The sequence below is a fragment of the Hymenobacter daecheongensis DSM 21074 genome, from assembly GCF_900141805.1.
GTDB lineage: Bacteria > Bacteroidota > Bacteroidia > Cytophagales > Hymenobacteraceae > Hymenobacter > Hymenobacter daecheongensis.
Map to the genome: position 1 here is coordinate 57,672 of NZ_FQYN01000006.1, position 57,671 is coordinate 115,342.

General features: G+C 60.5%; 45 protein-coding genes (1 of these 45 only partly in view). 20 read left to right on the top strand and 25 right to left on the bottom strand.

From position 1 onward, the window contains the following. Positions 1 to 523, bottom strand: partial view of an ArnT family glycosyltransferase gene (locus tag BUB62_RS12415; protein WP_084539040.1) — the 5' end (the start) only. The gene continues 1,076 nt to the left of window position 1, outside the view; the window shows 523 of its 1,599 coding nt (coding positions 1-523); it begins with the start codon at positions 521 to 523; its stop codon lies beyond the left edge, outside the window. Between the two features lie 90 nt (positions 524 to 613). On the opposite strand from BUB62_RS12415, the gene BUB62_RS12420 reads away from it, so the two are divergent. Beyond that, positions 614 to 2,377 carry a DUF6311 domain-containing protein gene (locus BUB62_RS12420; RefSeq protein WP_073110535.1) on the top strand — a complete coding sequence of 588 codons (1,764 nt, stop codon included), beginning with the start codon at positions 614 to 616 and terminating at the stop codon, positions 2,375 to 2,377. Positions 2,378 to 2,385: 8 nt separating this feature from the next. Here BUB62_RS12420 and BUB62_RS12425 read toward each other — a convergent pair whose 3' ends face one another. From BUB62_RS12425 to BUB62_RS12435, 3 genes are read right to left on the bottom strand one after another with little or no spacing between them, the layout of a single operon-like run. Beyond that, complete coding sequence (locus tag BUB62_RS12425) at positions 2,386 to 3,942, bottom strand: DUF2079 domain-containing protein (RefSeq protein ID WP_084539041.1); 1,557 nt, start codon at positions 3,940 to 3,942, stop codon at positions 2,386 to 2,388. 13 nt (positions 3,943 to 3,955) lie between these two features. Continuing rightward, positions 3,956 to 4,939 (bottom strand): glycosyltransferase family 2 protein, encoded by a 984-nt coding sequence (locus BUB62_RS12430; protein WP_073110538.1) that lies wholly within the window; start codon positions 4,937 to 4,939, stop codon positions 3,956 to 3,958. Between the two features lie 9 nt (positions 4,940 to 4,948). Beyond that, a complete protein-coding gene (locus BUB62_RS12435) occupies positions 4,949 to 5,692 on the bottom strand; it encodes a class I SAM-dependent methyltransferase (protein ID WP_073110539.1) in 744 nt (247 codons plus the stop codon). A 429-nt stretch (positions 5,693 to 6,121) separates the two neighbouring features. Between BUB62_RS12435 and BUB62_RS12440 the strand changes: the two genes are divergently transcribed. The 3 genes from BUB62_RS12440 (at position 6,122) to BUB62_RS12450 (ending at position 9,102) form a co-directional block, all read left to right on the top strand. Beyond that, positions 6,122 to 7,672, top strand: coding sequence for an ArnT family glycosyltransferase (locus BUB62_RS12440; protein ID WP_159437459.1), 1,551 nt, complete (start codon positions 6,122 to 6,124; stop codon positions 7,670 to 7,672). 49 nt (positions 7,673 to 7,721) lie between these two features. Further along, a complete protein-coding gene (locus tag BUB62_RS12445) occupies positions 7,722 to 8,270 on the top strand; it encodes a carbohydrate binding domain-containing protein (RefSeq protein WP_073110541.1) in 549 nt (182 codons plus the stop codon). A gap of 370 nt (positions 8,271 to 8,640) precedes the next feature. Further along, positions 8,641 to 9,102 (top strand): carbohydrate binding domain-containing protein, encoded by a 462-nt coding sequence (locus BUB62_RS12450; protein WP_159437460.1) that lies wholly within the window; start codon positions 8,641 to 8,643, stop codon positions 9,100 to 9,102. A gap of 15 nt (positions 9,103 to 9,117) precedes the next feature. Here the strand turns inward: BUB62_RS12450 and BUB62_RS12455 are convergent, their stop codons facing one another. The 3 genes from BUB62_RS12455 to BUB62_RS12465 all read right to left on the bottom strand — a co-directional run bounded on the left by BUB62_RS12455 (position 9,118) and on the right by BUB62_RS12465 (position 12,648). Continuing rightward, positions 9,118 to 10,953 carry a hypothetical protein gene (locus tag BUB62_RS12455; protein WP_073110544.1) on the bottom strand — a complete coding sequence of 612 codons (1,836 nt, stop codon included), beginning with the start codon at positions 10,951 to 10,953 and terminating at the stop codon, positions 9,118 to 9,120. Between the two features lie 72 nt (positions 10,954 to 11,025). Beyond that, positions 11,026 to 11,748, bottom strand: coding sequence for a glycosyltransferase family 2 protein (locus BUB62_RS12460; protein WP_073110545.1), 723 nt, complete (start codon positions 11,746 to 11,748; stop codon positions 11,026 to 11,028). Between the two features lie 108 nt (positions 11,749 to 11,856). Further along, entirely contained in the window at positions 11,857 to 12,648 is a 792-nt protein-coding gene (locus BUB62_RS12465; protein ID WP_073110546.1) for an SDR family oxidoreductase, read from the bottom strand. A 212-nt stretch (positions 12,649 to 12,860) separates the two neighbouring features. Between BUB62_RS12465 and BUB62_RS12470 the strand changes: the two genes are divergently transcribed. The 5 genes from BUB62_RS12470 to BUB62_RS12490 all read left to right on the top strand — a co-directional run bounded on the left by BUB62_RS12470 (position 12,861) and on the right by BUB62_RS12490 (position 17,245). Beyond that, on the top strand, positions 12,861 to 13,394 hold the full coding sequence (locus BUB62_RS12470; protein WP_073110547.1) for a 3-hydroxyanthranilate 3,4-dioxygenase: 534 nt from the start codon (positions 12,861 to 12,863) through the stop codon (positions 13,392 to 13,394). Positions 13,395 to 13,446: 52 nt separating this feature from the next. Continuing rightward, on the top strand, positions 13,447 to 14,475 hold the full coding sequence (locus BUB62_RS12475) for an amidohydrolase family protein (protein ID WP_073110549.1): 1,029 nt from the start codon (positions 13,447 to 13,449) through the stop codon (positions 14,473 to 14,475). 72 nt (positions 14,476 to 14,547) lie between these two features. After that, positions 14,548 to 15,834, top strand: coding sequence for a kynureninase (kynU, locus tag BUB62_RS12480; protein ID WP_073110550.1), 1,287 nt, complete (start codon positions 14,548 to 14,550; stop codon positions 15,832 to 15,834). Positions 15,835 to 15,913: 79 nt separating this feature from the next. After that, complete coding sequence (locus tag BUB62_RS12485) at positions 15,914 to 16,561, top strand: hypothetical protein (protein ID WP_073110551.1); 648 nt, start codon at positions 15,914 to 15,916, stop codon at positions 16,559 to 16,561. Between the two features lie 84 nt (positions 16,562 to 16,645). Then, the gene (locus BUB62_RS12490; protein WP_073110962.1) at positions 16,646 to 17,245 is read left to right on the top strand and encodes an alpha-ketoglutarate-dependent dioxygenase AlkB family protein; all 600 of its coding nucleotides are present in this window, start codon (positions 16,646 to 16,648) and stop codon (positions 17,243 to 17,245) included. A 69-nt stretch (positions 17,246 to 17,314) separates the two neighbouring features. Here BUB62_RS12490 and BUB62_RS12495 read toward each other — a convergent pair whose 3' ends face one another. After that, positions 17,315 to 20,026, bottom strand: a complete 2,712-nt coding sequence (locus tag BUB62_RS12495) for a TonB-dependent receptor (RefSeq protein ID WP_084539042.1) — start codon at positions 20,024 to 20,026, stop codon at positions 17,315 to 17,317. Between the two features lie 958 nt (positions 20,027 to 20,984). Between BUB62_RS12495 and BUB62_RS12500 the strand changes: the two genes are divergently transcribed. Beyond that, positions 20,985 to 22,367, top strand: a complete 1,383-nt coding sequence (locus tag BUB62_RS12500) for an FAD-dependent oxidoreductase (protein ID WP_073110554.1) — start codon at positions 20,985 to 20,987, stop codon at positions 22,365 to 22,367. Between the two features lie 37 nt (positions 22,368 to 22,404). On the opposite strand, the gene BUB62_RS12505 is transcribed toward BUB62_RS12500, so the two are convergent. After that, the gene (locus tag BUB62_RS12505) at positions 22,405 to 23,031 is read right to left on the bottom strand and encodes a hypothetical protein (RefSeq protein ID WP_073110555.1); all 627 of its coding nucleotides are present in this window, start codon (positions 23,029 to 23,031) and stop codon (positions 22,405 to 22,407) included. Between the two features lie 140 nt (positions 23,032 to 23,171). Here BUB62_RS12505 and BUB62_RS12510 point away from each other — a divergent pair, with 140 nt between their 5' ends. Then, positions 23,172 to 25,820 (top strand): T9SS type A sorting domain-containing protein, encoded by a 2,649-nt coding sequence (locus BUB62_RS12510; RefSeq protein WP_143164145.1) that lies wholly within the window; start codon positions 23,172 to 23,174, stop codon positions 25,818 to 25,820. 121 nt (positions 25,821 to 25,941) lie between these two features. Continuing rightward, positions 25,942 to 28,929: a hypothetical protein gene (locus BUB62_RS12515; protein ID WP_143164146.1), complete on the top strand. Its 2,988-nt coding sequence runs from the start codon at positions 25,942 to 25,944 to the stop codon at positions 28,927 to 28,929. Positions 28,930 to 29,009: 80 nt separating this feature from the next. Here the strand turns inward: BUB62_RS12515 and rpoN are convergent, their stop codons facing one another. Further along, positions 29,010 to 30,590 (bottom strand): RNA polymerase factor sigma-54, encoded by a 1,581-nt coding sequence (rpoN, locus tag BUB62_RS12520; RefSeq protein WP_073110559.1) that lies wholly within the window; start codon positions 30,588 to 30,590, stop codon positions 29,010 to 29,012. A gap of 237 nt (positions 30,591 to 30,827) precedes the next feature. Between rpoN and asnS the strand changes: the two genes are divergently transcribed. Next, positions 30,828 to 32,231, top strand: a complete 1,404-nt coding sequence (gene asnS / locus BUB62_RS12525) for an asparagine--tRNA ligase (RefSeq protein WP_073110560.1) — start codon at positions 30,828 to 30,830, stop codon at positions 32,229 to 32,231. A 113-nt stretch (positions 32,232 to 32,344) separates the two neighbouring features. Here the strand turns inward: asnS and BUB62_RS12530 are convergent, their stop codons facing one another. The 6 genes from BUB62_RS12530 to BUB62_RS12555 all read right to left on the bottom strand — a co-directional run bounded on the left by BUB62_RS12530 (position 32,345) and on the right by BUB62_RS12555 (position 38,724). Beyond that, positions 32,345 to 32,602: a hypothetical protein gene (locus BUB62_RS12530; protein ID WP_073110964.1), complete on the bottom strand. Its 258-nt coding sequence runs from the start codon at positions 32,600 to 32,602 to the stop codon at positions 32,345 to 32,347. A 59-nt stretch (positions 32,603 to 32,661) separates the two neighbouring features. Continuing rightward, the gene (locus BUB62_RS12535) at positions 32,662 to 33,723 is read right to left on the bottom strand and encodes a hypothetical protein (RefSeq protein ID WP_143164147.1); all 1,062 of its coding nucleotides are present in this window, start codon (positions 33,721 to 33,723) and stop codon (positions 32,662 to 32,664) included. Between the two features lie 154 nt (positions 33,724 to 33,877). Beyond that, a complete protein-coding gene (locus BUB62_RS12540) occupies positions 33,878 to 35,131 on the bottom strand; it encodes an alginate O-acetyltransferase AlgX-related protein (RefSeq protein WP_159437461.1) in 1,254 nt (417 codons plus the stop codon). Positions 35,132 to 35,177: 46 nt separating this feature from the next. Next, the gene (locus BUB62_RS12545; RefSeq protein WP_073110564.1) at positions 35,178 to 36,596 is read right to left on the bottom strand and encodes an MBOAT family O-acyltransferase; all 1,419 of its coding nucleotides are present in this window, start codon (positions 36,594 to 36,596) and stop codon (positions 35,178 to 35,180) included. Positions 36,597 to 36,692: 96 nt separating this feature from the next. Then, positions 36,693 to 37,973, bottom strand: coding sequence for an alginate O-acetyltransferase AlgX-related protein (locus tag BUB62_RS12550; RefSeq protein WP_073110566.1), 1,281 nt, complete (start codon positions 37,971 to 37,973; stop codon positions 36,693 to 36,695). Positions 37,974 to 38,253: 280 nt separating this feature from the next. After that, positions 38,254 to 38,724, bottom strand: coding sequence for a hypothetical protein (locus tag BUB62_RS12555; RefSeq protein ID WP_073110567.1), 471 nt, complete (start codon positions 38,722 to 38,724; stop codon positions 38,254 to 38,256). 265 nt (positions 38,725 to 38,989) lie between these two features. Here BUB62_RS12555 and uvrA point away from each other — a divergent pair, with 265 nt between their 5' ends. Then, positions 38,990 to 42,010, top strand: coding sequence for an excinuclease ABC subunit UvrA (gene uvrA / locus BUB62_RS12560; protein WP_234988687.1), 3,021 nt, complete (start codon positions 38,990 to 38,992; stop codon positions 42,008 to 42,010). A 214-nt stretch (positions 42,011 to 42,224) separates the two neighbouring features. After that, on the top strand, positions 42,225 to 43,586 hold the full coding sequence (locus tag BUB62_RS12565; protein ID WP_073110569.1) for a Fic family protein: 1,362 nt from the start codon (positions 42,225 to 42,227) through the stop codon (positions 43,584 to 43,586). 32 nt (positions 43,587 to 43,618) lie between these two features. Here BUB62_RS12565 and BUB62_RS12570 read toward each other — a convergent pair whose 3' ends face one another. The 3 genes from BUB62_RS12570 to BUB62_RS12580 all read right to left on the bottom strand — a co-directional run bounded on the left by BUB62_RS12570 (position 43,619) and on the right by BUB62_RS12580 (position 45,714). Further along, positions 43,619 to 44,299 (bottom strand): TMEM175 family protein, encoded by a 681-nt coding sequence (locus BUB62_RS12570; RefSeq protein WP_073110571.1) that lies wholly within the window; start codon positions 44,297 to 44,299, stop codon positions 43,619 to 43,621. A 120-nt stretch (positions 44,300 to 44,419) separates the two neighbouring features. After that, positions 44,420 to 45,091 (bottom strand): DUF4142 domain-containing protein, encoded by a 672-nt coding sequence (locus tag BUB62_RS12575; RefSeq protein ID WP_073110573.1) that lies wholly within the window; start codon positions 45,089 to 45,091, stop codon positions 44,420 to 44,422. 41 nt (positions 45,092 to 45,132) lie between these two features. Then, positions 45,133 to 45,714: a DUF4142 domain-containing protein gene (locus tag BUB62_RS12580; RefSeq protein WP_159437462.1), complete on the bottom strand. Its 582-nt coding sequence runs from the start codon at positions 45,712 to 45,714 to the stop codon at positions 45,133 to 45,135. Positions 45,715 to 45,905: 191 nt separating this feature from the next. Here BUB62_RS12580 and BUB62_RS12585 point away from each other — a divergent pair, with 191 nt between their 5' ends. After that, positions 45,906 to 46,763, top strand: coding sequence for a hypothetical protein (locus BUB62_RS12585; protein ID WP_073110577.1), 858 nt, complete (start codon positions 45,906 to 45,908; stop codon positions 46,761 to 46,763). A gap of 352 nt (positions 46,764 to 47,115) precedes the next feature. Here the strand turns inward: BUB62_RS12585 and BUB62_RS12590 are convergent, their stop codons facing one another. The 3 genes from BUB62_RS12590 to queA all read right to left on the bottom strand — a co-directional run bounded on the left by BUB62_RS12590 (position 47,116) and on the right by queA (position 50,037). Further along, complete coding sequence (locus tag BUB62_RS12590; RefSeq protein ID WP_073110579.1) at positions 47,116 to 47,895, bottom strand: enoyl-CoA hydratase-related protein; 780 nt, start codon at positions 47,893 to 47,895, stop codon at positions 47,116 to 47,118. Between the two features lie 197 nt (positions 47,896 to 48,092). After that, positions 48,093 to 48,830, bottom strand: a complete 738-nt coding sequence (locus BUB62_RS12595; RefSeq protein WP_084539047.1) for a 2-C-methyl-D-erythritol 4-phosphate cytidylyltransferase — start codon at positions 48,828 to 48,830, stop codon at positions 48,093 to 48,095. Positions 48,831 to 48,987: 157 nt separating this feature from the next. Continuing rightward, on the bottom strand, positions 48,988 to 50,037 hold the full coding sequence (gene queA / locus BUB62_RS12600; RefSeq protein WP_073110581.1) for a tRNA preQ1(34) S-adenosylmethionine ribosyltransferase-isomerase QueA: 1,050 nt from the start codon (positions 50,035 to 50,037) through the stop codon (positions 48,988 to 48,990). A gap of 228 nt (positions 50,038 to 50,265) precedes the next feature. Here queA and BUB62_RS12605 point away from each other — a divergent pair, with 228 nt between their 5' ends. The 4 genes from BUB62_RS12605 (at position 50,266) to BUB62_RS12620 (ending at position 54,646) form a co-directional block, all read left to right on the top strand. Then, a complete protein-coding gene (locus BUB62_RS12605; protein WP_073110583.1) occupies positions 50,266 to 51,525 on the top strand; it encodes an ABC transporter permease in 1,260 nt (419 codons plus the stop codon). 207 nt (positions 51,526 to 51,732) lie between these two features. Then, positions 51,733 to 52,596 (top strand): LOG family protein, encoded by an 864-nt coding sequence (locus BUB62_RS12610; RefSeq protein ID WP_143164148.1) that lies wholly within the window; start codon positions 51,733 to 51,735, stop codon positions 52,594 to 52,596. Between the two features lie 183 nt (positions 52,597 to 52,779). Further along, positions 52,780 to 53,412 (top strand): RBBP9/YdeN family alpha/beta hydrolase, encoded by a 633-nt coding sequence (locus tag BUB62_RS12615; protein WP_073110585.1) that lies wholly within the window; start codon positions 52,780 to 52,782, stop codon positions 53,410 to 53,412. Between the two features lie 67 nt (positions 53,413 to 53,479). Then, positions 53,480 to 54,646 carry a lycopene cyclase family protein gene (locus BUB62_RS12620; RefSeq protein ID WP_073110587.1) on the top strand — a complete coding sequence of 389 codons (1,167 nt, stop codon included), beginning with the start codon at positions 53,480 to 53,482 and terminating at the stop codon, positions 54,644 to 54,646. Between the two features lie 114 nt (positions 54,647 to 54,760). Here the strand turns inward: BUB62_RS12620 and BUB62_RS12625 are convergent, their stop codons facing one another. The 3 genes from BUB62_RS12625 to BUB62_RS12635 all read right to left on the bottom strand — a co-directional run bounded on the left by BUB62_RS12625 (position 54,761) and on the right by BUB62_RS12635 (position 57,253). Next, positions 54,761 to 55,537, bottom strand: a complete 777-nt coding sequence (locus BUB62_RS12625; protein WP_394333426.1) for an ABC transporter ATP-binding protein — start codon at positions 55,535 to 55,537, stop codon at positions 54,761 to 54,763. A 34-nt stretch (positions 55,538 to 55,571) separates the two neighbouring features. Then, positions 55,572 to 55,793 carry a DUF2795 domain-containing protein gene (locus BUB62_RS12630; RefSeq protein ID WP_019948259.1) on the bottom strand — a complete coding sequence of 74 codons (222 nt, stop codon included), beginning with the start codon at positions 55,791 to 55,793 and terminating at the stop codon, positions 55,572 to 55,574. Positions 55,794 to 55,933: 140 nt separating this feature from the next. Then, a complete protein-coding gene (locus BUB62_RS12635) occupies positions 55,934 to 57,253 on the bottom strand; it encodes a DUF349 domain-containing protein (RefSeq protein WP_073110590.1) in 1,320 nt (439 codons plus the stop codon). Positions 57,254 to 57,671: the final 418 nt, after the last annotated feature.

The following is a 57,671-nucleotide window of genomic DNA, read 5'->3' on the forward strand; positions in this document are numbered from 1 at the left end:
GGGTCTGGAGCCAGGCAAAGGCGGCCAGCAGCTGCGCCGTGAGAAAAAGCAGCAGCAGCGTTTCGTAGTCAGCAGTGCGGGCCACGTGGTGCGTGATGAAGCCCTTGCTGCTGAGCAGGGCCAGGCCCGCCAGCAGCCCGGCCAGTGGGCCACCCAGCCAGCGCCGGGCAAAGGCTGCCACCAGCGCCACCAGCGCCAGCGCGGCCAGGGCCGTGGGCAACCGCACGGCCCATTCGGAGTAGCCCAGCAGCGAAATGCTCAGGGCCTGCAGCCAGATGAGCAGCGGCGGCTTCGTGTTCCAAAGGTCGGGCTGGCCAGCGTAGTGCGCCACCAGCCAGTTGCCGGAGCGTAGCATTTCGGCCGCATTCACGGCCAGCCGGGCTTCATCCCAAACCTGCAGCGGGGCGGCCCCCAGCCGCCACAGCAGACCGGCCCCGGCCGCCGGCAGCAGCGGCAGCCACCACCAGCGCCACAGGGCAGCTAAGGAAAAAGGACGGGCGCGGGAAGGCAAAGGTGCGGGCATAGACGAAAGGAATCCGGCCAAAACTAGCGAATTTGCCCGCCTGAATGCTGGCTGGTGGCTATTTCGGCCCACCCAATTTCTCTCTATTCCATGAAATCAGGTTTTTCCCGCTGGCTGCTGCCGCTGCTGATCTACACGCTGCTCTTCGGGGTGTTCAGCTGGCCGCTGGCCGCGCATTTCACCACCGGCTTTCTGGGCTTCGCCGGCCACGATGCCAACCAGTATGTGTGGAATGCCTACAATTTCCGGCAGGCGCTGGCCGCGGGAAAGAATCCGTTTTTCACCGATCTGCTGCTTTATCCGCAGGGCTCGTCGCTGATTATGCATACCTATACGCCCATTATCGGGCTGCTGAACTCGGTGCTGAACCAGCCGATTCTGGCCGTCAATGTTGCGCTGCTGCTGAGCTTCGTGCTGTCGGGGGTGGGAGCGTACCGGCTGTGCGGGCGCTGGGTGGCCAACCCGGTGCTGTGCCTGCTGGCGGGCGTGGTTTTCGCTTTTTCGCCCTACAAGCTGGCCCATCTGCCCGAGCACTACCACCTGCTGCTCACGGCCGCGGTGCCATTCTACGCGTGGGCTTTTCTGGAAGCGTTTCAGTTTGAAACCGGCCGGCTGGGGCTGCGGGTGCGGCGCTGGAGTCAGGTGGCGGTGTGCGCGGCCCTGGGCTTCGTCACGCTGCTCAGCGACTACTACACGCTGTTCGGGCTGCTGTATTTTTCGCTGGGCTACGCGCTGTATTACTGGTGTGGGCTGGGCCAAATCAACTGGCGGCGGCCCCGGCCGTGGCTGATTCTGGTCCTCACGCTGGTCGTCTGCCACATTGGCTCCCGGCTGCTGGGCCTCAGCGGCGTGCCCGACAATGCTGGGTTCTGGTGGGGCGGCGACCTGGCCGGCTACCTACTGCCGCCCACTACTAGCCGCTGGCTGAGCACGGCCTTCACCGAGCGGCTGCTGCAGAATAGCCCGATTTTCAACATGCCCGGCTCGGTCGAAAATGTGATGTTTCTGGGCTATTGCCTACCGCTACTGCTGCTATTGACGCTGCTGCTGCGCCGGCCCAAGGCCGGGCTGGCGGAAAACCAACCCTCGGACTGGGCGCCGCTGCCGTGGTTGCTGCTGCTGTTTTTTATGCTGACGCTGCCGGCGGTACGGGTTTTTGGTAAGGAAATTCTGCGGCTGCCTACCGGTCTGGTGCATTATCTGCCTTTTCTGAACAACATCCGCTGCCCTACCCGCCACGTTTCCTACGTGGCCCTGCTATTGCCGCTGGTTCTTTTCGCGCGGCTCGACCCCTGGCTGCGGGCGCGGCTGCAGCCGGCCGGGCGCTGGGCGTTTTCGGGGGCGCTGCTGGGCCTTGTGCTGATTGAGTTTCAGCCCGCGCCCGCGCCGCTGATGGACTCCACAGCCATTCCGCGGGCCTACCGCGAGGTGGCGCAACTGCCGGGCGACGTGCTGTTTCCCATTCCCTTCGGCCTGCTCGATGGCTACCAGACTAAGGGCGTGATGAACTCCGACGAGCTTCTGTACCAGACCATTCACCACAAAAAAATACCGGGAGCCTACATTTCGCGCATCCCCCAGGCTACTTTCCATCAGTTCGATCAGGATCCGGTGATGCACGCGCTGCTCCAGCGCCAGACCTTTCCCGACTCTGCCCTAGTGGCCGTGCCCACCGCCGCGCAGGTCAGCGCGTTTCTGCGCCGGTATCAACCCGCGGCCTTCCTGGTGCATCCCGACTACCGCAATCAGCCGGTGCACACACTGTTGCGCGAGCTGCTGCGCGGGCGCGGCTACCAGGAGCGGGAGGTAGACGGCTACGTGCTGCTGCACCAACCTACCCCCGCGCCGCATTGACCGAATACTTATTTATAGCGCAGCGAATCAGGTAAATCGGTGATGCGCTGGGGGAAATAGCGCCGCTGCGGCGGCCGGGCCGGGCCGGTGCGCCGCAGAATAAGCAGCGGCCGCTGGTCGTGTACTACCTGCCACTGGCCCGAGCGTTGGTAGTCGGTCAGGCGCTGCTCCAGGGCATCGTTGCTAGGGAAGGGATACGGGTTGTCGTCGCGCAGCACGGCCAGGTAGTCCGCGTCGGTAGCGTCGGGGAAGAGGTAGATGAACGGTCGAAAAGCCAGGTGCGGCACCAGCGGCGATGAAGCACTGACCGGCACGTCGGCCGGAATTAATTGCAAGCCCCGGTGCACCGCCGCAACATCAAATCCGCGGCGGTAGTGGCGGGGCATGTAGAACTGGGCCGCGCTCTTATCATACCACTCCGAAACCCGCACCTCCATCGAAACCAGCGTGGCTGCCAAAGTAACAAGGGCTGCCAGCGCCCCCAGCCGGGCGGCCCGCGGCGGCGCGGCTTGCAGCAGCCAGTGGCCCAGCGCCAGGTTCAGAATGGGCACAAACTCGATGGAATACTGCGCGTTCAGCCCCCAGTGTACGAATTGCGCCGAAAACAGCTTTTGCGCATAAATCGGCAGCAGCATGAGCAGATAAGCCGGGCGGCGCAGCAGCGCGTAGCCTCCCGCAAGCAGCACCATCAGGTGCAGCTCCAGCTTCACGTAGTCGCCGATGGGCTCGTTGGCCAGGTGGTTGGCAAACAGCAGCCGGGCCAGATACGCGGGCTGCGTGAGGTGGCGCAGCAGCTCGCCCGGCGTGCTGCCCAGGGCCACGTAGTTGCGCTGGTGGTAAAACGCCCGCCCTTCGCTCAGCACCGGAATCACGAAGCGCACGGCTACCAGAAAGTAGACGGCCGCCAGGCCCGCCAGCCCCAGGGCCAGTAGCACGCGCGGACGCTGGTGGCGGTGCAGCACGGCCAGGCCCAGGGCCACAAATACCAGCCAGAGCGCCACGCCTTCCTTGGTAAGCAGCAGCCCGCCAAAGAGCAGCATGGTAGGCACGCGGCGGTTTTGCTCGAAGAAGTAGAACAGCCACGGCAGCAGCATAGCTGCCACTACATTGTCGTGATAATCGAATGCCAGAGCCGAAAAAATGCCCCAGATGCTCAGAAACTGCACCAGCAGCGCCAGCGCCGCTCCCGTTTGGGCTCCGCCGCTCCGCAGCTGGTGCACCCGGTAGGCTCCGTAGCCGCCCAGCAGCACCGCCCCGATCTGGACCACCAGCAGACTATAGGAGCCCAGCACCCAGTATAGCGGCGACCACAGCAGCTGGGCCAGCATCAGGTGGTCGCCGAGCAGGTTATTGTAGCGCATGATGGAGCTGGCACTCCACCGCCAATGGGCGTAATCCCAAAGGGCCTGGTTGAAAATGCCCAGGTCGTAAGCGTAAGTACGGAAAGCGTAGTGGTTGTAGAGCGAGAGCAGGGCGTAGCTCAGCCCAAAAAACGCCAGCGCTGCCGCTACCCACCGGGCCGGCCGCCGCACCTGTCCGGTCCGGAATATTGCGGGTAGATTCATGCTACGCGCCGCATTAGCCCGGCTGCCGCAACGGGGCCGGCTCCGTTGGCCCGGCAATGTTCGTGTCCGAGATGATGTAGAGCGGACGCTGGCGCACGTTGGCGCTCAGCCGGGCAATGTACTCGCCGATGATGCCCACGGCAATAAGCTGCACGCCGCCCAGAAACAGAATGCTGACCATCAGCGAAGCCCAGCCGGGCTCGTACTCGTGGCTGACGAAGCGGGCATACAGCGTGTAGAGCATGACCAAAAACGCCACGCCCGACACCAGAAAGCCGCCGATGGTAGCTGCTTTCAGCGGGGCATCGGAGAAGCCGGTGATGCCGTCCAGGGCCAGCCGGATCATCTTGCGGTAGGTGTAGCCGGTCTCGCCGCCGGCCCGCTCGGCGCGGTCATACTCCAGGTAGGTCTGGCGGTAGCCGATCCAGGAAATCTGGCCGCGGATAAACTTGTTCTGCTCCGGCATCTGCTTCAGCGCATCCACCACCTTGCGCGAAATAATGCGGAAGTCGCCGGTATCTACCGGGATGGAAATGCTGGTGATATTGGCCAGCAGGCGGTAGAATAGCTTGGCGGTGAGCTTCTTGGCCGCGCTTTCGCCCTGGCGCGAGCGGCGCTTGGCGTATACTACTTCGTAGCCCTCTTTCAGCTTCTGATACAGCGCGGGAATCAGTTCCGGCGGGTCCTGCAAGTCGGCATCAATGATAACCACGGCCTCGCCCGCCGCCAGGTCCAGCCCGGCCGTCACGGCAATCTGGTGGCCGAAGTTGCGGCTGAAATCGATGTAGCGCACCCGCGGGTCGCGGGCCGCCAGGTTCTGCACCAGGGCCAGGGATTTATCGCGCGAGCCATCGTTGATAAAGATGAACTCGTAGCGCAGCTGCATTGGGTCCAGCACCCCGCTTAGGCGGGTGTAGAGCGTAGCAATGTTGTCTTCCTCGTTGTAGATGGGAATAATGACGGAAAGATCGGGGGCGTGAGGGTGACGCACAGACATACGAATAAATTAGACGGGCTTCCGGGCCAGCGCAAAGGTGCTGATGCCTACGGGAAGATTGACATGACGCAACAGGCGATTTTCAAGCCGCAGCAGCGTGAGCAAGGCTCCATTCAGCGCTCCGGGCAATAGTTTCAGGTCGCCGGAAGGAAGGCTTTTGGGTGTGGGGCGCAGGCGCTGGAGCAGCCGGACGGCCGCGGCGGGCGCAAACAGCGCGGAGTTCCAGTAGGAAAGCCGCTCCACAGTCAGGTTTGCCCGTGTGAGCGCCACGCGCAGCTGCGGGCCGGAATAGCGCCGAAAATGATGATTTACCACGTCGTGCTCGCTCCACAGCAACTGAAAGGCCGGCACGAACACCAGCAGCCGGCCGCCGGGCCGCAGCACCCGCCGCCATTCGAGCAAGGCCCGCTGTTCGTCCTCAATATGCTCCAGCACATCCGAAGCCACCACCACATCGAAGCTGGCATCGGCAAAGCTCAGCCGGGCACCGTCCATCTGCTGCACGTTCGGAATCTGCCGCTGCCGGGCCAGGGCAATGGCCGGCTCACTCAGGTCGATGCCCGTCAGATTGGAGTAGCCTTCGGCCCGTAGCCGCTGCTGCAGCGGGCCGCCAGAACAGCCCACTTCCAGAATGGCGGCATCTTTGGGCAAGTGCATATTCTGGATAAGCGCGAACACAGCATCGCGGCGGGCCCGAAACCACCAATGCTGCTCCTCCAACTCATGATAGGCTGTCTCGTACGCTGAATCCATAGCACAAAGGTATTTGATTAGGTGAAGTATCCGGATGGGGCTTTCAGATTGGCCGGAGCCGCCGGTTCACCCGGCTTTGGCAGTGATTGTACCTGCCTAGCTGCCTAAATGCTAGGACTTATCGCCTAGCAAAGTGTCGTAAGCTTGCCCGTGGGCATGGTTTTCCTGATGTATAAAGTTCCTACCTTCGCGTGCTGCGAAGGATGTTTTCATGATTGTTTCTGAAAAAACGCCTTTTGCTGTTGCTGTTGACCTTTGCCGCTTTGGATTCTGAGGTTGAGCAAAAGCAGAATAAGCACCCCAACAAAAATCAGTGTGCTACTCAGATGCTTTAGAGAATGGCAAAATGAGCGTTTCGTCGAATCAGGCGAGGCTAACTTTGTCCGGCCCTTCTTCTTTTTATAGTTTTTAATGGATACAGCTTGGGTGTTGAGTGCTCCTCAATTTGTGTTGCTGGCAGTCACGGGGCTGCTGGCCGTCGGTAGCGGCATGGCCTGGATCCGGGGCCGCTATGGTTTAGCTTTAGGCTTGCTTATGGTGGCCGCCTTCGCACTACGGCTGCTCATGGCCTCGCTCGATCCTTTTCTGCATGAATGGGATGAGCGCTATCATGCCTTGGTCGCCAAGCACATGATAGCGGATCCGCTCCAGCCCCTGCTACGCGACCGAGCCTACCTCCCCTACGACTACAAAAGGTGGGGCGGCAATATGGTGTGGCTACACAAGCAGCCGTTGTTTTTATGGCAAATGGCCCTGAGTATGAGTCTGTTTGGGGTCAATGAGCTAGCGTTGCGGCTTCCTAGTGCTTTGCTTACTAGTTTGTTACTGTATCCGGTGTATCGTTTGGGCTACCTGCTTTTCGCTAGCCGCGATACTGCTTACCTGGGCGCGGTACTGGTAGCATTTGCTTATTTTCAGCTCGAACTGGTCAGTGGCTATATTGGCATGGACCACAACGACGCAGCCTTTTTGGTATACGTCACGGCCAGTATCTGGGCGTACTATGAGTATCGGGCCGCCACCCAGCGCCAAGTGGCGTGGCTGGTAGCGGTGGGCGTGCTGGCCGGGGCGGCCGTATTGTGCAAATGGCTTACGGGCCTGCTGGTATATGCTGGCTGGGGAATAGCCTTGCTTCTCGACCCGGTGCGCCGCCGCGCCTTTGCCGAGTATGTCCGGCTAGCAGCTTCGGCGGGCGTGGCCGTTCTGGTGTTTCTGCCCTGGCAATTGTATACGGCTTGGCGCTTCCCACTCGAAAGCGCTTATGAGCGGGCGTATAACACGCGCCATTTTTTTGAGAAGCTGGAAGGCAACGATGTTCCTTGGTACTATCACTTCACCATGCTGCCCGTGCACTACGGCGTCATGTTAGGGCTGGTAGTGGTAGGTATCGTGTGGGTGCTACGGCGCGGCTTCCGGCTAGTGGAGATATTTAGTATTGTGGGGGTTGCACTTGTGTTTTTCACGCTGGCGGCTACCAAGATGTTCACTTACCTCTACGTGATAAGCCCACTGCTGCTGCTACTGGCCGCCGTGCCGCTCGGGGCCGCGGCCGCTTGGGTGCGGGCTCGGTCAGGGCAGGCAAGACCCGCCACGCTGATTGTGGGTCTACTAGGGCTTATCTGGCTCGATGCCCGGCCCCTGGCTATCTATAATCGCCACTTTCAGGAAGAATATTTCCCGATGATGCGCGGCTCCATAGGGCGCGCCCGTTACCTGAACAATACCGCCATTTACCGTACTCTGGATGCCAACGTACCACCCGGCTACGTCGTTTTCAATGCCCCAGACGGCGACGAGATAGCCGCTATGTTCCACTGCAACCGCCCGGTTTATGCTTGGTGGCCCTCGGAAGCAGAGCTGGCAACTTTGCAGGCGCAGGGAATGCGCGTGGCGGTGTTTCCCGACCGCCCAGACCGCGTAGTGCCGGACTATGTACGGCAGTCGCCGGGAGCTATTCTGCTATGGGGTAATCCCCGATAGCCATTGCCTGTTACCTTTGTTAGTCCCTTTTTTTTACTTGTTTTCTGTCATGATTAAACACTTGCCCGCCGCCGCACTTCTGCTGACTCTGTCACTGGCCGGATGCTCTCCCAAGACTGATGACGCGCAAAGCGCCAACGTCTTAGCTGAAAACGACTTTGACCACCTCGATGGCTGGGCGGGCGATTTGCCGGCATTGGCCACGCTCTCCAAAACCAAAGCCCACTCTGGTGCCTACAGCACCAGCGTTCGGCCTGGGTTCGATTATAGCCTGGGCTTCAGCAATGTGCTGGGCAAGCTCACGGATAGACGGCCACAAAAAATCACTATCAGTGCTTGGGTGATGCTCCCCAACGACCAGGCAAATGCGCGTCTCGTAGTAGAAATCAAGGATCCGAATAAGTCGGATGACCTACTATATAAAGCTTTGGAGCTGCGCTCGGTAGTGAAGAAGTACAACGAATGGCAGCAAGTTGAGCAGACCATTGAAATGCCGGCCACTGCTGCTGTTACCAGCCGGCTGCTAGTTTATCTGTGGCGCGCCGATAGCAATGAGCCCGTCTATCTGGACGATATGAAAATAAGCCGAGTAGATTAATCTGCTTGCCGGTATCCCTACCGTCCCGAAATTTGAGACGGGCACAAAATATCCGAACGTCAAGTGCAACTTGGCGTTCGGATATTTTGTGCCCGTCTCAGGCGGTATTTTCGGATCGAAACCATGCCGGGCAGCGGCCTGACTTCTGTGCTTCCTTGAGAGATTCAAGAAATTTGAACTCCCTGCAGTGATAATGAAGATGGCGGAGACCGATAGCAACGGCTACCTTTAGCTGTTTTTTTAGCCTTTTTATGGCCTTCTTTTTTTCCTGCTTATGTTGAAATCTACTTCTAAGGCTGCCTTCGCCTTACTTACAAGCCTGTTGCTGAACGGCTGCTCTACTGAAGCGCCGGAAGCCTCAGCCACGAATGTGCTGGCCGCCAACGATTTTGAAAACCTGGATGGTTGGCTGGCTGACTCGCCGGCTTTGGCAACTCTGAACCAAGCTAAAGCGCATTCTGGCCGGTATAGCACCATGGTAAGTGCCGGTCACGACTATAGCTTGGGCTATAACAATACCTTGGGTCGCCTCTCGCCGGAATGGCCAGCCAAACTTACCGTAGGGGCCTGGGTACTGCTACCCAACGACCAGGCGGCAGCCAAGCTGGTAGTAGAAATCAAAGGCACTGACCCGGCTGCGCCTAGCCTGGTGTATCAAGCAATCGAATTGCCGAAAGCCGTAAAGCTTTCCAACAAGTGGCAATACGTGGAGCAAACCATTGCCATGTCTGGCACTGCCAAGCCCGACAGCAAACTGCTGGTCTATTTGTGGCGCGCCGACAGCAAAGAGCCCGTATATCTCGATGATCTGAAAATTTCGCTGGCCAAATAATAGCGGCTCAACGGGTTAGTCCACCACTTCTACCGGTACGCGCAGCCGCACGGGCCAGGCTCGATAGTTCAGGCTAATCAGGCTGATTTCACAGATGTAGTGGCCTGGCTTATGAGGCGGCTGTATGCCAATGGTTTGCGTCCAGGGCTGCCATACATCCACCTCCAACGCCACCTGCGTGGGCTCGGTGTCCGAAGGCCAGTCGTGGTCTTGGTAGAATGCCGTGCGCACCAGCGTCGGGTGCGGCCCCCGGACACCGGAATGCAGCGGTTGGGCTGCAGCAGGTACGCTCACGCGAATTCTTGCTTTGTGCTGCTTCCCCGCTGGCAGCGTGGCGGGCAAAGGCGTTGCCAGCGCTAGGCTCACCTGCTGGTGGGCAGCAATGTAGGGTCGTAGCGCTGCGGTATCCTGGGGCGGCTGGGTATTGAGCACCCGGTAAGGCGTACTGGCAAACCGCAGGTAGTTGGCGGGCAGATCTGCATTGGTGAACGTCTCGAAAGGACCCAGCACTACCTCTGGCTTAGCTCCTGCCTCGGCTAAGCGCTCAACTTCCCACCCGACTTGCACAGTTTGCGCAGAATCGGGGCTGTTGCGGGCGCTAACCATCATCGTTTCGCTGGCCATAGCCCACCACGGCCAGCCAACGCGCAGCCGATGCGGGTCAATATTGTCGGGGTACATGATGAACTTGCGCTCTGAGAACTGGCGCGTATACGCCATCAACTGCTTGAGCCACTGCTGGTAAGCCGTGTAAGGAACGTGCTGATACCACACTGCTCCGAGCCTGGCCACAAGCACCACGGCCAGCAAGCTGCTGGCCAGCGCGGGGCCCCGGCCGCGCCAAGACCGTTCCAGAGCCGGCAGTAGCTCCATGGCAAAGGGAATGGCTACGAAGAGAGTAAGCGGCAGATAAAGATTTTCGAGGTAAGTAGCCTCCGTGTAGTCAGGATTGGAAACATTGACAATGAACGTGTAGCCGCCCACGAAAGCCCACACCAGAGCCAGTCGCAGCCACGCAAGCCAAGTTCCTTGCCGCACGTAGAACGCCGAAAGTGCCAGCAGCAGCACGGGTAGCGCCAGAAAGCCCGTGCCGCACAGCTTCCAGAAATTATGGAAGCTCTCCAGCGACAGGTAGTGGGGAAAATACTTTATCAGGTTGGGCGTGAAGGTCATGTGCGTGGCCTCGTATGAGCCCGGCGGAATCAGCATCACCCGCAGCTTGTACATAGCCAGCGCCAGTGCCAGCAGCCCATAGTAGGCCCAGTCCTGATAGCGGCGGTTCAGTAGCCAGTCGTAGCTCCAGATAAACAGGAAGGCAATAATGCAGAGCGGGTGACCGAAGATGAACACGGGTATCAGTGCCGCCAGGGCCAGCGTGCTGAACCGCAGCCGCACGGGAGCCTGCCGCGCAATGCCGGCATAAAACAGCAAGAGTGCCGTTAGGGCCTGCGGCAACTCCGACTGCGCCCAGTAGAAGGTGCGTGATGCCAGCAATACAAATAACAGCACCACTACCAGCGCTACCTGCTCGTTGCGCAGCCAATAGGCACAGAGCAGAAAAGCAGCCAGATAGTAGAGAACGAAAACTACAGAATAGAGCCGTAGCACCGCATCCATCGACCAGCCTGCTTTGATGGCCATGAGCGTGGGCCATTGCGTGACGATGGCCACAAAACGCCGGTTCTGGACAAATAAAGATTTGTCTTTCAGGTAGATGAGTAGATGATAGGATAAGTCATAGTAAGCCGAGCGCTCCATGTAAAAGTGCCAGGCGAAAACCAGCAGCACAAGCATAGTAGCCAGGGCCAGTAGGATGGGGCCGCGGCTGGAGTATTGTTTGGAGAGCAACATAGATAAAGGTCAAGGCGTGCCTGCTGCAATGGGCCGGCATGAACAGAGAGATGGGCCGAATCCTGGTCGGGGCTACCCGAACAGTCCGTATTTCACGATGCAGTAAATGGCCCGGAACCCGTCGCGCCAGCCAATCTTTTTGCCTTCAGCATAGGTGCGGCCGTAATAGCTGATGCCTACTTCGTAAATGCGCACATTGGGCACCCGCGAAATTTTTGCCGTCACTTCTGGCTCAAAGCCAAAGCGCTTCTCTTCCAATACGAGGCCCTGAATAAGGTCGCGGCGGAACAGCTTATAGCAGGTTTCCATGTCGGTCAGGTTCAGATCAGTGAACATGTTCGACAGAAACGTAAGCATCGCATTGCCGATGCTATGCCAGAAAAACAGGATGCGGTGTGGGTTGCCGCCCATGAAGCGGGACCCAAATACGACATCAGCGAAACCTTTCAGAATAGGCTTGAAGAGGATGTTGTACTCTTCCGGATCATATTCCAGATCAGCATCCTGAATGATAACATAGTCGCCGGTGGCCTCCCGGATGCCGGTATGGAGCGCGGCTCCTTTGCCCTGGTTCACGCTGTGATGCAGAAGCCGCAGACCCATTTCGGGGTAGCGGCTAGCGTAAGCGGTAATTGCTTCTGCCGAATTGTCGGTCGAACAGTCGTTTACCAGGATTATTTCCTTCTGAATATTATTAATCAGTTTCAGCCCGCGCAGCAAATCCAGAATCTGGTGGATGGTGCGGGCTTCGTTATAGACCGGAATTACAATGGAGATGGTGTCGAACTTAACCAAAATACAAGGGGCGTTAAAAAGGTGCGAACAAAATTAAGGTTGAATTTGCTACCAAGCATCATACTCTGAGCAGCAGGGTGCCTGATGGCAAGCTGAATAGGGCACGCGCTACAAGCTGCCCGTGCGCCCGCCATCCACGGGCACGCTAGTGCCGTTTATGTAGCCTGCCGCTGCTGAGGCCAGAAAGGCTACGGCCTGCGCTACTTCTTCGGCCTGCCCGAAGCGGCCGGCCGGAATCTGGCGCAGCATGGCCGCCTCAATTTCCTCGGCGGGCTGCCCGGTCTGCTCCACCTTCTTCTGAATCAGGGAGGTATGGCGCTGCGTAATGGTAGCCCCCGGCAACACGTTGTTTACCGTGATGCCGCTGCCGCCCAGCTCGTTGGCCAGCGTTTTGGCCCAGCTGGCCACCGCCCCCCGAATCGTGTTCGACACGCCCAGATTAGCCAGCGGCACCTTCACCGAGGTACTGATGATGTTGATGATGCGCCCATGCCGCCGCGCCTGCATGGCCGGCGCTACTGCCTGCACCAGCAGATGATTGCAGACCAGATGCTGCTCAAACGCCGCCCGAAAAGCCTCTGCGGGCGCCGCCAGTATGGGCCCGCCCGCCGGCCCGCCCGTGTTGTTGACCAGAATATCGAACCCTTCCGGATGGCCAGCCAGATACTCATGCAGCCGCTCGGCCAATTGCTCCGGGCTGCTGAAATCGGCCACAATGAAATCGTGATGCTGCCCTTGCGGCGTGGGAAGCGCCGCGGCTACCTGGCGCAGGCGGGTTTCGTCGCGGGCCAGTAGGGTGATGGTGGCACCGAGGCGGGCCAGTTCTTCGGCCACGGCGCGGCCGATGCCCTGGGTACTGCCGCCCACGAGGGCGCGCTGGGAAGTGAGGTCGAGTTGCACGCCCTAAAAGTAGGCAAATGCGCTAAGGTGCCGTGGGGGCACGGGGCGGAAGTTGGTTGTAAAAAAGCGGCCGGCTGCGCAGGCCGCGCCCGGTGGCGTTTTCTGCTTTTGGAAAGCGCAGTACATTTGAGAGGACGGATTGGTGGGCGTGGCACGCAACGCCCACCAATCCGGGCCGCCCTTTCCCACCGAAGCCCTTTAAAAAACCGCCCATGTCTGTTTCGCGCCCCTTCAACTTTCAGCAGTGGATTGATGAGCACCGCCATTTGCTCAAGCCGCCGGTCGGTAATCAGCAGGTGTTCAAAGACAACAAGGATTTTATTGTGATGGTAGTGGGTGGTCCCAACGCCCGCAAAGACTACCACTACGACGAAGGCGAGGAGCTGTTTCTGCAGATTGAGGGCGACATTGTGGTCAAGATCATTGAGGATGGCAAGCCGGTAGATATTCCCATCCGGGCCGGCGAAATGTTTCTGCTGCCGGCTGGTGTGCCGCACTCGCCGCGCCGCCCGGCCGGCACGGTGGGGCTGGTGCTGGAGCGCTACCGCACCGCCGGCGAGCTGGATGGCTTCCAGTGGTACTGCGAAAACTGCGGCCACAAGCTTCACGAGCAGTTTGCCGAAATCACCGATATCGTGCAGCAGCTGCCCCCCATTATGAACGCCTTCTGGCAAAACGACGAGCTGCGCACCTGCAAAAACTGCGGCACCTACATGGAAGCACCTGCTCCGGTGCAGCCGGCTTAGCGGCTATTAGCCCATCCAACTCCGCTTAACTGCCCGCCCAACCCCACCCAGAGTGCTCAACATCGATATTCACACCCACATTCTGCCTGAGCGCTGGCCCGATCTGCGCGAGCGGTACGGCTACGGCGGCTTCATCCGGCTGGAGCATCACAAGCCCTGCTGCGCCCGCATGATGCAGGACGACAAGTTCTTTCGCGAGATTCAGGACAATTGCTGGGACCCGCAGGTGCGGATGCGTGAGTACGACCAGTTCGGCATTGATGTGCAGGTGCTCAGCACGGTGCCCGTCATGTTCAGCTACTGGGCCAAGCCACACGATGCGCTGGACCTGAGCCAGCTGCTCAACGACCACATTGCCGGCGTGGTGCAGCGCTACCCCACCCGCTTCGTGGGCCTGGGCACCATTCCGCTGCAGGCTCCCGATCTGGCCATCCGGGAGCTGGAGCGCTGCATGAAAATCGGGCTGGCCGGCGTGCAGATCGGCTCCCACGTGAACGACTGGAATCTGGATGCGCCCGAGCTGTTTGAGGTGTTTGCGGCGGCCGAGGCGCTGGGCGCGTGCGTGTTCGTGCACCCCTGGGATATGATGGCCCAGCAGAAAATGCCCAAATACTGGCTGCCCTGGCTGGTGGGGATGCCCGCCGAAAGCACGCTGGCCCTGTGCTCTCTCATCTTCGGGGGCGTGCTGGAGCGCCTGCCGAAGCTGCGCGTGGCCGTGGCCCACGGTGGCGGCTCCTTCGCCAGCACCATCGGCCGCATCGAGCACGGCTTCCAGGTGCGCCCCGACTTATGCGCCATCGACAACAACGTGAATCCGCGCGAGTACCTGGGCCGCTTCTGGGTCGATTCGCTGGTGCACGACCCCATGATGCTAGATTACTTGGTGAAAACATTGGGCGCGGATAAAATCACGCTGGGCTCCGACTACCCGTTTCCGCTGGGCGAGTTGGAGCCGGGCAAGCTGATTGCCGCCATGCCTTATCCGGAAGAGATGAAGGCCCGAATGCTGGGGCAAAACGCCCTGGATTGGCTGGGATTAAGCGCCGAGCGGTTCGTGAATCCGGTGGCGCACCATGCATGAGCGGACTATAGTGGTGCCCGCACCAAAATCCTGTCGCCGGCCCGGCTCCGGCATCTGCCTATCTTTGCCCCGATGACCGCCTCCCAGCCCACCCCCGCATCCGCCGCCACCCTCGATGCTCAGGACCCCCTGCGCCACTTCCGCGAGCGGTTCCATCTGCCGCCCGGCCCCGATGGGCAGCCGAGCGTGTATCTGTGCGGCAACTCGCTGGGGCTGCTGCCCAAGGCGGCGCGGGCGGCCGTCGAGCAGGAGTTTGCGGCCTGGGAGCGGCTGGGCGTGGAGGGCCATTTCCACGAGCCCTCCATGTGGATGCACTACCACGAAACTCTGGCCGCCGCCACGGCCCGGCTGGTAGGAGCCCGGCCCCTGGAAGTGGTGGTGATGAACAACCTGACCACCAACCTGCACCTGCTGTTGATTTCGTTCTACCGCCCCACCGTCACGCGCTACAAGGTGCTGATGGAAGGCGGCGCGTTTCCCTCCGACCAGTACGCGCTGGAAAGCCAGGTGCGTTTGCACGGCCTCGCCCCTGAGGAGGCTATTGTGGAGCTGGTGCCCCGGCCCGGCGAGCACACGCTGCGCACCGAAGACATTGAGGCCAAAATCCGGGAGCTGGGGGCCTCGCTGGCTACCATCATCCTGGGCGGGGTCAATTATTACACCGGGCAGGCTTTCGATATGGCTGCCATCACCAAGGCCGGGCATGCCGTGGGGGCCACCGTGGGCTTCGACCTGGCCCACGCGGCCGGCAACCTGGAGCTGCACCTGCACGACTGGGACGTGGATTTTGCCTGCTGGTGCACCTACAAATACCTCAACTCCGGCCCTGGCGGCACCTCGGGCGTGTACGTGCATGAGCGGTTTGCCAACCGCCCCGACCTGCCGCGCCTGGCCGGCTGGTGGGGCCACGACCCCTCGGAGCGCTTCCAGATGAAAAAGGGCTTTCGGCCCATGCCCGGCGCGGCCGGCTGGCAGCTCTCCAACGCCCAGATTTTCCCGATGGCCATTCACCGCGCGGCCCTGGCTCTGGTAGATGAGGCCGGCGGCATGGCGGCGCTGCGCCGCAAGAGCGAGCAGCTCACGGGCTACCTCGAAGCATTGCTGCGGGGCCTGAACCTGCCCGCCACCATGCTCGAAATCATCACGCCCGCCGACCCCGCGGCCCGCGGCTGTCAGCTGTCGGTGCTGGTGCACCGCAACGGGCGGGCGCTGTTTGAGCATCTGGCCCAGCAGGGCATCATTGCCGACTGGCGCGAGCCGAACGTAATCCGGCTGGCCCCGGTGCCGCTCTACAATTCCTTCCAGGATGTGCAGCGGGCCGGCGCGGCCATCGAAAATTGGGTGGCGCAGGCCGAATAGTTATACCTTTTTAATTGTTGGTAGTGCGTAGAAGGAGCTGATGGCGCTTCCGCGCCGTTCAATTTAGCTTACCCGAATCATGGCCGAAGAATACGCGGACAAAATGGCCCGCAAAACCGACGCCGAGCTGCACCACTACGTGACCGGCCGCGCCCAGTACCGCGACGATGCCGTACTGGCCGCCCTCGACGAGCTGGCCCGCCGCGGCCAGCCCCACCCCGAGGACTACCAGGTGCGCCCGGAGCTGGAAGCGGTGGTGCAGGCCCAGGTTGCTCAGGCGGCTGAAGTGCGCCAGCTGGCCGAGCGGCAGACGGAGGTGGCCGCCGCGCCGGATAGCCCCGTGCTGTACTCGCCGGTGACCATTGCCATGTTTTCGATGTTCTTCTCGTTTCTGGCAGGAGGTATTTTGTTGGCCATCAATATGTTCAGGTTGAAAGAGGGTCGGAAGGGGCTGGCCGTGGTGATGTTTATGCTGGGCCTCATGCTGGCCTCTTCGTATGCGTTGCAGTGGCTTATGCAAACCTACGCGCTGGGGCTGCGCACGCAGCTGGTCAGTGTGGCTATCAATCTGGTGGCGGTGCTGGCGTATCTGCTCTTTTTCTGGCCCCGCTACGTGGGGGCGCGGCCCTATGTGAGTCGGCCGTGGCTGTCGGCGCTGCTGGTGTGCATGGCCCTGATTGGGCTGTATATGTGGGCGTTGCCGCACTTGCTGCCGCTGGCCAAATAAGGTGGCCCCCGGCTGCCTGGGTGCTGTTGCTAATGGTAGTTTAGCGGCCATGCGGCGGTGTTCGGCGTTAAAAACCTGATTGTTATGTCGCTGTCATTGCTGCCCCTGCCCCAGGCTGAAGTGCTGCTCGACCCGGAGTTTCTGCCCTTGCCGGCCGCCGAAGCGCTGCTCGCGGAGCTGACGGCCACCATTGCCTGGCGGCAGGAGCCGATAACGCTGTTTGGCAAACCCGTGCTGCAGCCCCGCCTCACCGCCTGGTACGGCGACCCTGCGGCCCGCTACGCCTACTCCGGCCTCGCCCTGGAGCCCCAGCCTTGGACTCCCGCCCTGCTCCGTCTGCGCGAACAGGTGCAGGCCGCCGCCGGCAGCCCGTTCAATAGCGTGCTGCTCAACCTCTACCGCACCGGCCAGGATAGCATGGGCTGGCACGCTGACAACGAACCCGAGTTGGGCCCCGCGCCCGTCATTGCCTCCGTCAGCCTGGGGGCAGCGCGGCGGTTTCGTTTCCGGCCGCGCCATCCGCAGCAGCTGCTCCACGAGCCGGTGTCGTTGCTGCTGCCCGCCGGCAGCCTGCTGCTCATGCGCGGCTCTACTCAGCAGCACTGGCTGCACGCGGTGCCCAAAACCGCCGTGCCCACCGGCCCCCGCCTCAACCTCACCTTCCGGCTGGTGACGGAGCGTTGAAAGCGGCCGAAAAACAAAAAAGGGCCTTATGCACGCTGCATAAGGCCCTTTTTAGAAAAAGAGGGAGGCTTACTTGATGTCGAACAGCAGGCCCACGTAGCCCATGCGGCCGATACCGGCGCTGCCGTAAGTCTGCACGTTGCCGGCATCGAGCAGGTTGGATACGCCGGCCTGCAGCGTGGTGCGCAGGGCCGTGATATTGTAGCCGGCCTGCGCGTCTATGGTGTGGTAGGCAGCCACGCGGCCGGTGGCAAACGTAGACTCGTAGATGAACGAGTCGGTCCAGCGGTAGTTCACGGTGTAGCCCAGCTTGCGGCTCAGGGCCAGGCCGCTCAGGCCGAAGTTATACTTGTGCCGGGGCGTGTTGAAGAACGCCTGGAAGCCTTCGGGCAAGTCTTTGGAGATAAGGTCGTTGAAGCTGTAGTTGGCCGACAGCACCAGTGGCGTGCCCACCGTGTAGCCCAGGCCCAGCGAAGCGCCCTGGGTTTTTACCTTCTGCTTCACGTTGGCCGAAATCTGCAATACCCGTACGTTGGGGTTAGCAGCCGATGGTGTAGACGACGGCGTGGTAGGGCGCGTGCCGTCCGGGTTGCCAATGAACGTCTGCGTGCCGATGAAGTCGTCGTAGCTGCTGCGGAAGTAGTCCACATCGAGCGAAACCTTGCTGGCAATCTGGGCGCGGTAGCCTACTTCGGCGGTGTTTACCTGCTCCAGGCGCAGCTTATCGGCCCGAAACGGGGCGCCGCGCAGCGTGTAGCCATCGAAGCCGTTGGTGATGTTGCCCAGCAGCACGGCCCGGCCCACATCGAGGCGGATGTACTGGTCGGTTTGGGTAGCGGCGCGGAAGGCGCGGTTGTAGCTGGCGCGGAAGTTCTGCTGGTTTTCGCTGCCCATCGAATACACCACCGAGGCGCGGGGCGAAAAGGCGGGCGCGAAGTTCTTGAACTCATCTACCCGGCCCGCCACCGAGAGCTTCAGTCGCTCGGCCAACAGTGATTTGGTCAGCTGGGCGTAGCCGCCGTACTCGTGGTTCTGCAGGCGGTTGCCGTCCTTGGTATCGGAGAACAGCGAGCCATCGGAGCCCAGCCGGAACTTGCGGTAGGCCCCGCCCAGAATCAGGTCGGCGAAGCTGAGCTTGAAGTTGTACTGCGCACTCACGTCGTTCATGATGGAGCGCAGAATAATGCGGGCACCCTTACCGGGCGTGCCGTCGTGAATGATTTTGTCGCGGGCCGCGTCGAATTCCGGCGTGCCGGGCTGCAGCTGCGGCGCATTTGCGTTGGCATAAGCGCGGGCCGTGGCCGCCGCCGCCTCGGCGTTGCGGCCGTTGGTGAGGAAAGCCCCGTTGTAGATCTGCGCATACGTGCCAAAGTACCGCTCGGCGTAGGTGCCGGGCCGGCGGGCACCGGCCGGGTCTGCCGGGTTCACCGGCACGGTGAAGCCGGGCACCACCTGGGTTTGCAGGAAGCCGCCCAGGAAGCCCAGGTTGTAGGAGCCGTCGGTGCTGGGGTCGCGCTTGCCCGAATAGTCCTGCGTGGTGTAGCCGCGCACAAACCAGTTGGTGCCCTTCACCTCGGCCCGACCCTGGTGGCTGCCGCTGTTCTCGAAGCGGTAGCGGCTGGCTCCCTGGAAGATAGTGTTACTATTGGTGAACTTGTAGTCCACGGTTGCCTTCACGTTGTCGGTCAGCAGATACGAAACCGACGGGTTTATTTTATAGATGTGGGCCTTCTGGTTGCCCACAATCAACTCTTTTTCCGAGTAGCCGGGCAGGAATACCGTCTGGCCGTTCAGCGCGCCGCCCGAGGGGCCGAAAGTGGTGCCGATGTCGCCGTAGCGGCTCACAGCATCGTAGCCCAGGTTGGAGTTGGCGGCGTGGTTGTTGGGCTCAATCAGAACGGAGGTCGGGTCCTGGTTATCGGCCAGCCAGTCTTTAGCCGTCAGGGCTCCGCCGGTCAGCTTGAAGGCGAGGCGGTCGGTCAGCTTTTTGGCGTAGCGCAGCTGGCCGTCGAGCAGGTCGCGGTTGCCGCCGCGCAGGCGCACGCTCAGGCCCTCGCTCACGAAGGGGTCTTTGGAGTTGAACAGAATCACGCCGTTGAAAGCGTTGGCCCCGTACAGCGCCGAGGCCGGACCGTGCACAATTTCAATGCTTTCCACGTCCAGATCCGGAATGCCGAGCAGGTTGCCGAAGTTGTTGCTCAGGCTGGGCAGCTGCGTATCCATGTAGTCGGCCATCTGAATCACGCGCTCCGAGCGGGAGCTGTTGAAGCCGCGCGTACTAATGCTGGAGGTCAGCAGGCTGGAGCTGCTCACATCTACGGCCCGGAAGCGGGCCAGACCAGCCAGCAGATCGGGCGTGGTCAGGCTTTCCACCTGCCGCGTGTTCACTTTCTCAATGGTGACGGGCACCTTCGTGATGGTTTCGGCCACGCGCGAGGCCGATACTACTACCGCGTTGGTGAGGTTGGTGCTCACGGGCAGCACCACGCGCACTTCCTGCTTGGCCTGCGAAACGCCCAGCTCGCGGGTTTCATAGCCCACAAACGACACGGAAATAATGACGGGCGGCTCGGTGAAATCGGCTTTCAGTACAAATTTGCCATCCCGGTCGGTGCTGCTGCCGATGAAAGTGCCTTTGATGAAAACCGTAGCGCCGGGCAGCGGCTCGCCGGCCTCAGTCTGAACCACTCCACTGATGGAAATGGCATTTTGGGCCCACAGTGCCGGGCCGCTGAGCAATAGACACAGCAGGGGCAGGAGGCAACGGTAAAGTTTGTACATAGCTGGTAGTACGGGGGGTGGAAAAAGGAAAAATCCCCGCAAATTAAAGTCGTCATGCCTACTAAACAAGCAATTAGCCCCCAGCTCATCAACAAAAACTTATAATACAACCTATTGATTATTAAGTTATATGAATGCACAACCTTCGCTACCGATGTTTGCCTACTGAGCCTAAGTTGCGGCGTAGAACGTGCCAGCCCCCGCGGGGCGGCATATCGGTAGAGCAACTCGCATAAAGTGTTTCAAAAGCCCCAGCGGGGCGGCACTTTCGTTCAACAATTAGTGTCGCCCCGCTGGGGCTTTGGGCTTTTCTTGCTCCCGGTTGTCTACCAATATGTCGCCCCGCTGGGGTTAGCATGTTCTATTCCGCGCTTTTGGTTAGCAAGTCCTGGTGCATCTGTCTCCGGTCCCGACCAGTACCGCAATGCCGACGCGCCCTGAGCTGCTATGCATCAGTGCTGCCGGCCCGGTTAGTATTAGTATAGAATATCAGGCGGGCCGAAGAGATTCGAAAAGGCTTCATCTCCGACGCGGTAATCGCCGATGTGCAGGCCGGCGGCAGTTGAGAGCGAACGGTGTGCCACGGCCACGGCCACCACTGGCGGCATGGCGGGGAGTGGCGCTAGGTGCGCCGCATGAGCTGCTCCGGCAGGGGTTGGCTGCGCTGCAGCGGGCAGTGCAAGGCAAGTAGCGCCGGTGCTACCCATGCGGTTAGCTGAAGAGAGGGATGCACTGGTAAAAGGATAGGGAGATTTGTCTTTCAATGTTGTGGGTATTTGGTCTATTATTTCCTTTAATAATTCAAAGCTACGAGGCGTTACAAGCATTGTGCCCAGATTTACGCCCGGCCCGGATACTTCCTCGGTCAAGTCCCGTATTTACCCGCTCACCCAACTGCGCGGAAAGCTTTACTTTCGCCGGTACCCCATCCATCCCGCTCGTGACTCCGCTTTCCAGTATGCCTGCTTCTTCCGCTGCCCCTTTCACCTCGCCCGAGCCGCTCACCATTATGGGAGCCGGGCTGGTTGGCTCGCTTCTGTCGCTCTACTTGGCCCGGCGCGGACACGAGGTGACGGTATATGAGCGCCGCGCCGACCCGCGCAAAGCCGGCCCGGTGGAGGGGCGCTCCATCAACCTGGCCCTCTCGGACCGCGGCTGGCGGGCGCTGGAAGGCGTGGGCGTAGGCGACGAAATCCGGCGCGTGGCCATTCCGATGTATCGCCGCGTGATGCACGACGCGCACGGCAATCTGAGCTTTCAGCCCTACGGCCAAGATCAGCAGGCCATCTATTCCGTGTCGCGGGCCGGGCTGAACCGTACGCTGCTGGATCTGGCCGAGGCCAACCCGCGCATTCAGCTGCGCTTCGATCAGCAGTGCCTGGGCGTAGATCTGCGGGAGCGCACGCTGGCGCTGCGCGATGCCGGCACGGGCGAGCAGCACACGCAGCCGTTTCGCCGCCTCTTCGGCACCGATGGCGCGTATTCGGCCGTGCGGGCCGCCCTGCAGCGCACCGACCGGTTCAATTATTCGCAGAGCTACCTCGAATACGGCTACAAGGAATTGAACATAGAGGCCGGCCCCGGCGGCGAGTGGCGGCTGGAGAAAAACGCGCTCCACATCTGGCCCCGCGGCCAGTATATGATGATTGCGCTGCCCAACCTCGACGGTTCTTTCAACTGCACCTTGTTTTTCCCCTACGAAGGTCTGCACTCCTTCGCCGCGCTCCAGACCCCGGCGCAAGTGCAGGCGTTCTTCGAGGAAGTGTTTCCGGACGTGGTGCCGCTGATGCCCGAGCTGCAGCAGGAGTTTTTCCAGAACCCGGTGGGCTCACTGGTCACGGTGCGCTGCTTCCCGTGGGCGTTCGATGATGATGTGGTGCTGCTCGGCGACGCTTCCCACGCCATCGTGCCCTTCTACGGGCAGGGCATGAATGCCGGCTTTGAGGACTGTACCGTACTGAACGAGCTGCTGGAGCAGCACGGCCCGGACTGGGCCGTCATCTTCGACCAGTTTCAGCGCCAGCGCAAGCCCAATGCCGATGCCATGGCCGAGCTGGCCGTGTACAACTTCGAGGAGATGCGCGACCGGGTGGCCGATCCGCGCTTTCTGCTGCAGAAGAAAATCGAGAGCAAGCTCTCGGCCCAGTATCCCGGCCAGTGGCTTTCGCTCTATTCGCAGGTCACTTTTTCGCACACGCCCTACGCCGAAGCCTGGCAGAACGGCCAGCGTCAGGAGCAGATTATGCGCCGCCTGATGCCCCACATCCAGACCGAAGCCGACTTCGACCGCGCCGACGTGCAGGCGCTGATCAAGTCTGAAATGTTAAGTGTTGAGTTTTAGGGTTAGGTGTTAGAAGTCGTTCTAACGAACCCAACATTTAAAACTTAACACTCAACCCTATTCCTAATACTACGCCGGCCCCCAGCCCCAGGCCGGCCCAGGCCTGCGCGGGCGTGTGGGCATCCAGGGCCAGGCGGGCGCTGAGCACCGCGCCTGCCAGCAGCACCGTGCCCAGCAGCCACCCCAGCAGCGCGGAGCCGGGCGGGCCGCTCAGGTAGAGCAGCAGCAGCAGCCCGGCCGCGCCGCCCACACCCACGCCGTGGGCACTTATTTTCCAGCTCAGCGAAATCAGGAACGTCAGCAGCACGGCCAGCGCCATGCCAACCATCATCTGCCCCAGCAAAGCATCGAACAAAGCGTGCTGGGTGAGTACGGTGGCGGCCATGCCAAAGCTGAGGGCCGCCAGCAGCAGCGGCAGCGGCCGCTGGGCCCGCTCGCGCAGCAGCAGCGAGTCCAGCTGCCCGAACCAGTACAGCACACCCGTACCCAGCGCCGGCAGCACAAACGTGAATACGAACACCACACCCAGCACCAGCCAACGACTGGGTAGTGAGGGCGTTAGAATGCTTTGGGGCACCTGGTAGCACACCACATAAAACAGATAGGAGGGCAGCAGAAGTGGATGAAATAAGGCAGATAAGATGCTGCTAATCAGTTTGTTCAAGGTATTGTTGCGCGTAAGGGCACCGGCTAAAGTAAGGCATAAAGGGATAGAAGCCCTATATTTAATCACCAATTCAGTCAACCTTTTGGTCGGCTGGAGGTGTTGTGCGTGCAATCTTCCACCAAAAATATTATTGCTTAGTGAAAACTTCTTCTCGATTCCGACAGTGGGGTACCCTACTGTTGCTGGGTGGCGCGGCCACCGTGGGTGGTGCGCTAGTACTGCAAAAAGGGGATTTAACGCCCGCATTCTATGTCGCCGCTGAGCGGAATGAGACGGAAGAAGAGGACGAAGACCGCGCCGACCGGCCCGACCTGGCTATGGAGCAGGAATTTGAACTTACCCGCGACCCCCAGACCGGCACCGTGCCCCGCGAGCGGCTCGTAACGGCCCAGGCCTACGCCCAGCGCCTCATCAATGAGCGGGCCGCCAGCCGGTTAGCGGCCGGCAGCCTCGCTCAGACCACCTGGACCGAGCGCGGCCCCGTGAACGTGGCCGGCCGCATCCGGGCCCTGGTAGTGGACCCGGCCGATGCCAGCGGCAACACGCTGTGGGCGGGCGCTGCCGGCGGCGGCCTCTGGAAAACCACCAACGCCACGGCCGCCTCGCCCACCTGGACGACCGTCGACAATTTCTTTTCCACGCTGGCCGTCACGGCCATTGCCTTCGACCCGCGCGACTCCAACACCATGTACTTCGGGACGGGCGAAGGCTTCTTCAATGCCGATGCTGCCCGCGGCTTGGGCATCTGGAAATCGACCAACCACGGCGCTACCTGGACGCAGCTGCCCGCCACGGCCGTTGGCACTACGTTTCACTACGTGACCAAGCTGGTGGTGCACCCCGTAAGCGGCGACGTGTATGCGGGCACCCGCTCGGGTCTGCAGCGCAGCACCACCGGCGGCACTTCCTGGACTACCGTGCTGGGCGCGGGCGTGGGCGCCACCTCCAGCCGCATTGCTGATGTGGAGCTGGGAGCCGACAATACGTTCTACGTTTCTGCTGGCTTGGGTGAGCAGGACGGCATCTACCGCTCCACCACGGGCGCTGCCAACAGCTGGACCAAGCTGAACACGTTGCCTACCTCGGGCCTGCCCACCACCGGCTACCGGCGCATCGAGCTGGCCTGCGCCCCCTCCGATGCCAACCGCGTGTACGCCATCTTCGAAAACAGCAGCAACGCGCAGGTGCTTGGCCTATACCGCTCCAACGACGGCGGCACCACCTGGACCACCATGAGCCTGCCCGGCGGCACCACCACGGCCCTGGCCAGCTCCCAGGCCTGGTACGATCTGGCCGCGGCCGTATCGCCCACCAACCCCGATCAGCTGTACGTGGCCGGCCTCGATATTTTCCGTACGCTGGCGGCTAACACTGACCCCGTGGTGTGGCAGAAAGTATCGGTGTGGAGCACTACTCCCGGCTCCAGCAACTTCGTCCACGCGGATCATCACGTCATTACGTTTGCTTCGGCGGATGGCAACCACGCCTATTTCGGCAATGATGGCGGCGTTTTCATTTCGACCAATGCCATGAGCACGACGCTGGCACCCATCTTCAGCCAGCGCAACAATGGGCTGAACGTGACGCAGTTCTACGCCTTGGCAGTGCACCCCACCAACGTGAACTACTTTCTGGCCGGCGCGCAGGACAATGGCACCCAGAAATATACCACTGCCGGCCTGAACACTACCACCACCGCCACCGGCGGCGATGGGGCGTTCTGCTTCATTGATGAGGATGAGCCGCAGTACCAGTTCTCGTCCTATGTATATGCTCAGTATCGGCGCTCCGTCAATGGTGGGGCTTCGTTCAGCACCATGAACATCAGCGGCACGGAAGGCTCGTTCATCAACCCGACCGACTACGACAGCCAGACCAACACGCTGTATGCCAGCTACTCGCCCGGACAACTGCTGCGCTGGCCGGATGCCACTACCGCCGCCGCCTCGGCCTTCAATACCATTCCCCTCTCGCCGGGCTCGGTTTCGAGCCGCGTTACGCACGTAACGGTGTCGCCGAACAGCACTGGTCGGGGCCGGGTTTTCGTGGGCACCAATGGGGGCCGCGTTATCCGCATAGACGATGCCGCTGGTGCTACGCCGGTGCTGACGGACATTCGTCTGGGCACGGGCTCGGTTTCGTGCGTGGCCGTGGAGACGGGCAACGACAACCACCTGCTGGTCACGTATTCCAACTATGGCGTAGTGAGCGTGTGGGAAACCACCGACGGCGGCACCACCTGGCGCAGCGTGGAAGGCAACCTACCCGATATGCCCGTGCGCTGGGCCATGTTTGACCCCGCCAACAGCCAGCGGGCCTTGCTGGCTACTGAGCTGGGCATCTGGGCTACGGATGACCTTTCGGCGCCTGCCACCACCTGGTTCCCAGCCAGTCTGGGCATGGCCAACGTGCGGGTGAGCATGCTGCGGATGCGCAAATCGGACAAGCAGATTGCCGCCGCCACCCACGGTCGGGGCCTGTTCACTTCCGACGTATTCACCCCAACGGCTTCCAAATCGGGTATTTCCATTAGCGACAAGCTGCTCAACGGTGTGTACCCAAATCCCTTCGGGCAGCAGTTGAACGTGGAGTTTCAGCTCCCCGTCACGGGCGAAGTCGCCTTCACGCTCATCGATACGCAGGGGCGCAAAGTGCTGAGCACTACGCGCCGGGTGGCGGGCCGGCAGGTGGCCGTGCCGACTCCGGCTGGCTTGGCGGCCGGTGTGTATCTGCTCACGGTGCGGGCCGGCAACGAAACGGCCACGCGCCGCGTGGTACACCGCTAAAAGCTGCCGGAGTTTCCGGCAACCGCCAGAATTTAAGAGTGCCAGGGCCGACGCTCTGGCACTTTTTTTATTTTTAATATTTATTAAACAATATTTAAAATGACTTTTATTACATTGTGCTATGAAGATATTTACTGGTGCTTTGAAGCCGCTGGTTGTGCTAGCCGGCTGGGCGGTGCTTGCCGCAAGTGGTAGTCTGGTCTGGAAGGCCGCCCCGACAGTGCCGCCGCGCTTAGTCCGGTTGCAGGAGCGCGAAAGAGAGCGGGAAGAAGCGGAGCGCCGCCCCGACCGCCCCGATCTGGTGCAGCAGCAGGAAGTGGCCCTCACCCGCGACCCGCAGACCGGCACCGTACCCCGTGAGCGGCTGCTGGTGGCCAAAGCCCAGATTGAGCAGCTACTACTAGCGCGGGCCAGCCAGCGCCCCGCCGCCTCTAGCCTGAGCAACGCCAACTGGACCGAAAAAGGCCCCAACAACATCGGGGGCCGCCTCCGGGCGCTGCTGCCCGACCCCGCCGATGCTACCGGCAATATCGTATGGGCCGGCTCGGTGGGCGGCGGCCTCTGGAAAACTACCAACGCCGCCAGCGCCGCCCCTACCTGGACGCAGGTGAACGATGCCTTCGGCAGTCTGGCCGTAACGGCTCTGGCTGCCGACCCCGAAAGCCCCGATATTATGTACTTCGGCACGGGCGAGGGCTTCTACAACATGGATGCCGTGCAGGGGCTGGGTATCTGGAAGTCTGTGAATCATGGGGTTAGCTGGACGCATCTGGCCGCCACCAACAACAGTAATTTCTACTACGTGCAGCGCCTGACGGTGGCTCCCAACGGTCACCTCTACGCCGCTACCCGCAGCGGCCTCTGGCGCAGCACCAACAAAGGGGTAGCCTGGACCCAGGTGCTGGGCACCGGCAACGGCTCTGTGGTGAATGATTTCGGGGATGTGAAAGCCGCCGCCAATGGCACGCTGTATGCGGCGGCGGGGCTGGTTTTCTCGCCCAATGATGGTATCTACCGCTCTACCAACAACGGCAACAGCTGGACCCGGCTGAATACGCTGCCCGGCTCCGGTCTGCCCACCTCGGGCTTCGAGCGAATAGAGCTGGCCTGCGCGCCCAGTGATGCCAACCGGGTGTACGCCATTTTTCAGAGCAGCTCCACCCGCGGTCTGCTGGACATCTACCGCTCTACCAACGGCGGCAACAGCTGGCAGGCCCTGCCCAAACCCGACGATGCCGACCCGGACATCACGGCTGCCGACTTCACCCGCGGCCAGGGCTGGTACGACCTGCTCCTGACCGTGTCGCCCACAGACCCCAATACGGTGTTTGTGGGAGGGGTTGACCTGTTCAAAACCTCGAATGCCGGTGCCACCGATGCCGCTACCGTGAGTTGGCGGCAGCTAAGCCACTGGTATGCCGGCTATGGCTTTCAGTTTGTGCACGCCGACCACCACACAATGGTGTTTGCGCCGGGCTCGGGCACGCGGGCCTATTTTGGCAACGACGGCGGCTTTGCCACCACCAGCAACGCCACGGCCGTCACGCCTACCATCACACACCGCAACAGCGGCCTGAACGTGACGCAGTTCTTCTCGGTGGCCATGCACCCCACCAACGTGAACTACTTTCTGGCCGGGGCGCAGGACAATGGCACCCAGCAGCTTGGACCGTTGGGCGGTCTTGCCAGCCGCGACATCAACGGCGGCGACGGCGCGTTTTGCTTCATCGATGAGGACGAGCCGCAGTTTCAGTTTGCCACCTACGTGCGCAGCAATATCTACCGCTCCTCCACCGGCGGCAACGACGTGACTAACGGCTATTTCTTTCCCGAAACCATCTCGCAGGACAACGGCGGCTCGTTCATCAACCCGATGGAATACGACAGCAAATTCAACGTGCTGTATTTCGCCTACGGCAACAACCAGCTGCGGCGCTGTATTCGGGCTACCGGCCCCATCGGCAATGCCACGCTGGGGCCAGCCCTGAGTACCATTGCGCTGCCCGCCGGCTCGGGTGTCGTCACGCACGTATGTATGTCGCCTAATGTCGATAACCGGGTGTATGTGGGTACGGATGCGGGCCGCGTCATCCGCATCGACAATGCCACCGGGGCCTCCCCCACGGTCAGTACGCTGTACTCCGATGCCTTCAGCGTATCCGTGTCGTGCGTGGCCGTGGAGCGCGGCACGGCCACGCCCAACCCCGATCAGCACCTGCTCCTGACGCTGGCCAACTACGGCGCGGCCGTGGTGAACGTGCGGCAGAGCGTGAACGGCGGCAGCACCTGGACCGCGGCCGAGGGCAACATTCCGGATATGCCCGTGCGCTGGGCGATGTTCGATCCGGCGGGCGGCACCCGCGCCATGCTGGCTACCGAGTTGGGCACCTGGACCACCGACGACCTGGCAGCCACGCCCGTGGTGTGGGCACCTGCCAACACCAACCTAGCCAATGTGCGCGTGGACATGCTGCGCCTGCGCAAAGTGGATAAAAGCGTGGTGGCCGCTACTCACGGGCGCGGGCTGTTTACGTCCAACATCTTCGCCATAGCGCCGCTACCGGTGCAGCTGGTGGCCTTCACGGGCCGCGCCACCGAGCAGGGCGTAGCCCTGAGCTGGCGCACGGCCAGCGAGCTGAATGCCAGTAGCTTTGAGGTAGAGCGCTCCGCCAATGGGCGGGATTTTGGCCGGCTGGCCAGCGTGAAGGCGGCCGGCACCAGCACTACCACCCGCAGCTATGCCTATACCGATGGCACCGCCGGCCCCGGCCGTCACAGCTACCGCCTGCACCAGCTCGACCTCGACGGCACCGCCGCCTACTCGCCCGTGGTGACGGTAGAAATCAAGGAGGCACCCGCTCCCTTGTTTAGCAGCGCCTACCCCAATCCATTCGACCAAAAGCTGACCCTGCAGCTGCCGCAGCCCATTGGGGCGGGGTTCACGGCCACACTCACCGACGCGCGGGGCCGCACGGCTTTCAGCACCGCGCTACGGGGCGAGGGCCGCCAGCTGCCGCTGGCCGTGCCGGCGCGGCTGGCCTCAGGCACTTATCTGCTCACGGTGCGCGGCGCGGGCCGCCAGACCACCCAGCGCGTGCAGCGCCGCTAGCTGCAAAACGCTCAAACACCAAAAAGCCCGTCGGATGCGCATCCGATGGGCTTTTTGGTGTGAGGCATACATTTATTCGCCTATAACTCTTTGCGTAGCCGAGCCACCGGAATATTCAGCTGCTCGCGGTACTTAGCCACGGTGCGGCGCGCAATGTTGTAGCCGCGGGCATTGAGCATTTTCTCCAGCTTGTCGTCGCTCAGCGGGCGGCCCTTGCTTTCGCCCTCAATTATTTCCTTCAGAATGTGCTTCACCTCGCGGGAGCTGGCATCCTCGCCCGAGTCGGTGGCAATGCCCTCGGAGAAGAAGTATTTCAGCGGGTAGATGCCGAATTCCGTCTGCACCGATTTGGAGTTGGCCACCCGGCTCACGGTGCTGATGTCCATACCGATTTCGGTGGCTATGTCCTTCAGAATCATGGGCCGGAGCTTGCTTTCGTCGCCTTCCAGAAAGAACTCGTGCTGGTAGCGCACGATGGAATCCATGGTGCGCAGCAGCGTTTGCTGGCGCTGCTTGATGGCATCGATAAACCAGCGGGCCGAGTCGAGCTTCTGCTTGACGAAGGTGACGGCCTCTTTCATCTTCTTGTCCTTCTTGGCCGCCTTGTCGTAGGCCTGAAACATCTCGGTGTAGGCCGGGGCCACGCGCAGGTCGGGGGCGTTGCGCGAGTTCAGCGTGAGGTTGAACTGGCCGTTGTCGGTGGTCAGAATGAAGTCGGGGATGATATACTGCACCTTGCCCAGGCCCACCGGGCCGGTGCCGCCAGGCTTGGGATTGAGCTTGAGAATCAGGGCAATGGCTTCTTTTAGCTCATCGTCTTCCAGATCCAGCTTCTGCTGAATGCGCTGGTAGTGCTTCTTGGTAAACTCGTCGAAGGTTTCGCTCAGAATCCGCTCGGCGTGCTCGGTCACTTCGTCCTGGGGGCGGCGCTCCAGCTGGAGCAGCAGGCACTCCTGCAGGTCGCGGGCAGCAATGCCGGGCGGGTCGAAGCTCTGCACCAGATGCAGTACACCCTCAATCTCGGCTTCTTCGGCCTCAATATTCTGCGAAAAAGCCAGGTCGTTGGCAATGGCCGACAAATCGCGCCGGATGTAGCCGTCGTTGTCGATGGAGCCGATAAGCTGGCGGCCGATGGCTTCCTGCTTCTCGTCCAGATCGGCAAAGCCCAGCTGGTCCATCAGGGCATCAATGAGCGAGCCGCCGGTGTCGGCCAGGGGCATTTCCCGGTCGTCTTCGGGCTCACCGGGGCCGTCGCCCTGCATTTTGTAGCCCGCTATTTCGTCGTCGTTCAGGTAGTCGCCCAGGTCCAGCTCCTCGTTGTCCTTGGTGGTTTCGGCGGGCTCTTCTTTGGCAGGCAGCTCTATTTCGGGCTGTTCTTCGGCACCTTCGCTGAAGTCCTCGTCCAGGGTATTGTCGTCGCTGTCGAACTCCGAATCGGGGTCGTCGAAGTCATCGGAGTCGTCCGAATCATCGTCGCGCTCCTGGTCTTCCAGCTCATCGTCGGTGTTTTCGTCGCCTTCTTCCAGCGCCGGATTTACTTCCAGCTCTTCTTTAATGCGCGTTTCCAGCTCTGCCGTCGGAATTTGCAGCAGCTTGATGAATTGTATCTGTTGGGGAGACAACTTCTGCGAGAGAAGCTGCTTCATGTCAAGTCGTTGCATACTTAGAAATGCGTGTAACCCTACCGGAAAACGGAAAGGGCTCTACTTCAAAGATAGAGATTTCTGTACTTGAGTTGAGGTGAAAAAGTTGAAACTAAATACGGGCCTTGGCTGCCAAAACGCCTGGTTGTCGGCCGCAAACAAAACAATCCGGCCAGTTTCGGGCCAACTGATTTCAGCGCTAGCCAAAACCTCTACCTTTGTTTTTCTGAGTTTTAACCCCGAAATCCGAGTCCGATGTCTGTCAGAAGATCGAGCGTGCAGGAGTTGCTCCACAGCCAAGAGCTGGAGCGCGAAGTAGTAGTGAAAGGCTGGGTACGCACCCGCCGCGGCAATAAATACGTGCAGTTCATCGCCGTCAACGACGGTTCCGGCTTCCATTCCATTCAGGTGGTGGCCGATGCGGAGCGGTTTCCGGAAGAGCAGCTGAAGGCCGACGGCGTGGAAAACGGCGCGGCCGTGATGGTACGCGGCAAGCTGGTGGCCTCGCAGGGCAAGGGCCAGACGGTGGAGATTCAGGCCGAGGAAATAACGGTGTATGGCAAGGCCGATACCGAAACGTACCCGCTGCAGAAGAAGGGCCACTCGCTCGAATTTCTGCGCGAAATAGCCCACCTGCGCCCCCGCACCAACACCTTCGGGGCCGTACTGCGCATCCGGCACGCCATGGCTTTCGCCATCCACCAGTACTTCAACCAACACGGCTTCTACTACGTGCACACGCCCATCGTGACGGGCTCCGATGCCGAAGGAGCCGGCCAGATGTTTCGCGTGACCACGCTTTCGGACCAGAACCCGCCGCTGACGGAGGATAAATCCGGTGTGGACTACAAGCAGGATTTCTTCGGCAAGCAGACCAACCTGACCGTTTCGGGCCAGCTGGAAGCCGAGGTGGCCGCTATGGCGCTGGGCAAAGTGTACACGTTTGGCCCTACGTTCCGGGCCGAAAACTCCAACACGGCCCGCCACCTAGCCGAGTTCTGGATGGTGGAGCCCGAAGTGGCCTTCAACGAGCTGCAGGACAACATGGACCTGGCCGAGGATTTCCTCAAAAGCCTGGTAAAATATGCCCTGGAGCACTGCGCCGACGACCTGCAGTTTCTCAACGAGCAGTACGACAAGGAGTTATTGGGTCGCCTGCAGTTTGTGGTTGATAATGATTTCCAGCGCCTGACCTACACCGAGGCAGTCGAAATCCTGAAAACCGCCCGGCAGAAGTTCGAATTCCCGGTGGACTGGGGCACCGATCTGCAAAGCGAGCATGAGCGCTACCTCGTGGAGAAACACTTCAAAAAGCCCGTTATCCTGACCGATTACCCCAAGGATATCAAGGCCTTCTATATGAAGCTCAACGACGATGATAAGACCGTGCGGGCCATGGACGTGCTGTTTCCCGGCATCGGCGAAATCATAGGCGGCTCGCAGCGCGAGGAAAACCTGGAGAAACTGCAGGCCCGCATGGCGGCCATGAACGTGCCCGAGCACGAGCTATGGTGGTATCTGGAGTTGCGCAAATACGGCACCGCGCCCCACGCCGGCTTCGGCCTGGGCTTCGAGCGCCTGCTGCTGTTCGTGACGGGCATGGCCAACATCCGGGATGTAATTCCTTTCCCCCGCTTCCCCAAGAGCGCGGAGTTCTAGACCACGGATTCGCGCGGATTTTTCGGATTACGCGGATTTTGTAGACGATTTTTTACGCCGAGCGGCGGTTCTTACCGGAACCGCCGCTTTCGTTTTTATGGTAATGCAGCGCGCTAGCAGTAGTGCCGCAGTTCCTTGTCGTCTACGGCTACCAGCGTATCCAGCCGGATTTCCAGGCCGTTTTCGAGGCGCAGGTATTCCACTTTCTCCCGGATGAACAGGTCTTGGATGATGCCGTGGGTGGTGCTGGGCGGGGTGTCGGGCTCGGGGCGGTAGGTGAGGGTGCAGGGCTGCCGCGTGGTTGCGCGGGCCTCCAGCTCATCATAGAAGGAGCAGCTGATGGGATGGTATTCGGGCTCGGGTTGACTCATGGCGGCCGGCATTGTTGGGTGCGCACCTTCTACGCAACTCGGCTCCGGGTAGCGGGCTTTTATGACTGATTTTCGGGTGGGTTTGCGCCTGTTGCCGGGGTGCCGAGCAGTGGGCGCAACGGGGCGAAGAGCGGGTGCCGGTCCAGAATGAGGGCCACGGCCGTGGCTACCACCGGCGCGGCCAGCAGTAGCATCCGGCTCATCTCGCCCGAGAGCAGCATGTGGGCCAGCACCACCAGCAAGGTTAGGATGGCCGGACCCGCCTGCAGTCGGGGCAGCCATGTCCGGATGGCACTTCGGCCGCCCCAAAACCCCGCCAGCAGCACCAAGTTGAACAGTCCATACACGCCGCTGCAGATGAACAAACCACGCGCCGAAAACAACCAGCGCAGGTTGCTGACGACGTTGCGGCCGTGGTTCAGCGCATTGGCCACGCTGCCCACCGCCGCCGGCGGAGCCCAGGAATCTACCAGCGCGTGCAGACCCAGCAGCAGACCCGCCGCGCCCAGCAGCGCCAGCAGCCGCTGCCCCCACGGCACGAAGCCCCCATACAGCAGCGCCAGCGGCAAGAACAGTACGAACGATTCTTTCAGCACCGGCCCCAACAGCATAGCAGCCAGCAGCAGCGGCCCCGAGCGTATGGTGAGAGCATAGTAGAGCACCACCACGGCCAACACCACGGCGCTATCTACCAGCACCAGGCCCGTAACGTAGGTGGCCGCCCCGCACGTCATCACGGCGGCCATGCCGATGAGCGCGGGGCCGGCCGCCGCGCCGTGGGCGCGGGCAGTACGAAACACAAAAAGCCCCGCCAGCGCCAGCAGCAAGCCATTCAGCAGGAAGAAGCTGATGCCCAGCGGCGGCTGGGCACTAGGCGAAACCAAGCCGGTGATGAGGTGCAGACCCTGGGCCAGCGCCCCCGCCAGCAGGGGCAGTATCACCCGGTAGCGGTGCGTGACGGGCACCTCAAAGTGGCCCTGCGCCATGTGCAGATAGCTACGCTCATCACCCGTATAACCCGCCGGATGATTTGCCAGCACCAGATAGGCATTACTCCAAAGCAAGGCCAGCGCCAGCAGGTACACGAGCAAAAAGGACTTGCGGCGGGGGAGTAAGAGCATAGGCCTTCAAGTATAAGCAAGTTGAAGGTTGTTTTGCGGCCTCCGATTTTTCCCCAGCGCTAACCGGGCGGTCTACTATAGGAACATCAGGGTGCTTCAGCCACTCATGGCACATGTAGGCACCCTTGTCTTCACCAATGGTGCCGGGTTGGCTTTACAAGTGCGTATGATCGTACAGGTTTGCTGCTTTCTCGTACATATGCCAGGAAAAATCCGGGTCCTTAGAGGCTTCCTCCCAAGTTGCTTTGCTCTCTAATTCTTTGGCCAGTTGGTTGATAGCTGCCTTGTCAGCCTCCGTGAGGGGACGGTAAAGCCGGTAAGCTTGGTTAATAAAGCCGAAGCTAAGGTGGCCCAGATTCTGCTCGCTGCAAATCAGAATTACCACATCGCGGCCGGCTAGTTGCTCACCCAAATTCAGTTCGCTCACGGTGCGGGACCCAGGGGTAGTTTCGGGCCAGTACACCCGCTCATTGCTGGACCAGTAGCGCGACGTAGGCGTAAGCAGACGTTGGTAGTAAGGGTAAAAATTGTAGAAGCTCTGGGCGAAGCTGTCGCCAATAATCAACGCGTTGGCTCGCTGCTTGCCCGTTTCCGGCTCAAATCGCACGCGCGGATACGCCATCGGGTACGGGGGCTTGTCATACATCAGGTTGAGGATTTCCTGAATATCGTTGTCAGTAAAGCGCAGAGAATCGGTTTCGGTGACAACCTGGAGACCGTGAGAAGCGAAGTCCGGCAAGTCGCGGTGGGTGAGCTGCTCAACCCGCCGAAACAGCGTATCGGCCACCAAAGCCGTAGCGTAACCGCTCCAGTGGGTGCCGCCTCGCGGAAACATCGGAAAGCGGGTGGTATCCTGCCAGCGGCCGAGCAGCGCCGCCGCATCCAGCATATTCACCTGGTATTTGCGGGCAGCCCGCACTACAGCATCGTAGTTGGTGGCATTGCGCGGCTGGGCATCATAGCTTTCCGGGAGCATAGCCGGCAGAATGCGGGGCTTGCCCGGCGCTACCACCAGCAGCAACTGCGTGCCATGTGCCCGCAACGAATCCTGCACAATCTTCAGGCGGCGAACCAGATGGTTCATTTCCTCGCCGGCGTAGTCGCGGCCCAGAAACACATCGATGGTGACGGGCTGAAACAGCACATCGTCTTTGCCTACCACAACGACCGGCACGCGGGTTTGGTGGAAAGCCGTATAAGCCAGCTGATTGCGTAGACGCAACAGCCAGCTGCGAAACCCCAATCTATCCTGCAAGTACGCCTCCATGCGGGGCTGAAAGGTATTGTTGCGCAGTGCCGGCCAGTTCAGTTCGGGGTGAGGCTGCTGGTCAAAATAGCCATCGAGTGGGGCTACCGTGACTATGCCCAGCTTGGCCTGGAGGGCCGGGGCTAGCAGGAGCAGGAGCAAGCCGCCAAACAACAGCCTTTTGGGGGAGAGGAACGACATCAGAGCCCTAAAAACGGAAGTAAATAAACGGGTTGAAGCTGCTGCCAATAATGTAGCTGACGCTCAGGATCAGGAGAATGGCGGTGGCCAGGCTCATGCCCACGGCGCGGGGCAGGGCCAGCTTGTCGGCGGCCAGCGTACCTAGCTCCCAACGCTCTACGCGAGGCAGCGCAGCCATGAAGGCAAACAGGGTGGCCAGCGCCAGCGTAACCCAGAATTCGTTGGTGAAGTGCGGCAAATCTGCCAGGCCCCCGCCGAACATCCGCCGCACATATGCCAGGGCCTCACCGAGACTTTCGGCCCGGAACAGCACCCAGCCTACTACCGTGATGAGGAAAGTAGGCAGGATACTCAGTACGCCAAGGCGCTTGTAGAGATTGAGCAGGAAAAGCCGGTCCAGGATCAGAAACAGACCGTGGAAAGCGCCCCAGGCAATAAAATTCCAAGCTGCCCCGTGCCAGAAGCCCGACAGGATAAACACCGTCCACAGGTTCACATACAGCCGGGAGGGCTTCACGCGGTTGCCGCCCAGCGGAATGTAGAGGTAGTCGCGCATCCAGCGGCCCAGCGTGATGTGCCAGCGCTGCCAGAACTCGGTGATGCTGCGCGAGATGTAGGGGTTATTGAAGTTTTCGGGAAACTGAAACCCGATCATCCGGCCAATACCGATGGCCATATCGGAGTAGCCTGAAAAGTCGAAGTAAATCTGGAACGTGTAAGCCAGTGCCCCCAGCCACGCCAGCGGGGCCGACAGCTCCGCGGGAGCTAGCCCAAAAATTCGGTCGGCTTCCTGACCCAATACGTTGGCAATCAATACTTTCTTCGACAAGCCGATAACGAAGCGAAACAGGCCGGCCAACTTATGGTCAATGGTTTCGAAGGCGGCGCGGTGCGTGAGCTGGTCGGCAATTTCGTGGAAGCGCACGATAGGGCCGGCAATCATCTTCGGAAACAGCATGATGTAGAGCATGAAGTCCCAGAAGCTGCGCAGGGGCTTGTTTACGCCCCGGTACACATCAATGGAGTAGGTGAGCTTCTCGAAGGTGAAAAAGGAAATGCCGATGGGTAGCACCACTTTCTCCCACGTCAGGGCCCCGCCGCCAAAGGAGGCCTTCACGGCGCTGAAATTCTCCAGAAAGAAGTTGGCATACTTGAAATAGAACAGCATCGCCACGTTCAGGATGATGCTCAAAATAAGATAGATGCGCTTCTTATAGCCCTGCGAAGCATCCATCAGGCGGATGATGAAAAAGTTCAGCACCACCGAGGCCAGAAACAGCGCCAGAAAGTTGATGCCGCCCCAGGCATAAAACAGCAGACTCGCCGTGAGGGCCACGAAATTCTTCAGCCGGATGGGGGCCAGATAGTATAGGAGCAGGAAGGCCGGGAAAAAATAGAACAGGAAGAGCGTACTACTGAAAACCATACAGGAAGGCGAAAAATGAAATCAGAAAGCAAGGGACACAGATAACGGCGTGGCGGCTACAGGTATTTCCCTAAAGCGAGCCATGAACCAGAGCACTTATCGCGGCTGCAACAATTCCCGGTCGTACTGCGCTAAGGCCTGCGCGTGCAGCGAATCGGCCAGCGCGTGGCTACCGCTATACTGCTGCTGCCAGAGGCGCTGCTGGTAGCGAGGATTGGCCTCCAGCTGCTGCTGAATCTGTGCCACCCGGGCCTGTGCAGCGGTCGGCAGCGGGTAATACAGATCGTAGAGGCGGTCAATTAGCGTGTGGTTTGGCAGGTTATGCTCGGTCATGAGCAACAGCAGAAAGTTGCGCGACTCTATCTCGCGACGAAAATCCAGCTGCCCCAGGTTTTCGCCTGTCCCTGTATATTTTTTGTTGTACACGAAAATCGTCCCATCTATACCCCAAAAGCGTGATTCCGGTGCAAAAAGGGTCTGCAGGTAGGGATAAAACTGCATGAAAGCCCAGTTGAAGCTGTCGCCGATGATAAGCAGATTGGGCCGCTGCTGCCCGGCCCGCAGCGAATCGAACGTGACGGTGGGGTAGGCAGTAGGATGGTGTCGGTAGGGGAATACCAAGTTCATCGGGTCGCTCAGGTCGCTGTCGGTAAAGCGCAAGCTATCGGTGCGCACCACCACGGGGCCGTGCCGCCGGAAGTTAACCAGATCGAAGCGGCCGGTCTGCTCGATGCGGGCAAAGAGCGTGTCGGCCACCAGCGCTGCTCCGTAGCCGCTCCAGTGCGTGCCGCCTTTCGGGAAGAGTGGGTAGCGGGTGGTATCCTTCCAGAGGCCGAACAGATGCGCGGCATCCAGTAGGTTTATTTGCTGCGCCTTCATCTCGCGCACAAACGCGGTATAGTTGGTGCGGTTAGTTTGGGACTGGCGGAAGGCCGCGGGCAGTGTTTCGGGCTGGTAGCGGGCTTTGTTGGGGGCCATCACAAACAGCAACGGAATGCCGCGCCGGGCCAGCGCTTCCTGCACGGCCCGGAGCCGCCGCACGCGGTAGGCCACTTCCTCATCACCCAAGAAATCCTTGCCCTGAGCCGCCGCCACGGGCGAGGGCTGAAACAGCACCAGGTCCTGGCCCACAACCAAGTCGGAGGAGCGGGCCACGCCCAGCAGCGACAGCGACAACTGATTGCGCAGCCGGATCAGCCAGCCGCGGAAACCGATATTGTCTTCCAGGTAACGCTCAAGAGCGGGTTGGAAAGTGCCGGCCAATACGCCTTCCTTGCTAAACTCCGGGTTAGGGGCCGGTGTGTAAGCGCCGTACAGCGGTGCTTCCTGGGCCCAGTGAAATTTGGCCTGCAACGCCGGAATTAGGCAGAGCAGCAACAGTATGGAGAATAACAGACGCTTGATAGAAACTGACCAGGCAGGCATAGAATAGGAAACTGAAAATGGAGTCAGTCGGCTGGCCGAAACGTGCAGAGGCCGGGCCGGCAGAAGCGAAGACCAAACGAGCTTTGCTCCAGAGTACAGGCCAAATTCTGGCAAGAAACAAGTAATCCGGCTATTTGCCAAGTTGGCCCTGGCTACGCGCCCGCGGAAGCCGGCACAAAAAAGCCTCTCCCGCAGGAGAGGCTTAAAAAGGAGAGCAGAAAAGAGGCGCTGATTAGTGTTTGCCCTTTCCTTTCCCTTTGTCATGGCCTTTGCCGTGGCCTTCGTAACGGTCATCGTCATAGTCGTGGCCGCGACGGTCGTCATTGTTGCGGCCGTAGTATTTTTTGGCCTGGCCGGGTGGCATTCCGTGGGGGTGGCCCTTATACTTGGTGCGGTATTCCTCAATGCGCGTCCAAGGCTGGACGCCCACGTAGTCGACTACCACAGGGTGGAAAGTGCGGGGGTTGTAGCCGGCGTTGGCCAGGCGGGTCCAGCGGCCGTTGCGCTGCACCACGTACACCCGGTCGCGCACATCGTAGTAGCCATCAACTTCCGGAATGTAGTAGTACTGCGTGTTTGGTCCCACGGCCGGCCCCCAGGCAGGAGCGGAAATATTGACGTTGACCTGCGCCTGAGCCGGGGCAGCAACTCCGGCCAGCAGCAAAAGCGCTGCGGCGAGGGAAATTCGGGTGAACGGGTTCATACGGAGCAGAAATTACAGGTGAGAAGATAGCCGGACGTTGGCAAGAACAGCGCCAGAGTGCCTGTGTACGGACTTAGCCCAAACGGAAGTTGGATTGACGGGCACAAAACCCTGGTTTTGGTTGTTATTGGCCATCTGTGCCGCCACCCCTCCCGACCCCGGCTTTTTTGGGTTCGGTCGGCCAAATAGATTGGTAAATAACAAATTCGGGTGGCGAAAGGAACGCTGTCTGCGTACCTTTGCGGACTTATTCGACTTGCTCTGAATGGCTAAGAAAACCAAGGCAGCCGCGGCTGCCGTTACGCCTGAGATTACCGCCGCCGCGGCCGTGGCGGATAACGCTAATGGCCATACTACCGCCGCCGTGCAGGCCGTGCCCCGCACTGAGTTGGTGAGCGAAGCCGTGCTGGAAAATCATTCCGACGGCCAGCCCACGCCCGGCGGGGCCGAGGTGGAAGCGCCTTTCATTGAGGTGTACGGGGCCCGGGAGCACAACCTGAAGAACGTATCGGTGAGCATCCCGCGGGGCAAGCTCGTGGTGTTTACGGGCATCTCGGGCTCGGGCAAGAGCAGCCTGGCCTTCGACACCATCTACGCTGAGGGGCAGCGCCGCTACATGGAGACGTTTTCGGCCTACGCCCGCTCCTTCATGGGCGGGCTGGAGCGCCCCGACGTGGACAAGATCGAGGGCCTGTCGCCGGTTATCAGCATCGAGCAGAAGACTACCTCGCGCAACCCGCGCTCCACGGTGGGCACCATCACCGAGATTTACGACTTCCTGCGCCTGCTCTACGCCCGCACCGCCGAGGCCTTCAGCTACGCCACGGGCGCGAAGATGATCCGGCAGAGCGACGAGCAGATCATCAACTACATCCTCAAGCACTTCGCCGACCACAAGGTAGTGGTGCTGGCCCCGGTGGTGAAGGGCCGCAAGGGGCACTACCGGGAACTGTTTCAGCAGATTGCCAAGCTGGGCTTCACCAAGGTGCGTGTGGATGGCGAGCTGCTCGACCTCACGGCCAAGATGCAGGTGGACCGCTACAAGATTCACGACATCGAAATCGTCATCGACCGGCTCAAGGCCACGAAGGAGGACCGGTTCCGCCTCTCCGGCTCGGTGCAGAACGCGCTGACCCACGGCAAGGGCACCATGCTGGTGCTGGACTCCGACTCGGGCAAGACCCAGTTCTTCTCCCGCTTCCTGATGGACCCCACCACCGGCATCGCCTACGATGACCCGGCCCCCAACACGTTCAGCTTCAACTCGCCCTACGGGGCCTGCCCCACCTGCAACGGCCTGGGCGAGGTGCAGGAAATAACGGAAGACTCAGTGCTGCCCGATAAGAAGCTGAGTGTCAGCCGCGGCGGCATCGCGCCGCTGGGCGAGTACCGCGACATCTGGATTTTTCAGCAGCTGAGCCTGATTCTGAAAAAGCAGAAGTTCAGCCTGAGCACCCCGCTCGAAAAGATGCCCGCCGACCTGATCGGGCGGCTGCTCTACGGCGTGCCCGAAGACGAGGACGCCGACCCCAAAAAGAGCAACTACACCGAGCCCTTCGAGGGCATCATCCCCTTCCTGCGCCGGCAGATGGAGTCGGACTCCGAGAACATCCGCGCCTGGATTCAGGAGTACACCCAGGCCCGGCAGTGTCCCGAATGCCAGGGCCTGCGCCTCAAGAAGGAAAGCCTCCACTTTAAGATTGCCGACAAGAATATCGGCGAGCTGTCGGTGATGGACATCAAGGAGCTGAGCACCTGGTTTGAGGGCCTAGAAAGCCGGCTGACGGAGCGGCAGAACGTGATTGGCCGGGAGCTGCTCAAGGAAATCCGCAAGCGCATCGGCTTTCTGCTGGAAGTGGGCCTTGAATACCTCGACCTGCACCGCTCCGTGCGGACTCTTTCGGGCGGGGAAAGCCAGCGGATTCGCCTCGCCACGCAAATCGGCACCCAGCTCGTGGGCGTGCTCTACATCATGGACGAGCCCAGCATCGGCCTGCACCAGCGCGACAACGAGCGGCTTATCAAGGCCCTGCAGCACCTGCGCGACATCGGCAACTCCGTCATCGTAGTGGAGCACGACAAGGACATGATCATGCACGCCGACTACGTGCTCGATATTGGCCCCGGCGCGGGCATCCACGGCGGCCACATCGTGGCCCAGGGCTCGCCAAAGGACATCTTCAACTCCGGCAGCCTCACCTCGCAGTACCTGAGCGGGCAGAAGCACATTGAGTTGCGCCGGCAGAAGCGCAAGGGCGACGGTGGCCAGCTGGTGCTCAAGGGTGCCACCGGTCACAATCTCAAGAATGTGACGGCCAAGTTCCCCCTGGGCAAGCTGGTGGCCGTAACCGGCGTATCGGGCTCGGGCAAGTCGAGCCTGATTCACGATACGCTGTACCCGATTCTGAACCAGTTCTTTTTCAACTCGAAGAAAGACCCGCTGCCCTACCAGAGCATCGAAGGCCTGGAGCTGATTGATAAGGTAATTGAGGTAGACCAGTCGCCGATCGGGCGCACGCCGCGCTCCAACCCGGCTACCTATACCGGCGTGTTCACTGAAATCCGCAGCCTGTTTGCCTCCCTGCCCGAGGCCAAGATCCGGGGCTACGGGCCGGGGCGCTTCTCCTTCAACGTGAAGGGTGGTCGCTGCGAAACCTGCGAGGGCGCCGGTATGCGCACCATCGAGATGAACTTCCTGCCCGACGTGCACGTGCCCTGCGAAACCTGTAAGGGCCGCCGCTACAATCGTGAAACGCTGGAGGTGCGCTTCAAGGGCAAGAGTATCACCGACGTGCTCGACCTGACGGTGGAAAAAGCCGTGGAATACTTCGAAAACCAGCCCCGCATCATCCGCAAGATTCAGGTACTCAACGAAGTGGGTCTGGGCTACCTCACCCTGGGCCAGCAGGCCACCACGCTCAGCGGCGGCGAGGCCCAGCGCGTAAAGCTGGCTACCGAGCTGGGCAAGAAGGACACCGGCAAAACCTTCTACATCCTCGACGAGCCCACCACCGGCCTGCACTTCGAAGACATCAACCACCTCTCCGACGTACTCCAGAAGCTGGTGGACAAGGGCAACACGGTGCTCATCATCGAGCACAACCTCGACCTGATCAAAGTGGCCGACCACGTCATCGACCTTGGGCCCGAGGGCGGCGGGGGCGGCGGCACCATCGTGGCCCAGGGCACGCCCGAGCAGGTGGCCAAGGTGAAGAAAGGCCACACCGCCCGCTTCCTGGCCGAGGAGCTGAAGGTGAGCCGGTACGCCGACGGGAAGCAGGCGTAGAGCCGATGAAAACCGATTAAAGAGCCTGTTACTTCTTCGTAACAGGCTCTTTTGCTGCTGGGTGTCAATCTTCTGTGCCTCTCTCCTGACAGAGAAAGGAAGAAGAGTGTTTTATAAAAACTACTAAAAGTTATTTGAATTAGTAGTTTATACTTGATGATGTATAGATTTGTAAAGACTACTAATTTAAGGAAGGTTTAGTAGTTTTTGACCTATGAAATTAGAACAGCCACCAGTTTCCGCTACCCGCGTATTTGAAGATCCGGAAGTGTTCCGGTACTTCCGCAATGAGGATGTGATGAAGCTGGCCCGCCGGGCCAACCACGAATACTGGTACTGGACGGAGCTAAAGCATCGGCCACTACCGCCGGGCATTACGGCCGACATGCTATGGGCCATCATTAAGGTGAACCGGCAAACCAACTTCCGTGAGTTGCGGGTCGGTACTATTGCCGGTTGCCGGTTTCAATACCAGGTGACGGAGCCGACGGTAGAAAAGCTCCACCGCTTCGACCTGTACATGGGCGGCATCCTGCAGGCCGATACCCTAATTCCGGCCGATGATAAGAACCGGTATCTGGTCAGCTCCATTATGGAAGAAGCCATTGCATCGAGTCAGTTGGAGGGGGCCGCCACTACGCGGGAGGTAGCCAAGGACATGCTGCGCAAGCAGCGCAAGCCCCGCAACCAGTCGGAGCGGATGATTTACAACAACTACCAGACTATTCAGTACATCCTGGCCAATAAGAACGAGGCCCTGACCCCGGAAATGCTCTGCCAGATCCAGGCCCGCATGACGCTGGATACCCTGGAAAATCCGGAGCACACCGGCCGCTTTCGGCTGAACGACGATGTGCGCGTGGAGGATTATACCACCGGCGAGGTAGTTCATATCCCGCCGGCGCAGAAAGACCTGGCCGCGCTGCTGGACTGGTACTGCGCCTTTGCTAACGAGGAGATACTGGGCAAAAGCGCGAGCGGACAAGGCTTCATTCATCCCATCGTGCGGGCTTCCATCCTGCACTTTCTGCTGGGCTACATTCACCCCTTTGCCGATGGCAACGGCCGGACGGCCCGGGCCGTGTTCTACTGGTATCTGCTGCGCAAAGGCTACTGGCTGCTCGAATACATGTCCATATCCCGGATCATCCACCAGTCGGCAGCCCAGTATGCCAAGGCTTATCTGTTCACGGAATACGATGGTAACGACCTGACGTACTTTATCAATTACCAGGTCAAGACCCTGGATGCAGCCTTCACCAGCCTGCAGCAGTATATCGAGCGGAAGGTATCGGAGAAGAAACAACTGCGGGATTTCCGGCACTTAGTTGGCCTGAATGAGCGGCAGACCGGGATGGTGCAGGAGCTGCTGTCGGAGTCTACAGCTGAATGGACCATTCAGGAAGTAAGCCACCGGTTTAATTGTGTTTACCAAACTGCCCGCACCGACCTGATGCGGCTGGAAAGCCTGGGCCTGCTGGAAGCCCGCCGGGTAGGCAAAGCCAAACTAGTGTACGTGCGGGCCGGTGCGTTTGACGAAGTGGTGGCACGGTTGCGGCAGCCGCGCCGGGCTTAGCCGAGTGGCTTTATATTAAGACTCTGCCCAGCTCAGGCCAGCGCGGGCGCTCCGTGCTGCTCCCGGTAGGCCGCCTCCAGTCGCCGGTAGCGGCCGCGGAAGTACAGGCCCAACAGCGGGAAGATGAAGGCTGGCAACATGCGCAGTAGCCACGGATGCACGAAAAAGGCCAGCCCGATGCTCACGCCAAACACGATGGGCGTCATCAGCGGGCGGGCCAGGTCGAGGTCGGGGTGGGGGCATTCGTGGGCCGCTACCACTTGGTGGGCCGGGTTGCGAAGATGACGCTGAATAAGGGTCTGCATCAGTCCGGTAGCAATGATGTTGGCGCTATACAGAATCCAGGGCGTGGCCAGCATCGCATACTCGCTCTGATAGGCGGTAGTGAAAGGCATGAGCACGATACTGAGCAGAAACAACAGATTCAACCACAGTAGCTTATTGTCCAGGCGGCGCACGAAGCGGAAAATGCGGTGGTGAGCTACCCAATAGACGGCAATGATGAAGAAGCTGAGAAAGAAGCCAACCAGCCTGGGAATCAGGTGTAGCAGGCCCTGCGCGGCGGCCTGCTCAGTGCGGTGTTCCAGCTCAGGTACTTTCAGCTCAATCACCAGCAGCGTTATGGCAATGGCGAATACGGCATCGGTGAACAGAATCACTCGCTCGATCTGGAATGCGTCCCGGTTGTGCGGCGCTTTTTCGTTGTCATTCATAGCCTGTAGGGCCGGGAAAATGGAACCGGCCGACTAAAGATAGCGAGCTACTGATATAAGCAAAAAGCCGCCGCAGAATATTCCGCGGCGGCTTTTCGTCCCGGTCACCCGGTCTGTAGCTTACATGGCCGCGTGCTTCTTCGACATATCTAGGTGGTTTTGCACCACCGGCATCACCTTCCCGATGAAGCCCTGCACGTCGGCATCCTTGGTCATGGCCTGGTGGGCCTTCAGCGTGTTCAGAGTTTTCTGGTGGTCCGTCACCATCTGGTCGAGGTATTTCTTCTCGAACTCCTTGCCCGAAAGCTTGCGCATCTCGGCCGCAATGGCCTTATGCTCCGCGTCCATATCGGGGGGCAGTACCACGTTTTTCTTGCCGGCAATAACTTTCAGGTCGGCCGTCGATTTGGTGTGGTCCTTCACCATCATGTTGGCGTGCTCCTTGGCCATGCCCGATACGCCTTTTTCCAGAGCCAGCTTGCTGAGTTGAATCTCGTTCTGGTCGCTGGCCGCTGCCGACTGCATAAACTCCGCGTCGGTGGAATGCGGGGCGGTGGGGCCGGCCGCATCAGCGGGCATAGCGCCAGACGAGTCGGCGTTGGCCGTCACGGTGGGGCCGGCTTCGTTGTCGATAACGGTAGCATCAGCCTGCACGCCGCCTTCATCGGCCGCTTTGTCCATATCACTCACGGCTTCGCCGGCGGTGCCATCGGTGCGTTTGTTGCCGTCGCCGCAGCCGGCCAGCGAGAGGGTAGCAGCCAGGAGCAGGCAGGAAAACAGGGGCTTTTTCATAAACTAGGGTTGGGTTTGGTTGATTGGTACTCAGTGCGTTGTTACTTCATCTCCTGCACCTGGTCCTGCGTTTTGCGGGCCATGTCGAGGTGCTCTTTCAGCGTGGGCAGATACTTGGCCGCAAAGCCGCGAATGTCGCCGTCGTAGGCATCTTCGCTCATGTCGTCGAACCGCTCCACGTCGTTGGCGTGGTCGTCCACCATCATTTCCAGATACTTCTTGTCAAATTCGAGGCCGGTGAGGGCGGTTAGCTCGGTGTAAGTTTGCTGCTGGGCCTGGCCCAGGGCGGCGGGTACGGAAATGCCTTTCTGCCGGGCCAGCGCCTGCAACGCGGCATTCATCTGCGCGTGCTGGGCGGCCATGTGCTGCCCAAACTCCTTGGTGGCGGGCGTCGCGGCTTTCTGCTGGGCCAGCTTGCCTAATTCTACTTCCAGCAGCCCGTCGCTGGCCGCATCGACCATAAACTCGGCATCGCGCTCCTGCTTCTTGGTGATGTCGGCATCGCCAATGCGCTTTTCGTTCTCGAAGCGGGCCTCGGCCACGGGGTCTTTCTTGCTGCTGTCGGAGGAGCAGGCTACAGCGGCCAGCAAGCAGAACGGGAGCAGAAATCGGGTGGGTATCATGCGCATACGGCTAGGTAGTCAGACCAAAAACGGGCAGTGCAAGACTATACGCGGCCTGCCGCTAGTGGTTCGCTAGGGCAATAGTTCCCGGCTTGGATTATTTTTTCTCCGGTGCTTAAACTCGCACCCTATCCGTCCCTCCAAGAGCCGAATCTGACCAACAACTTCCCCACTTTTTCTTCCTTCTTCCCATGAAAGCTTCTGCCACTCTTCGCTCCCTGAGTTTCGCGGCCCTGGCTAGCACCGCGCTGCTTTTCGCCACCACCAGTTGCAACAAAGACAACACCGCTCCCGCCGACAACCTCGAATCGGCGGAGGATAACGGCAGCGCCGAGGAAGAAAACGCCGCCATCAGCGACATCATCAACGCCTCGGCCCCCGCCGATGCCAGCGTGGCCGGCAGCGCCCCCGCCGCCGATGCCGCCGACTACGAGAAAGTGCTCAGCCGCTGCGCCATCCGCACCTACGATGCCACCACGCGCACCCTCACCATCGATTTCGGCACCACCAACTGCGTGTGTGCCAACGGCAAAACCCGGCGCGGCAAAATCATCGTGCGCTTCAGCCCTGGCCCGTACCGCCAGCCGGGTGCCATCACCACAGTGACGCTGGACAATTACTTCGTGAATGACAACCAGCACACCGGCACCCGCGTCTTCACCAACACCGGCAGCGGCTCCTTCACCCTCGACGTGCAGAACGCCAGCATCATCACCCCGGCCGGTACGCATAGCTGGAACTCCCAGCGTCAGTACGTCTGCACCGCCGGCTTCGGCACCCCCACCATCCTCGACAATACCTACCAGGTAACCGGGCAGGCCACGGGCACCAACCGCAAAAACGTGAGCTACACCGCCACCATTCAGCAGCCGCTGCTGAAAAGCTTCGCCGTGGGCTGCGCCCGCCACTTTGTCTCCGGCACGGTCAGCATCACCAATTCCAAGGAGAAAACGCTACTGCTGAACTACGACCCCACCGGCTCCGCCGCCTGCGACAACATCGCCACCATCACCGTCAACGGCCGCACCAAAACCATCCGGCTGAAGTAGTTCTTAGTGTGCTGATATGCTAATATGCTGATGTGCTGATGAATGCCGCACAACGCAAAAGTGGCCGCCTCCGGAATGGGGGCGGCCACTTTTGCTTTTACTGACTGATAATCGGGCTACTGTCTCAGCCGCCTGCCAGAACAGCCGCATAGCGGCGACAGGTTTGTAGCAACAGTTACTTAGAAGGGTAAAAGCCGCGTAGCGGTGACAGAACCGCCCGAACGACTCTGTCACCGCTATGCGGCTTTGAACCGCTTTAGGCGCAATTCTCTACAAACCTGCCACCGCTACGCGGCTATTCTGTGGCTTTAGGTGGTCCATTCATTGGCTTGTGCTTTCCTTCGCAGAAAGCCTATTCGCCCCGAAACACCGGCTTGCGCTTTTCCGAAAATGCCGTCACGCCTTCCAGATAGTCCCGCGATTCGCCCGCAATCTGCTGGTAGTCAGCTTCCAGGTCCAGCACCTCATCCAGCGAGGCCGCGCCGGCTTTGTTCAGCAGCTGCTTAATCAGGCCGATGGATTTGGTGGGGGCCGCGGCGTAGCGGGCGGCCAGCGCGGCCACGGCCGCATCCAGCTCGTCGGGCGCTACCACCTGATTTACCATGCCCAGCCGCAGGGCCTCCGCCGCCGTCACCTTCGAGCCCAAGGTGCATAGCTCAAAGGCCTTAAGTGAGCCTACCAGCCGCGGCAGGAAATACGACGAGCCCGAATCCGGCACCAGCCCGATGTTGATGAATACCTCAATCAGCGAGGCTTCGGTGGAGGCAATCAGCGCATCGCAGGCCAGGGCCAGGGAGCAGCCCGCGCCAGCCGCCACGCCATTCAGGCGCCCGATAATGGGCTTGGACAGCTGGCGCATAGCCCGGATAATGGGGTTGTAGCGCTGGTGCAATGAATCGTAGAAAGTGCTTTGCTCGTCGCCCTGCGCCGCTTTCAGGTCCTGGCCCGAGCAGAAGGCCCGACCCGCGCCCGTCAGCACCACGGCCCGCACCTGGGTATCGGTGGCTACCTGCTTCAGCGCGTCCTGCAGCTCGTAGCTCAGCGCATTGTTGAAGGCGTTGAACACATCCGGGCGGTTGAGCGTGATGGTGGCCACGCCGTTTTGCACCTCATAAAGCAGGCTGGTATACATGGTGAAATGGTGAAGTTGTGAAAGGTGAATTTGTGTCATTGCAAGGCGCAAGCCGAAGCAATCCGTCCTCTCAAATGTACCCAACTCCTTTTCAGCAGAACGCCCCAACGTATGCGCCACATCGGGGCGTTCTGCCGAAACAAGACTTTTTACCTTTCACAGGACGGATTTTTTCACCACTTCACAATTCCACAACTTCACCTTTCCTGCCGCAGCAACGCCTCCGCCACTACCAAATCCTCCGGCGTAGTAATCTTCAGGTTCCGGTAGTCCCCTTCTACTATATGAATGGGGCAGATGTCTTCCACCACGCTGGCATCGTCGGTGAAGCTGGGCAACTCGGGCAGTTGGTAGGCGCGGCGCAACAGATCCAGGTCGAAGCACTGGGGCGTTTGCACCAGGCGCAGGCGGGCGCGGTTCAGGGCGTAGGAGCCGCGCTGGGCCAGGTTGCGCACCGAGTCTTTCGGGGTCACGGCCACCACCACGGCTTTGTGTGTTTCAGCCGCCGCGAAGGCCCGCTCAATCAGGGCGGCCGAAGCCAGCGGGCGCACGCCGTCGTGTACGGCTACCAGCCCATCCGGCGCGGCCAGGGCTGCCAGCCCATTGCGCACCGAGGCCCAGCGCGAAGCCCCGCCCGCCACCACCTGATGCGAAATCTGCACTTGGTGCTGCGCACACAGCTCCGACCACACCCCAAACTGCTCAGCCGGCAGCACCACCACCAGCTGCTCTACCCGTAGCGCGGCCTCCGCGAAGCGCCGCAACGTGTGCAGCAGTACCGGCTCGCCCAGCAGCTCCAAAAACTGCTTGGGCCGGTCGGCCCCCATGCGCGTGCCGCTGCCGCCCGCCACCAGTATAGTATAGCGTGGGGTCTTGGGGTCCTGGGAGCTTAGGGGCTTGGGGACTTGGGGACTTGGGGTCTTGGAGTCGTTCATGGGTTGTGGGCAGAAGCGGGCCGCAAAGTACGCAGCGTCCCCGAACGCAAAACGCCGAATACCCGGCAGGCATTCGGCGTTTTGTGGTTTCAGGAGAAGAAAAGAGCCGCCGAGAACAAAAACCAAGTTCCCAGGACCCTAAGCCCCCAAGACCCCACTACAGAATCAGCATGGCGTCGCCGTAGCTGAAGAACTTGTATTTCTCCTTGATGGCCAACTTGTAAGCTTCTGTCAGCAAGGCGTGGCCGGCGAAGGCGGAAGTCATCATCATCAGCGTGCTTTCCGGCATGTGGAAATTGGTGAGCAGCGCGTTGGCGATTTTGAAGTCATACGGGGGGAAGATAAACCGGTCGGTCCAGCCCTGGTTTTCCTTCAGGCGGCTATTGGCCGATACCGACGACTCCAGCGCCCGCATAGTAGTGGTGCCCACCGCGCAAACGCGCTTCTTGGCATCCAGCGCCTTGTTCACCACCGCCACGGCCTCGGCCGGCACGATGAAGTTCTCGGAGTCCATCTTGTGCTTGGTCAGGTCTTCCACATCTACCGGCCGGAACGTGCCCAGTCCGATGTGCAGCGTTACCGATGTGACATCTACGCCCTTGATTTCCAGGCGCTTCATCACCTCGCGGGTGAAGTGCAGGCCCGCCGACGGCGCGGCCACGGCCCCCGTGTGCTTGGCATAAATGGTCTGGTAGCGCTCCTTGTCGGCCGGCTCGGCTTCGCGCGTGATGGCTTCGCGCGGCAGCGGCGTTTCGCCCAAGTCGTGCAGCGCTTTGTAGAACTCCTCATCCGGGCCATCGAACAGGAACTTAATGGTGCGGCCGCGGGAAGTGGTGTTGTCGATAACCTCGGCCACCATGTCGCTTTCGCCGAAATACAGCTTGTTGCCGACGCGGATTTTGCGGGCCGGATCCACCAGCACATCCCAGAGGTGAATTTCCTTGTTCAGCTCGCGCAGCAGAAATACTTCGATCTTAGCGCCGGTCTTTTCCTTGTTGCCGTAGAGGCGGGCCGGAAATACTTTGGTATCGTTCAGCACGAAGGCATCGCCTTCGCCGAAATACTCGATGATGTCCTTGAACACGCGGTGCTCGATCTTGCCGCTGTCGCGGTGCAGAACCATCAGGCGTGCCTCGTCACGATTCTTGGCCGGGTGCTGCGCCAGCAGGTTTTCAGGCAGATCAAATTTGAACTCAGACAGTTTCATGGGCAGCTTATGGGCACTATGAGGGGAAGCTAACAAAATTTTGGGTTGGCAAAAGTACATAAAATGGCCGGATAAATCCTTACTTTTCGCCCGAAAGCGGCGAAGTGGTGAGATAGTGAGATGGTGAAATAGTGAGTTTGATGTTCGGTTTGCGCCGAATGCGCCACTTGCGCCAGCAGAACATTAAACTCACCATCTCACCATCTCACCATCTCACTAAATCCTCTGATGCTCGCCCTGCGCCTGACTCTGGAAAGCTTCCGCTTCGCGTGGCAAGCCCTCAAATCGAACTTGCTGCGCACTATATTGTCGCTGCTGGGGGTCACGGTGGGTATTTTCGCCATCATTGCCGTGTTTGCCGTCGTCGATTCTTTGGAAGCCAACGTGCGCCAGAGCATGAACTTCGTGGGCGACAAGGTGATTTATGTGGATAAGTGGCCGTGGGTATTCGACCCCAAGTTTCCGTGGTGGAAGTTCTTTAACCGCCCCGTGCCCACCGTGCGCGAGTACCGGCTGCTGCAAAAAACGCTGGGCGAAAACAGCAAAGGCGTGGCCATTTTCGCCACCAACTCCGGCAATACCTTCAAGGCTGGCTCCAACAGCATGAGCGGCGGCCTGCTGCAGGGCGTGACCTACGACTTCCGCAAAATCTCCGACGTGCCGGTGATGGAAGGTCGCTACTTCACGCCCCAGGAAATAGAAAGTGCCCGCGGCGTGGCCGTTGTGGGCCACGAGGTGGCCAAAAACCTCTTCCCCAACGGCTCGGCGCTGGGCAAGGTGCTTAAGGCGCGGGGCCAGCGCTTCGTGGTGATTGGGGTGATGGAAAAAGCCGGCAAAAACGTGCTCGGCATCACCGGCAACGACAATAACTGCATCATTCCGTTCGGCATGTTCACCAAGATGTTTGCCCTGAACACGGGCGGCATGACCGGCGTGACGCCCTCCATCGGCGTGAAAGGCAGCGACGCCGACCCCGGCCTGCTCGACCTGGAATATGAGTTGAAAGGCGTGCTGCGCAATATTCGCGGCCTCAAGCCCCGCGCCGAAGACAACTTCTCCCTGAACCGCCCCGAGATGCTGGCCAACGCCATTTCCAAGCTGTTTTCCATCATCGGGGTGGCGGGGGCCGTCATCGGCTCGTTTGCTATGCTGGTGGGCGGCTTCGGCATTGCCAACATCATGTTTGTGTCGGTGAAGGAGCGCACCAATATCATCGGCATTCAGAAATCATTGGGGGCCAAAAACTACTTTATCCTGTTCCAGTTTCTGTTTGAGGCCATCTTTCTGTGTCTGCTGGGCGGGGCGGCGGGCATCTTCCTGGTCTTCCTGATTACTCTGATTCCGCAGGACTCGCTGCCGCTTACGCTGTCGGCGGCCAATATTACGCTGGGCCTCACCGTGTCGGTCGTCATTGGCATGCTGGCCGGCATCATTCCGGCGGTGCTGGCTTCCAACCTCGACCCGGTTATTGCCATCCGGTCGAAGTAGCCGGGCCGGCGCGACCTAACTCAAAGGCAATGGGTTAGGCCAGATGTTAACAAATTGTTAACTTGCGCGTCGCTACTTTTGGTCGCTCCGCACTTGTGGGGCGGCTTTCTTTTTGCCAACTACCTAATATTCTTTCACCTGCGGGTCGGTCGTACCGCTACGGGCGTTTCTGCCTTCTTCCGGCCCTGCCAATCCCACTCCGTAGCCATGACCAAACTCAAAAAAACGAGCCGTACCAAGCTCTCCGATGAAGTGCTGAACGCGGGCAGCGGCCAAACCATCCGCCAGCCCAACGTCAACGATAACAAGGTCAAAACCATCAGCGACATCCGCGAGCAGACCCACGGCGAGCGAACCGTGCAGGTCGATGATGAGCAGCGCATCCGCAAAGCTTTCGTGGACAAAGACTGGAACGAAATCAAGATTGCCGACTCCTGGCAGATCTTCAAGGTGATGGCCGAGTTCGTGGAGGGCTTCGAGAAGATGTCCAAAATCGGGCCCTGCGTGTCCATCTTCGGCTCGGCCCGCACCAAGCCCGACAACCCGTATTATAAGATGGCCGAAGAAATTGCGGCTAAGCTGGTGCGCCACGGCTACGGCGTTATCACGGGCGGTGGCCCCGGCATCATGGAGGCCGGCAACAAGGGCGCGCACTCCGAAGGTGGCCGCTCGGTGGGCCTGAACATTGAGTTGCCTTTCGAGCAGTTCAACAACATCTACATCGACCCCGACAAAATCATCAACTTCGACTACTTCTTCGTGCGGAAGGTGATGTTTGTGAAGTACGCGCAGGGCTTCATCGGTATGCCCGGCGGCTTCGGCACGCTCGATGAGCTGTTCGAGGCCATCACGCTGATTCAGACCAAGAAAATCGGGCGCTTCCCTATCGTGCTGGTAGGTACTAAGTACTGGCAGGGCATGTTCGACTGGATTCAGCAGGTGATGCTGGAAGACGAGCAGAATATTTCGCCCGAAGACATGAACCTCGTGCAATTGGTAGACGATGCCGAGTCGGCGGTGAAAATTATCGACGACTTCTACTCCAAATATCTGCTTTCGCCGAACTTCTAAGCGTTGGGCGACAAGTAATTAGAAAAGGCTGGGCGCTTGCGTCCGGCCTTTTTTGATTGTTTTGCTTGCGAGCCGCCTTCGGTGGTACTATTTTGTGTTGGATTTACTTAATCCGGGGCTTTATACCCAAGCCCTGCGTATCCGTGCTTTACTGTTCATGTTTTTCAGCTGTTCTTTTTCCTTATGAGCGCAATCAAACACATTTATGTAGTGCCCCGGTGGGCCGGCTCGGCCACCGATGACTGGTATCCGTGGCTGCAACAGCAGCTAGAGGCCGCCGCTGATCCGCTTTTCACCTATAAAGTGCATCTGCTCACGATGCCCGCCTGGGACCTGCCTACCATTGAGCACGCCAATAACTACCTGGCGCAGGTGCTGCCGACGCAGTTGAATGAGAATATCTACCTGGTGGGGCATAGCGTGGGGTGCCTGGCCATTCTGCACTACCTGGCTCAGACGGCCGCCGCGCACCCAGCCGGCGAGAATATGCCGCAGGTGGGTGGCGTGCTGTGCGTAGCGGGCTGGTTTTCAGTCGATAGTCCGTGGCAGGATATTCTGAACTGGATTCACGCACCCATCGACTTCGAAGCGGCCCGCCGCCTCATTCCGGCCGGCAAGCTGACCGTGCTGCTCTCCGATGATGACCCATATACTTCTGGCTATCAGGAAAATGAGCGGCTGTGGGTAGAGCGGCTGCGCTCCAACGTGAGCATTTTGCCCGGCCGTCAGCACTTCAGCACCCGCCTCGATTCGGATATTCTGGATGCCATCCGGGAGCTGGCCGAGGCTCCAGCCGAGTCGGGAGTAGTGCGCTAAAGCAGGCTTTAGGGCGAAAAGTACCCGCCGGAAACATTATTCCGTGGCGGGTGCTTTTCTTGTGCCTGTGAACCACGATTTCGATTACCTCATTGCCGGCGGCGGCGCGGCCGGCCTGAGCCTGGCCTACCACCTGAGCCAGGAGCCACTCTTGGCCACCAAGCGCGTGCTGCTGCTGGAGCCCGAGGCCAAGGATCAGAATGACCGCACCTGGTCGTTCTGGGCCGATGCGCCCACGCTGTTCGACGGCATTGTGGCGCATGAGTGGGGGCGGCTGGCGTTTCGCAGTCCGCAGTTTGAGCGGGTATTTGAGCTGGGGCGCCACCGCTACAAGATGATTCGGGGGCTGGATTTCTACCGCTTCGTGCGGGCCGCGTTGGCCGCCAATCCGCAGTTTAGCTGCGTGCGGGCGGCGGTGAATCAATTGAAAAACACGCCGACGGGCGTGGTGGCGCACACCACGGCCGGCACCTTCACCGCCCGCTACGCCTTCGACAGCCGTCCGCCCGCCCTGGAGCAGCAGCCCGCGCGCTACCGCTACCAGCTGCAGCACTTCGTGGGCTGGGAGGTCGAAACCGAGGAAGATGCCTTCGACCCGACTACGGTGGAGTTCATGGATTTTCGGGGCGAGCAGCACCACGAGGCGCGGTTCATGTATGTGCTGCCCTTCACCACCCGCCGCGCCCTGGTCGAATACACCTTATTTTCGGGTGAGGTGCTGCCCAAATCGGAATACGAGGCGGCGATGCACGTCTATCTGACCCAGACGCTGGGGCTGACGGCGTACCGCGTGACAGCCGAGGAAATCGGGGCCATTCCGATGACGGACCACCCGCTGCCGGCCGGGGTGGGGGCCAACATCATCAACCTGGGCACCCGGGCCGGGCGGGCCAAGCCTAGCACGGGCTACGCGTTCAAGCGCATTCAGGCGCACAGCGCCCGGCTGGTGGCGGCTCTGGCTGCTACCGGCACTCCACCGCGCCACCTCACCGGCGACCAGCCCCAATTCCGCCTGTTCGATACGCTGCTGCTCGACATTATGCAGCGACAGGGTGAACGGACCCGCGACATCTTCGCCGAGCTTTTTGCGCGCAATCCGCTAGAGCGCATCCTCGATTTTCTGGATGAGCGCACTTCCTGGCGCGAAAACCTGCAAATCATGAATTCCGTGACGCCCTGGCCGTTTCTGCGCTCCATCGGCCACGTGCTCCGCTGCCGGCCGGGGAAAAGGTGAAATAGTGAGATAGTGAAATGGTGAGTTTGATGCTCCGCTTGCGCGATCCGCGCGTTTGGCGCAAGTGGCGCAAGCGGAACATCAAACTCACCATCTCACTATCTCACCATTTCGCTACTTCACCGCCAGGCTCTCTTCGCTTTCCAGAAAAGCCCGCTCGGCCTGCACTACGGCCGCCGACAGCACCTGCAACCGGGGCTGGGGGCGGGAGAGATTTAAGATATAGCCGGGCAGGGTGGCGAGGTTGTCGAGGTCGTGGGTGATGCAGAGGATGATTTTGTGCTGGTCCGTGACCCAGCTTTGGAGCAGATCGAACACGCGGCGGCGGTAGTACACGTCGAGTTGCTGGGTGGGCTCGTCGAGGAGGTAGAGGCGGGCATCCTGCAGGGCGAGCTGGGCCAGCCACACCAGCTGCTGCTCACCGCCCGAAAGCTCGGTAAAGTCGCGGTGGGCGAGGTGGGCGGCACCCACGCGGGCCAGCGCCTGCTCGGCCAGGGCGTAGTCGGCGGGGCGGTAGGCGCTCAGGAAGCCGTGGTGGCGGAAGCGGCCCATCACGACCAGCTCGCGCACCGCAATGGGGAAGCCTACGGCCCCGCGCTGGGGCAGGTGCGCCAACAGGCCCGTGGCCGCCGGCCGCCGCACGCCGCGCAAATCCTGCCCAGCTACCCAAACCGCGCCCTGGTACGGAATCTGGCCCGTGAGGGCGCGGAACAGGGTGGTTTTGCCGCAGCCATTGTGCCCGATGATGGCCACGAAGGTCGGCTCCGGCACGCACAAAAAAAGGTTGCGAAGCAGAACACGCTGTTCATACCCCGCAACCAGATTCTGAATGGTGAGTGTTGAATGTTGAGTGTTGAATGCCTGATGATTTGCCTTTTGGCCAACGTCAATCATTCAAAATTCAGCATTTAACCCTCAACACTTCCTAGTATTCGTCCTCGTTGAACATGAAGTCCTCCTTGGTCGGATAGTCGGGCCATACTTCTTCGATGTTTTCATAGGGCTGACCATCGTCTTCCAGCGCCTGCAGGTTCTCTACCACCTCCATCGGAGCGCCCGAGCGGATAGAGTAGTCAATCAGTTCATCCTTGGTGGCAGGCCAGGGGGCATCTTCCAAATAAGAGGCGAGTTCGAGAGTCCAATACATAGTCGTGGGTGCTACAAAAAAAAGGTGGGCAAAAGTAGTGGTTTAAAGCCAATTATCCGGCGGGGGCAACGAAACAGAAGCTCACGGCCGGGTTGGGGTTGCTTTAGCAGGCACAACGTAAAACCAGGCCGAATGTTGGCTTATGCGCCCAGGCGCTTGCGCAGCACCTCAATCAGCTCATTTTTGGTGCGGGTTTTTCGCTCGAAAGCCCGGATTTTTCCCTGGAGCATGGTGCGGAAAGTTTCGTTGCCGGGCGAGTCGCTGAGCTTGCCCAGGTTTTCTTCCAGCACATCCTGCTCCTGCCGGTCATACTTGAGAAACTCGCGCAGGGCCTGAATACGCATGTTTACCTGCTCTTCGGGCGTGCCGGCCGGCCCACCCGAGGCGGCCTGCCGCTTGCGCACAAAATGCTCCAGGGCACTCATCTCAAACACCTTGTCGCAGGCCAGGATGAACTGCTCCCACACGCGGTCCGACTCTTCGCCGCGCACGGGGCCCACCAGCTTCCAGGCCGCCTGCAGCTCTTTGGCCCGCGTCACGGCCTCGTTCATAGGGCGGTTCAGCAGGGCGTCGGCCTCAGCTACCAGGGCGCGCTTGCGGGCCAGGTTGTCGTCGCCGCTGCCCGTGCCGACGGGAAGGCCCTCGGGGCGGGGCTTGGTGCTGATGTGCTCTTTCAAGCGCTCAAAAAAGTGGTTGTGGGCCGCCCGGAAGCGCGTCCAGAGCTCATTGGCCTGCTTGCGCGGCAACGAGCCGCCCACTTCGCGCCAGTCGAGCTGCAGCTGCTTGAGCTTCTTGGTGGTTTCGTCGAACTCGGTGGAGTTCTGCAGGGCTTCCGACTTATGAATCAGGTCTTTGTACTTGTCGTAGACGCGGTTGGTCATGGCCTTTTTCTCGGCGATGAACTCCTTTTTGCGCCGGAAAAAATCTTCGACGGCGGCGTGAAAGCGGGTTTCCAGCTCGTCGGTCAGCTGCTTCTCCACGGGGCCGGTCTTGATCCAGCCTTGGCGCAGGTCCTTGAGCTTGTCGCCGGCTTCCTGCCAGTCGATGGTGTCGCGCAGGGCCTCGGCCTCCTGAATCAGGCTGATTTTGGTGGCCAGATTTTTCTCCCGGTTGCGGGCAATGGTCACCTTGATGGCCTCTTCGGCGGCGCTGAGGCGCTGATGAATGGCTTCAAAGTCGCCGAGGCCGTCGTAGGTGGCAATCTGGTCTTTCAGGTGCAGCGCCTTCATCAAAAACGAGCCCTTGTTTTCCGACTCGTCCATTTTCTGCAGCAGCTCGTCTACTTTGCCCCGAAACGCCTCGAAGCGCTGGGCGAAGTAGTGCAGGGCCGCTTCCTCCGATTCTTTCACCAGCCCTACCTGCCGGGCGGGCAGATCCATGAAGGCGCGCAGCCACACTTGGTCGCCCTCGGTGTAGCCATAACGGCGGGCTTCGGCCAGCAGGTGGTCATATTGTTCCATAAAGTGAAGAGCGCCGGAAGGGCCGGGCGAAGGTGGTGGTCGGAAGGAAAATCAGGGCGGAATGCTTTACAAGTTTACGGCATGGCGGGCAAATAAGCTGCTTTTGCCCGCTGCTGCCCCGGCCGGGCCGCTGCCGGGCGGGCGGGGGCAGCCGGCGGCGCACCAGCCCCCGCCCGCCCGGCGGTGGGTTGACCAACGTAAGAAAAAGCCCGAAGGTTGAGCGCTGATGGCCGCGCTAAGCGCATTGCGCTCAGTCGGCTTGGCCGCCAGCTGGGGGCTGGCCGGCCGGAGAAGGACGCTTGGGCGCCGGCGCGCCCCGCCCGGCAAGAAACCCCGGGGAGCGCGCCGCTGGTTTCGGTTAAATACCTGAAATTTGACCCCGGCAGCAAGTAGGTTTGGGCCGGCCGGAGCGCGAGCC

Excerpts from the sequence above, each read along its gene's own strand:
- BUB62_RS12455 (WP_073110544.1), bottom strand. The coding sequence starts at position 10,953 with ATGTTGCTCTCCAAACAATACTCCAGCCGCGGCCCCATCCTACTGGCC.
- BUB62_RS12490 (WP_073110962.1), top strand. The coding sequence starts at position 16,646 with ATGTCGCTGTCATTGCTGCCCCTGCCCCAGGCTGAAGTGCTGCTCGAC.
- rpoN (WP_073110559.1), bottom strand. The coding sequence starts at position 30,590 with ATGCAACGACTTGACATGAAGCAGCTTCTCTCGCAGAAGTTGTCTCCC.
- BUB62_RS12545 (WP_073110564.1), bottom strand. The coding sequence starts at position 36,596 with ATGGTTTTCAGTAGTACGCTCTTCCTGTTCTATTTTTTCCCGGCCTTC.
- BUB62_RS12605 (WP_073110583.1), top strand. The coding sequence starts at position 50,266 with ATGCTCGCCCTGCGCCTGACTCTGGAAAGCTTCCGCTTCGCGTGGCAA.
- kynU (WP_073110550.1), top strand. The coding sequence starts at position 14,548 with ATGACCGCCTCCCAGCCCACCCCCGCATCCGCCGCCACCCTCGATGCT.
- BUB62_RS12630 (WP_019948259.1), bottom strand. The coding sequence starts at position 55,793 with ATGTATTGGACTCTCGAACTCGCCTCTTATTTGGAAGATGCCCCCTGG.
- BUB62_RS12435 (WP_073110539.1), bottom strand. The coding sequence starts at position 5,692 with ATGGATTCAGCGTACGAGACAGCCTATCATGAGTTGGAGGAGCAGCAT.
- queA (WP_073110581.1), bottom strand. The coding sequence starts at position 50,037 with ATGAAACTGTCTGAGTTCAAATTTGATCTGCCTGAAAACCTGCTGGCG.
- BUB62_RS12555 (WP_073110567.1), bottom strand. The coding sequence starts at position 38,724 with ATGAACCCGTTCACCCGAATTTCCCTCGCCGCAGCGCTTTTGCTGCTG.
- BUB62_RS12500 (WP_073110554.1), top strand. The coding sequence starts at position 20,985 with ATGCCTGCTTCTTCCGCTGCCCCTTTCACCTCGCCCGAGCCGCTCACC.
- BUB62_RS12635 (WP_073110590.1), bottom strand. The coding sequence starts at position 57,253 with ATGGAACAATATGACCACCTGCTGGCCGAAGCCCGCCGTTATGGCTAC.
- BUB62_RS12610 (WP_143164148.1), top strand. The coding sequence starts at position 51,733 with ATGACCAAACTCAAAAAAACGAGCCGTACCAAGCTCTCCGATGAAGTG.
- BUB62_RS12565 (WP_073110569.1), top strand. The coding sequence starts at position 42,225 with ATGAAATTAGAACAGCCACCAGTTTCCGCTACCCGCGTATTTGAAGAT.
- asnS (WP_073110560.1), top strand. The coding sequence starts at position 30,828 with ATGTCTGTCAGAAGATCGAGCGTGCAGGAGTTGCTCCACAGCCAAGAG.
- BUB62_RS12485 (WP_073110551.1), top strand. The coding sequence starts at position 15,914 with ATGGCCGAAGAATACGCGGACAAAATGGCCCGCAAAACCGACGCCGAG.
- BUB62_RS12470 (WP_073110547.1), top strand. The coding sequence starts at position 12,861 with ATGTCTGTTTCGCGCCCCTTCAACTTTCAGCAGTGGATTGATGAGCAC.
- BUB62_RS12530 (WP_073110964.1), bottom strand. The coding sequence starts at position 32,602 with ATGAGTCAACCCGAGCCCGAATACCATCCCATCAGCTGCTCCTTCTAT.
- BUB62_RS12515 (WP_143164146.1), top strand. The coding sequence starts at position 25,942 with ATGAAGATATTTACTGGTGCTTTGAAGCCGCTGGTTGTGCTAGCCGGC.
- BUB62_RS12595 (WP_084539047.1), bottom strand. The coding sequence starts at position 48,830 with ATGAACGACTCCAAGACCCCAAGTCCCCAAGTCCCCAAGCCCCTAAGC.
- BUB62_RS12585 (WP_073110577.1), top strand. The coding sequence starts at position 45,906 with ATGAAAGCTTCTGCCACTCTTCGCTCCCTGAGTTTCGCGGCCCTGGCT.
- BUB62_RS12575 (WP_073110573.1), bottom strand. The coding sequence starts at position 45,091 with ATGAAAAAGCCCCTGTTTTCCTGCCTGCTCCTGGCTGCTACCCTCTCG.
- uvrA (WP_234988687.1), top strand. The coding sequence starts at position 38,990 with ATGGCTAAGAAAACCAAGGCAGCCGCGGCTGCCGTTACGCCTGAGATT.
- BUB62_RS12535 (WP_143164147.1), bottom strand. The coding sequence starts at position 33,723 with ATGCTCTTACTCCCCCGCCGCAAGTCCTTTTTGCTCGTGTACCTGCTG.
- BUB62_RS12445 (WP_073110541.1), top strand. The coding sequence starts at position 7,722 with ATGATTAAACACTTGCCCGCCGCCGCACTTCTGCTGACTCTGTCACTG.
- BUB62_RS12495 (WP_084539042.1), bottom strand. The coding sequence starts at position 20,026 with ATGTACAAACTTTACCGTTGCCTCCTGCCCCTGCTGTGTCTATTGCTC.
- BUB62_RS12425 (WP_084539041.1), bottom strand. The coding sequence starts at position 3,942 with ATGAATCTACCCGCAATATTCCGGACCGGACAGGTGCGGCGGCCGGCC.
- BUB62_RS12430 (WP_073110538.1), bottom strand. The coding sequence starts at position 4,939 with ATGTCTGTGCGTCACCCTCACGCCCCCGATCTTTCCGTCATTATTCCC.
- BUB62_RS12420 (WP_073110535.1), top strand. The coding sequence starts at position 614 with ATGAAATCAGGTTTTTCCCGCTGGCTGCTGCCGCTGCTGATCTACACG.
- BUB62_RS12615 (WP_073110585.1), top strand. The coding sequence starts at position 52,780 with ATGAGCGCAATCAAACACATTTATGTAGTGCCCCGGTGGGCCGGCTCG.
- BUB62_RS12580 (WP_159437462.1), bottom strand. The coding sequence starts at position 45,714 with ATGATACCCACCCGATTTCTGCTCCCGTTCTGCTTGCTGGCCGCTGTA.
- BUB62_RS12570 (WP_073110571.1), bottom strand. The coding sequence starts at position 44,299 with ATGAATGACAACGAAAAAGCGCCGCACAACCGGGACGCATTCCAGATC.
- BUB62_RS12590 (WP_073110579.1), bottom strand. The coding sequence starts at position 47,895 with ATGTATACCAGCCTGCTTTATGAGGTGCAAAACGGCGTGGCCACCATC.